The following is a 57,671-nucleotide window of genomic DNA, read 5'->3' on the forward strand; positions in this document are numbered from 1 at the left end:
TCCGTGTCATTGTTGAGTAATAAAATATGGCTAAATCCCAATTCTAGAGCTTTCCGAATTCCTACATTATTTCCACCGGAAAAACCTAGATTTTTCCCTGTCTCAAGAAGGTGAATGTGTGGAAACTCCTCTTTCAATTGAGCACCTTCTGGGTTTTCAGAACCATTATCAACCACAAATATTTCAAAAGCGGTATAGTCCAAAGATTGTAGAGACTTAAGGCAAGCTCGCGTAAAGATTAACCCGTTCCAATTGACTAATATGATGGCGACTGAAGGATTAGGCATAAAATCCCCGGACTAATTCACGCTTATGCCGGAATAACAGCACCAAGCAAATCAAAAACACTATTACTTCAGTAGAAATAATCCCAATACAAAGACCTATTCCACCCATCAAGCTGGTCAGTAAAGTTGAAACAACCAACATATAGACACACATCATCCAACTCGCTTTAAAAAGCAATTCTTTCAAATCTGCTACCAAGAGCAAGGTGATGTTACCTACATTCAAACAAGCCAAAAACGGTACCGCTGCTAATATTTTCAAGTAGAGAATGGACTCTTCCAAATTTGATTTGGAAAGCACTTGAATAATCCATGGAGCAGAAAAATGCGCCCCTGCTGCAATGACTGCTCCTGTCAATAGCACTCTGAGGTATACTTTCTTCAAAAAGCTAAAAAAGCGACCAGGATCCTCTTTGTGAAGTTTGGAAGCATTAGGAAAAATGGCTTGAATAATCAGGGCAGGGAAAAGACGCAAAACCATCACCACCCGTTCCGCCAAACTGTACATCCCAAGGGTCTCCGCAACCGAGAAAAAGCTCAAAATGATCAATCCGCCATTAATGGAAATGTGGCTAGCTAGATTGGAAAAGAAAAGAAGCAAATTATCCTTCCAGCTTTTCCAGATCGCTGAAAATTCCGGTCGATAGAATCGAATTCCCAGAAATGAATGGATATAAACCAAAAGAAGCAAATTGATAGAAAGCCCAAAAAAGCCCATCATAAAATTGACCCACTTACTTTGCTCAGGGGAATGGATAAAAAGAACGATCCCCATCAAGAAGAGCAATTTGGAGAAAATATTGGCAATGGAAACCAACTTCATTTTCTCCATTCCTTGAAAAAACCAAAGCGGTAAGGTCGCCTCGGAAAAAAGCAATAGGGATGAAAAAACCAGAATGAGCTGATATTCCTGAAATAAATTAAATCCAAAAGCTCCTACCAAAATCAATAGCGTAGCAATAAAAGCTAGGATAGCTTTGGCTGAGAAAACATTGGAGACCAAGTGGGAGAGAGCCATTTTATCATTTTGATTGACAGCCACTTCCCGGGGTGCACTGAGATTGTAGCCAAATCCCACCAGAATATTTAAAAGGATAATTACCGAAAGAGCCAGATTCACTAATCCAAATTGATCCACTCCGATACTTTGAATCAGGAGGGGCATGGAAATAATCGAAATCAGCACATTAGAAGACTGAATCACCGCTAGAAACAAAAAGTTCTGAATAGACTTATTGCGGATAAAATTACTAAGCGGAAGAAGTGCTAATTTTTCAAACATGGCAGCCTAGGTTTTAGCTTTCCTGCACATGTTTTTGGTACAAGCGACGGAAATAAAGATAAAATAAGGTCAGCAAGCCCAAAATAATCGCTCCCAAAACCATGCCCTTGACTAGCCGAATTTCACTTCGCTTCAATGGCAAACGTGGCGAATCAATAATCTGAATCAAAGGTGAATTGTTACGGTGATTGACCTTGGCGATTTCCAGATTTTTGACAATTTCCTGATATACCGCAGCCGTTGCCTGCACATCAATTTGTCGCTTGCGGCTTTCTACCTGAGCGGTATTTAGAAGTGGGTTGACATTAGGAACCGCATCGGTAGCTGAGGCATATTCAGCGATACTTTCATCCAAAATGGCCCGGACCGAATCCGCTTGGGTTTGAAGAATTTCCAGATTTTCGCCCGTTTTCTTGGTTTTGGTTTCGAGATAGAATGTATTGACTTTTTCTACCAACGTTTCATTGAAAACCTTCGCAAAGAGTTCGTCTTTGGAAGAAATACTTACTTGAATGATACTGAGCTTACGATCCGGCTTAGCTACAGAAAGCTGATTCTCCCTAATTCGCTTGGAAACCTGCTGTACCACCGAATCCTGAGCAACCGAAAATTGATCCCGGGGAAGCGAAAAATTCATAGAAGGAATATCCACTTTGGAAGCCCATTTTTTGTCCAATTCCTCAAACTCCACATAGCGATCAATCAACAATTGATCAGAAGAAAAAGGACTCAAAAGCGTCTCACCCAACATTCGATCTGAGCGATATAGCTCCATGATATTGTCTCCCTGAAACAATCCACTCGTACTTCCCAAAGAACCCAAATTAACTCCTACCAATGAAGCCAACCCAGACATTTGGCTAAGGCTAGCTCCATCACTTTCTTCCAAAACAAAAGAAGTCTCAGCATGAAAAACCGGCTTCTTGAAAATGGAAACTAAGGCTCCTAAAATCAGGCCTACTACACCAGCTAAAACCAATGTTTTCCACTTGGAAATGAAAAATAGCAACCATTCATGCAAATTTTGAATGACTTCCTTGAATGTAAACTGATCGTCTGAAAAATGCTTATTAGAATTCATCACAAGTTGATTTGTGAAACAACCAAAACCAAAGTCGCTAATCCAGTAGTAATTCCGACGACATCACCCAAGCGAAGAGGAGGTTTCGGACCTTTGGTCGGAACAATCACTTCAGCCCCAGGCTCGACAGATGGAAAGTTTCGAATGCCAAGAAATCCCTTGGTTCGTTTTACAGCTCCATTTGCATAGACCACATAGGTTTGTTTCCGATTCGCTCTTCGTTCAAACCCTCCAGCACCATTGATATAGTGCTTTAAATTTTTTCCACTTTCAAATCGAAGGGTAGTTGGATATACCACATCTCCCCGCATTCGAACGGTTTGTAATAATTTTGGAACAGATAAAATATCTCCTTCTTCCAAAATCAAATCATCCTCCGAACCAGGATTCTTCAAGATGCTTTCCAAGTCAATGGCAACAGCTTCGGTTTCTCGGATTTTCACAGCAAAACCCGGCGTTTCTGAAGCAATCTGATCCAAGGATTCTTTTTTAGTTTTTGCAATAAGGGTATCCACAGGATTTTCATCCACGGACAAATCCGAAAATAAACGTCGCAATAATTCTTCTTGAGCCTCCGAGTTGTTTGGATCCTCCAACAATTGTAAACGGAGGGATTCCAAATTTCTACGTCTTCGAATCTGCTCGGATTCAGTATTGAAAAACTCAGTTCTTCGAATTAACGTGGCGCCTTTTGCATAGGCAAATTGGTTGAGTCCACCAGCTCTTTTTATCAAATCGGAAATCCGCTCATCGGCACTTTGAATAGCAAATATTCCAGGAGATAAAACCTGCCCTTCGACTGCGACAAGCTTTTGCATGGTAAAGGCAGCTTTCTTCCGCACGATCACCTGATCAAATGGCTGCAAGGTTTGAGGGATATTTCCAGGGGATAAATTCGGATTTACCTTCACCGGAATAATGTCAGACAACGTTCCTAAATCTGAATCTTCCAGTCTACGGGCAATTTCAATATCATTGGGATTAGCAGACTCTTCCAACCCTCCTGCCAAAATCAGCAGCTCCTCAACTGTCATAGATTCAGAATAGGGATAAACTCCAGGCTTCATGACTTCGCCCAAAACCTGAACGTACTGCTCTGTTTGGATATCATAAATGCTGGAAATCCGAACCACATCTTCTCGCTGCAAAGCAATATCAGGTGCCGTTCCGTTTAAAATTTCTCTCAAATTGACCTGAATCATTTCAGTACTCAAATCATTTTTGGTTCGCAGAATACTAGCTTGCTCTAAATATGCGTCGCCACGTAAACCCTCTGCATTTTTAACCAATTGAGAAAGTGTCAATCCTTCTGAAAGAGCAAAAGTACCTGCCCGATAAACGGCTCCTTTTATTTGAACCCGATTACTGTATCGATCCAAAATTCTTCCAACCGTAATTCGATCGCCTCCTTGAAGAAGGAACATCCCAAATTGATTTTGGTATACATCTGAAACAGCTCGCTGATTATCCCCAATTCTGGAAATAGCCACTCGATTTCTAAAAGCCTCATCCGTAAACCCTCCAGCATAGCGGAGCAAATCTTCCAGAGTTTCCCCGTCATTCATCTCAAAAATCATCGGGCGCTTTACTTCCCCGGATATTTCAACTCTTGAAAGGTAAGGAGTGACCAAAATAACATCCTGATCCTGGAGCTGAAGATCCAAGCCAGCTGTCCCATCGATCAATAAATCGTAAACATCAACTTCGGAAATCTGTCGGTTATTTCTCACCACCTTAATTTTTCGCATGGTCCCATTTTCATTGGGTCCCCCAGCTGCATATAAGGCATTGAATACCGTAGAAAAGGCACTAAGCGTAAACGTCCCGGGCAATCGCACTTCTCCTAGAATATGTACTTTGATCGTACGTACATTACCCAAAGTCACCTGTAAAAAAGTAGTCGGATTGGAGCTTACTAAACTTGGGTAATACCGGCCTACGCGATTTTTGATAATTGCGGTCGCTTCCTCTATCGTTTTACCCGAAACGGCAACCGGACCAATATTATCCAGAAGAACGAAACCATCAGGGTTTACCGTAGCTTCGTAGTATTGCTCGGATTCTCCATAGATATCCACATACACCATGTCCCCTGAACCCAAGACATAATTTCTCGGGGTGGCCTGATTGAGACTTGGCTCAAAGCTTAATCTTCGGTTTTTTTGATAGAAAAGATCTGCTCCGAAAATATTGGATTCTGGATTTTCAGAATTAATCAATTCCTGAGGTTCATAGATTCCTCGGGTAATTTCATTGAAATCTACCTGTTGGCGAGGGGCTCTTTTTGAAGCGATACTTTGCCGTCCGCTTGTGCTACTCATGTCAAGCTCCTCCAATCTTCTTCGAAGCTTATCTACCTCAGCGGAAGGCATTCCCTGCATTTCTGCCATTTGAAGAAACTGCAAGGTGCTGAGCCCTGCTTCATTTGCTCTGCGAACCAACTCTTGAATCTGCTGATCCGAAAGTTCATCCACTTGAATGGTACGAATGTCAATGTTTTCCTGCGCAGTAACTGTGGATTTCGTCCCAAAAACCAAAAGGGCAAAAAGCAGGAAAAAATAAGAAAAGCGTAAAGTTATCCTCATGTGAAAATGCAGACCTGGGTGAATTTCAAGCAAATATGCGACTTAAAAATCCATGAAATTCCTCTTTAAACCAAAAATAGTTACAAAAAGCTAGTGATTTGAGGGCTTCTTACCTTACTCTGTACAGTTTTTACAAATTTCAATTTGTGTCCTATCCTTTAGCAATTGCCCTCGAAATGCTTGATAAGGAGCTGATTTCCAAATTTGATCCATAGTCTCCGAACTGAAGTTTCCCATCACATGCTGGGCATCCTTGTCAAAGCAACAGGGTACGACTTTTCCATCCCAAGTTACCACTGCTCCTTGCCACATGCGCCAACATTTATTTTCGATCTTTTTCTTCAGCTTCCATTTTCCCTTTCCATCCGGTACATATCGGGAATAGCCCAAATCCGAAGGAATCAACTCAGATCCATTTTCAAAGTCATAAATCTGGGTGGTTTTTAATTGCAATTCATCTACGCCTAATTCTTTTACCCATTTTTTCAAAGCAGGAATTTGATGCTCATTTTGTCCTGTCACCAAAAACTGAAGTACTACTCGGGGGAATTTTTGGCCAGATTCTTTTCGCTTTTGAAGTAAAAGTTGGAGGCCTTGTTCTACTTTTTCCAGCTTTCCACCGACCCGATATTGCTCATAAACTTCCTGAGTAATTCCATCCATAGAAACGATTAACTGACGGAGCCCGCTTTTTAGCAGATTTTCCACTCGCTTTTCATCTAAATAATGAGCATTGGTGGAAGTGGAGGTGAAAATTCCCTGCGAATGAGCAAAAGAAACTAATTCCAAGAATTGGGGATGTAAAAAGGGCTCACCCTGAAAGTACAAATGAAGCCAGGTAAGATGATCCTTTACCTGATGAATGACCGATTGGAAAAGTTCAGGTTGCAACATGCCCGTAGGACGGGTAAATGACCGTAAACCTGAAGGACATTCCGGACAACGTAGATTACAGCTTGTCGTAGGTTCTATGCTTAAAGCCGTCGGCTTACCCCACACAATAGGTTTTTTTATAAGTCGACTTAGCTGAAAAGAAGTGCCCAACAAAAAAATATTCCAGACCTTGGGCCAGGAAAGAAGTCGGAAAAAGGCAAAAGCTGTCAGAACCTGATTTTTCACATCCGAAAAATAAACCATTCTAAATCGAAGACCCAAGAGTATACTTAAAAGTAGCGCCTCACGTTCCTTTGAAAAAGCCTGAAATCCTTACTTTTGAATCAAATTTTCCAATTATGAACAAACTATCACTGCTTGGAATCGGATGCATGCTGCTGCTTCTCTTTTCATGTGGAAGCAAAAACGAAACCTGCGAATTGGATTCAGACATTCTTTCTCAGGATTTAGATGTGGAAGTTGTTCGCTTGGAGCAAGAGTTTTTTGAGGCTGAGACCCAGGAAGATTTTCAATACCTACTGGAAAAATACCCGGAGTTTACCAAAATTTATCTTCAGGCTTACCTTTACAATTCTATGGATTCTTTGACGATGGATTTGCTACAGATTCATCATGATTCCGCCATGCAGGTATTGAATGATTCAGTTCAGTTGGTTTTTCAGGATTTTACGGACGTGAAAGAGGAATTGGAAAATGCCTTCAAATACATCCGACATTATTTCCCGGATTTTCAGGTTCCGAAAGTCTATACCTTCGTCTCCGGTTTCAATTCAGATTTGGTAGTCACCGAAGAGATCATCGTGATTGGTTTGGACTATTTCTTGCCGGCCAGCCATTCATTCCAACCTGAATTGCCTCGATACATGGCAGAGCGCTACGAAAAGGCTTACATAGTTCCCATGATTGTGACTGCCATTTCCTCCCGATATAATCAAACCGATCCGCGGGATAATACTCTACTGGCTGAAATGATCTACTATGGAAAATCCTATCATTTCACTAAAGCCGTTCTTCCTTGTACTTCCGATCAGTTTATAATTGGTTATACTCCGGATCAAATTGCCGAGTCCTTTGCCAATGAGGAATACATTTGGGCGCATTTTGTAGAAAATGAATTGTTATACGAAACCAACCCTTTTGAGATTCGAAAGTACATGGGCGAGGCTCCCTTCACAGATGCAATCAGCACAGTCGCTCCAGGTCGTCTAGGGCGTTGGCTGGGATGGAATATCGTAGATGATTACGTTTTTAATCAGGATGTCTCCTTACCAAACTTGATGAGAAACAGCAATGCGGAGGAAATTTTTAGGCAGTCAGGATATAGACCTCGTCCCCCTGCATAGGAGGATACTTATCAGGTTGGATGACCGATAAAAGTCGCTGTACCGCAAGCTCTTTTCGGAAATATTTCTCCGCCAAACTTCGGGCATTTATCTGCATCTGAAGAATTTGGGATTTATCATTTTCCATTTTCTCCAGCTGCTGGAAACAGTGATCTAATTTTCCGGGAAGACAGCTTATTCCTAATTCATGTTGCTTGACTAATTGGTAAACCCATCCTTTATGGTTCACCAAAATGGCTTTTCCAGCTGCCAAAGCATCAAAAAACTTATTGGGGCTGTTCGTTTTTAAAACCGGCAAATGCGCAAAAGAAATCCAGGCGAAATCGGCTATGGAAAGCAATTGATTTACTGCTTCTTTGGAACCAAAAGGAAAAAAACGAACTTGATTCAAACCCCTTTGCTGAGCATCTCGAATCAATAATTCCCTATGACTTCCTTCACCCATAATCAGAAACTGCCAGTTTTTCTGTTTTCTCTTTGCTAGTTCAGCCAAACCCAATAGCTCTTCTACACCATTAACTTGTCCTAAAGCACCAGTATAGGCAATCGTGAGTTGATCCCCCAATCCCCACCTTTCCAGAAGATCTTTTGATTTTAACTGAGGATAAAAGCGATCCAAATCTGAAAAATTAGGAATAATACTCGTCTTCTTTTGAGGACTAACCTGTCGGATATGTTTGGCGATTCCCGGAGAAAGGGCTACGAGAGATAGCGACTGATCATATACCTTCTTTTCAAAATTGCGGAGTATTCGGATCAAAAGGGGATTTCGAATTGCTCCCACTTGGATAGGGGCTTCCGGCCAAATATCCCGAATCTCAAAAATATAGGGTGTGGCCAATCGCTTCTTTGCCCAAAGTCCAATCAAGCCAGTAGTCAAAGGAGTCGAGCTCACGTACAGAAGGTCTGCTCGACCAATTTTCTTCAATAATCGACGGGATTTCCTGACAAACTCGAGGAAGGCCAAAACCCTTCGAAAAAACCCAAATCGCTGATCATAGGAAACAGGCAAATAATGCACTTTAAAGCCCTCGATCCATTGTTGATCGTAATGATGTATATTCTTACCACTAATTACTTCGACCTGTATTCCGGCATCTGCTAAGCCTTTTGCGAGATGGTAAGAACGCACAGCGCCACCTTCATCAGGGGTGCGAAAATATTGGTGGATATAAAAGATCCTCATGGCTTTTGCAATTTCAGCCATTCGGCCAAAAGAAAGAAATTATAGATGGTCAAAAAGTGCGTTCTAACATAATCTTGGGGTTTTGACAAAATAGTTTTCGTCGCCTCAGGCAAATCCTTTCTATAGTTAATTTCAAATTCCTGAACGGTAGAAAAGATCCAAGATGAAAAATCATTTTTTTCACTCAGCCATTCCAAAAGAGGAAGTCCAAATCCCAATTTTTTGCGATCAGCTACCCAACCCAATTCTAAATCCTGCAAACTTTGACGAATCCACTTTTTCCCGATCAAGTCCTCCTCATTTTCAATTTGCTCCCAAAAGTTCATCATCTCCTGATCCAGATAAGGAGATCTGCCTTCGATCCCATGAGCCATCAAAGCATTGTCCTGAATTTTCAGGATATCCTGCACCAAGTAGATTTGTCGATCAAAATCAAGCATCTGCTTGTATAGGGGAAGCTTCTTTCGGAAAACCCGTTCATAGTCTTCAAACAAATCAGAAGAAAGCGTTTCTAAAGCTGAAAAATTCAAAAAAGTCTTCCTTGGATCAACATCGATCCCAGAGAAAAACTTATTCCAATTTCTTCCAAAAGGTAATTTTCCGACAAAGGAAGGAATCTTTAACAAGAGCCCTTGATTTTTCAGGTAAGTATGAAAAGCCTTGTGTCGCTGATAGCCACCCCAAAGTTCATCAGCTCCAGCTCCAGAAATCAGCACTTTTACAGATTCTTTGGCTTTTTTTCCTATCAACCAAACTAAGAAACTCGCTGAATCCCCAACCGGATAATCCAAATTTTGAAGGTAATCTTCCCAATTTTCTCGAAAGATAGTACGATTAACTTCCACCGAAACCTGGTCAAAAGGAAGCTTCTTGTGAAGCCTCTTGACCGCTAAGCCATCATCATATTTCTTTTGGACAGCCTTTTCAAATTGAGCTGTAAAAGCTGGAAGAGGAACCCCCGTTTCATAATACCAAAGAGCATACAACAAGGTACTATCAGAACCTCCACTTAGGAGCATTCCCAAAGGAACATCAGCGTGAAATTGCTTCAGAACTGCATCCTTGAGCAGTTCAGTAAATCGGTTTTGGTTTTTCTCTTTTTCTAATGTTTTGTTCTTTGGAATATCATCCCAACGAAAGGCAGATTGATCCCGAATGAGGCTAAAACGTGCTGGTTTCCATTCTTTAACTCCTTTGAAAAAAGTCTTGCCGGGCTGGGGGGTACGCAGGTAATGAAAATATTCAACCTGCACCATATCCACAGCAGAACCTATCAACTTGGCAATTCCTCTGCTCTCTGAAGAAAGGAATAGTGAATCATGCGTTTGATGATAGTAAAGAGGCTTTTCGCCGTTTTTATCCCGAGCCACCAGAATATTTTGAGCAGACAAATCCACAAAAACCAAGGCAAACATTCCCTGAAGTTTCTCCAACCCAGCTGTACCAAAAATCTTAAGCCAGTGAAGAAGTACTTCCGTGTCAGATCGAGTGAAAAACTCAACCCCCATCTTTAGAAGGAGGTTTCGTAAATCCTGATAATTATAGATTTCCCCATTCCAAATTAGGAGATGATTTCCATCCGGAGACCAAAAAGGCTGATCCGCTTCTGGACCAGGGTGAAGAATTTTCAGCCGATTTACTCCAATCCAAATCCCCGGCCAAGGACTTAGCTTGTCCTCTTGGTCAGGGCCGCGATGCTTGGCACTGTCCATCAGGACGTTCAAAGCCTCTTCATTGGCTCCCTTTCCCCAAACAACGTGGATTCCACACATTAGCTTTTGGTTTTTTTGGCCGGTTTCAAACCGTGCTGCTTTTCATAATAACGGCAGAAATAAGAAATTTTACATTCCTCACATTTAGGTTTACGGGCTAAGCAAGTATAGCGTCCATGTAAAATCAACCAATGATGAGCCTGATGAATAAATTCTTTAGGAATATGCTTGACCAATTGCTTCTCCACTTCCAGTGGGGTTTTAGCGGACATGGGAACAAGACCCAAGCGCTTGGAAACACGGAATACATGGGTATCCACCGCCATATTGGGCTGCTGCCAAACCACGGAGGTAATCACGTTGGCTGTCTTTCGACCTACGCCCGGAAGTTTGATTAAATCCGCTACCGTATCCGGAACTTCAGAATTGAAATCCTCGACCAACATCTTTCCCAACCCGAGTAAATGTTTGGTTTTGTTATTCGGATATGAGACTGTTTTGATATAGGGAAAAAGCTCATCAAAATTTGATGCAGCCAAATGTTCTGGGGTAGGAAAATCCCGAAACAAGGCAGGAGTCACCATATTAATCCGTTTATCCGTGCATTGAGCAGAGAGGACTACCGCTATGAGTAACTGGAACGGATTCTCGTACTCAAGCTCCGTTTCTGCCACCGGCATATTTTTAGAAAAGTAATCGATAAAGGCTTGATAGCGCTCTTTTTTAAGCATGAATTTTAAACTTGGATTGGGAGATGAAGATAATTAATATTAAAGGATTCAAGCGTCGAAAAATGGAAAAATCCTCTGATCAAAAGCTCTCTAACACTATGAAAAACCTTTCATTATTTTGCTTCCTGATTCTTTTTCTCTCCGGTTTTCAAACTGTTCAAGGACAAAGCAGACCCAGAGAACTTGGTGTTCCATTTGGGGTTTTAGCGCCTGGAAAATTAAATGCCATCACAGATGTGGCTGGAGTGAAAGTCGGGCATTTCACAAAGATCGAAGGAGACTCCATTCGAACGGGAGTAACGGCCATTTTAGCTCATGGAGGAAATATTTTTCAGGAAAAAGTACCTGCAGCGATCTATGTTGGCAATGGATTTGGAAAACTCGCAGGCATCACTCAAGTACAGGAATTAGGTTTATTAGAAAGCCCAATTATTCTAACCAATACCTTATCCGTTGCCGCGGGAATTGAAGGCGCTGTTCGCTATACACTAAATCAATCCGGAAATGAGTCGGTGCAATCCGTGAATGCTGTAGTAGGAGAAACTAATGATGGCTTTCTAAATGATATTCGGGGAATGCATATTTCTCCCGAAGAAGTCATAGCAACTATTCAAGCTGCCAAGGAGGATCTTGTACAAGAAGGAAACATAGGAGCAGGAACGGGTACTATTTGTTTTGGTTGGAAAGGAGGGATAGGAACAGCTTCCAGAAAACTACCTGAATCACTTGGAGGATACACAGTTGGTGTTTTGGTTCAAAGCAATTTTGGTGGAAACCTTCAAATTGGTGGAGTTCCAGTAGGTGAAAAACTTGAGAAATATCCCTTCCGGAATGCGATCGAAAAAGCAGATGGCAGTTGCATGATTGTGGTGGCTACCGATGCCCCTGTCCTATCTAGAAATTTGGAGCGGATGGCCAAAAGAGCCATGATGGGTTTGGCAAAAACAGGAGGAATTGCCTCGAATGGTTCGGGAGATTATGTAATTTCTTTCTCAACTGCCGAATCACTACGCTCTGCCTATTCTGCTAAATCGGGGGAATTGGAACAAGCTGAAATTCTACGAAATGACGACATGAGTGCCCTTTTCATGGCTGTCATAGAAGCGACGGAAGAAGCAATTATCAATTCACTTTTTGCAGCAGAAACAATGGAAGGAAAGCAAGGTCGAACCGTTGAAGCTTTGCCCAAAGAGCAGGTGTTGGAATGGATTAATAAGCAATAATTTTTTTCCTCATAAATCCATTTTGTAAACCTATCCCTAACTTTCTTTTTGAAAAACGAAGTTTTTTTCAGATCATTAATAATTATGACGAATTTCAAATTGCTCAGGATATCGTCATCAAATCTTTTTTCTTTTTCTAATCTCAATTCAAAGAATGGAAAATTTTAATACCCAATATCATAACCTTTTTCATAGGCTTTTTGGAGGAATGGATGACTCCATGCTGGATCAGATTTTTGAAATTGGGACTAAAAAAGTATTAAATACAAGTGAATATCTTTTTCATCAAGGAGAAGCCCAAAATGTACTTTACATTGTCCTATCCGGCAGACTTCGAGCTATTAAAGAAGACCCAAATGAAACTCGAATTTTGGGAGATATTGGTCAAGGTGAGCCCGTGGGAGAATTTGCTCTTTTTACAAATGAACCTCGAATGGCTTCGGTTTTAGCCATCAGAAAATCCACGGTTTTAGAGTTTACGCAAGAAGAATATCAAATCCTTGTTTCCAAAAATCCCGCCTTAGCTACTTCCCTGACCAATTTTGTCATTCAACGATTAAGGCGGAATACTTTTCAACAGAATAAAACTGCCCCTCCAAAAAATATCGCATTAATAAACCTGCAATCCGACTTGGATCTCAGTCCATGGACAAATGGCATGCAGGCTTATTTTGATGAAATGAAAGTTCCTGTTCGCGTTTATGATTTTGAATCTCAATCTGAACTTCACGATGATGAGTTTTTCGATTCCCTCGAAGAACACGAAGGTCTCAATATTCTAGTTTGTGATGATGAGCAACCGGATTGGTCGCATCAATGCCTGGTCTATGCGGATTTGGTCATTTTGGCAACTCCTTTTGATTCAAGCAAAAAAATTCGTCCGATTGAAAAGGAATTGAAGCTTTATGAGAGGAATATTCTGAACAAGAAGATTTACCTTCTTTTGCTTCACGATGAAAATCCCACCATGCCATCAGGTACGGAAAAATGGTTGAAAAACCGCTCTATCCAGCTTCATATCCACCTTCGAAAAGGACATGAAAAAGATACTGCTAGATTTTGCCGAATTATTACTAATCAAGCAATTGGACTTGTATTAGGTGGTGGCGGTGCAAAGGGCTATGCGCATATTGGGGTAGTCAAAGCAATGCAAGAACGGGGAATCGAAATTGATTTCTTGGGAGGAACCAGTGCCGGAGCTATTTACGGTGTAACCATGAGTTTCTTTGATTTTGATTTCAAAAAGATCGAAAAAAGTATTTCTGATTCTGTCAAAGCACAATTGACTTCCAATGATCTCACGCTCCCTTTGGTTTCTTTTCTATCAGGGAAGAAAGTCATTCGGTTTATCAAAGAATTGTTTGGCAGCAGCCATATGGATGACATCTGGGTTAATTCATATTGTGTATCTACCAATTTTTCCAAAGCAGCTATGAAAATCCATGATCATGGTCTTCTTTGGAAACAATTAGCTGCAAGTATGGCCATCCCTGGTGTTTTCCCTCCAGTTGTCATTGATCAATATCTCCATGTAGATGGGGCCGTAATGGATAATTTGCCCATCGAACCTATGTATCGATTTCCTGTCTCCAAAATCATAGCCGTATCCCTATCAGGTTTGCCTGAACGCAAGGTAAACTATGAAGAAGCTCCTTCCGGCTGGGGACTACTTTGGGATAAAATCCTCCGGAAAAAACGCTATAAAATCCCTTCTGTAGGATCTCTGATTATAAATTCATTAACACTAAACAGTCTTCAAAAACAAGAAGTCACCAAACAAAAGGTCTCTCATTATTTTGAATTGAACCTGAAAGGGGTGGGATTTATGGATGATAAAAAATGGAAACAAATCCTTAAGAAAGGTTACGACCAAATGGTGGATTATTTAGATACCTTACCTGAGGATGAACGTTTTTGGAATAAAAAATAAAGAAGGATTATAATCAAAAAAGGACTCCAAATTATTTCGGAGTCCTTTCTTACTTTATCAAACTTCAGTTTTTAAAAAGGATACTTTCCTTGTTCGATCATGAAATCTGCAATTTGTCTTCGAAGTTCTTTGGTATTGATCAGATCCATTTTTGTAAATCTCTTCAATCCCATCAACATCACTTTTTGTTCATCTCCCTTAGTGAAAGAAGCAATAGCTTCCTTCGCTGCAGCATTGATTTTGTCTACTGCTTCGGAAAGATAAACCTGAGACATAGCAATCTGATGCTTGCATGCTTCCTCTCCTTTGATGCTTACCAATTTTTCTGTACGAAGAATAGCTGATTCAGCCGCATAGATTTCAATCATCACATCAGCCAAATTCATCATGACTTCCTGCTCATCTTCTATTCGGTCTTGGAGTGCCATAGCTGCTTTTCCACCGACCATCAAGAACACCTTCTTCAACTTTTTCAATACTTCTTTTTCAGCGGCAAAAAGTTCGGAAGTATCTACAGTGTCAAATGATGGAACAGCTGTCAATTCATTAGCCACCGCCATAGCAGGTTCAAATAAATTGATCTCGCCTTTCATGGCTCTTTTCAGCAACATCCCAACCATCAGCATGCGGTTGATTTCATTGGTACCTTCATAGATTCTAGCAATTCGGGCATCACGATATGCTCTCTCCATCGGTGCTTCTGCGGAATAACCCATTCCTCCGTAAACCTGAACACCTTGGTCAACTACGTAGTCTAAAACCTCGGAACCGTGAACTTTGGCAATTGCTGCTTCGATCGCAAACTGCTCCAATGCTTTTAATTTAGCATCCGCATCAGACATGCCTTCTGCGGCCAAAGCATCCATGCGGTCTTCAATATCCTGTCCTGCTCGATAGCAAAGTGATTCGGAAACATAAGATCGGACTGCCATTTCAGCAAGCATTCGTTTTACTGCACCAAAAGAGTTGATGCTCGTTCCAAATTGCTTTCGCTCAGTAGAATACTTGATGGCATGGGAAGTTACCGTACGAACTCCTCCCAAAACACCTGCTCCTAGTTTGACACGGCCAATATTGAGGATATTCACTGCAATCTTGAACCCATTTTGTCTTTCTGAAAGCATATTTTCCACCGGAACAGGACAATCATTGAAGAAGACCTGACGGGTAGAAGATCCTTTGATACCCATTTTGCGCTCTTCCTCATTCATGGTGATTCCACCAAACGTCTTTTCGACGATGAATGCTGTTAGGTTTTTGTCATCCTCAATCTTAGCGAAAACAATGAATAGATCTGCAAATCCAGCATTGGAAATCCACATTTTCTGGCCATTGATCAGGTAGTGTTTTCCATCTGCAGAAAGGGTTGCTTTAGTTTTTCCACTGTTGGCATCAGAGCCTGCATCTGGCTCGGTCAAGCAATAACAAGCAGCCCACTCACCAGTAGCTAGTTTGGGTAAGTATTTTTGCTTTTGCTCTTCGGTGCCGTAATACAAAATCGGCAAGGTTCCAATTCCGGTATGTGCCCCATAAGTAGTCGAAAAAGATCCAGCAGCTCCGATAATATCAGCAATCAACATGGAAGTATTGAAGCTCATTCCCAATCCCCCATACTCTTCAGGAACGGATACACCCAAAAGACCTAATTCTCCAGCCTTCTTGAAAATGGAAGGAACCAAATCCGGATTTTTCATGCTGTCGATTTCCTCGATATTCGGTGTAATCTCTGTGTCGATGAAATCCTGACATGCCTGAGCCATCATTTTTTGCTCTTCTGTAAACTGCTCCGGAATGAAAACGTCCTGTGCGTCTGTCTCCCGAATGAGGAACTCTCCTCCTTGGATTGATTTAGATAGAGTTGTCATTTTGATAAATTGTCTTGTTCTTAATTATTCGATGTTTTGAAAAATGAAAGCTGATCTTCCAGGTTTATTTATTTCAATAATTCAAAGATTCCAGCTACCCCTTGGCCACCGCCTACACAAGCTGTCACCATTCCATACTTTTTATTTCTTCTCCTTAATTCATTGAATAGCTGAACAGAAAGCTTGGCACCTGTACAACCTAACGGGTGACCCAATGCCACCGCACCACCATTGACATTTAGGATATCTTCATTGAGATCCAACGCCTTGATCACTGCTAATGCTTGGGCGGCAAAAGCTTCATTTAATTCAATCAAATCAATATCATTCAAGGAAAGACCTGCTTGCTTCAATGCCTTTGGAACAGCTTCTTTCGGTCCAATTCCCATGATTCTCGGATCTACGCCCGCTACGCTATAGGACATCATTCGAGCCACCGGCTCCAAATTCAATGATTTCATCAAACGCTCAGACATGACAACTACAAAAGCTGCTCCATCTGAAGTTTGAGAAGAATTACCTGCGGTCACTTGCCCACCCATTTTGAAGGCTGGCTTCAAATTGGCCAAAACTTCTTTGGTCGTTCCTGCCCGTGGACCTTCGTCCGTGTCAACCACAAATTTTCGGGTTTTACGCTTTCCTTTTTCATCCAGATAAGTTTCTTCGACTTCGACCGGAACGATCTCATCTTTGAATTTTCCAGCTTGGATAGCTGCCAAAGCACGTTCATGGGATCTTACAGAAAAAGCATCTGCTTCTTCTCGAGTGATATTATAATCTTTGGCCAATTCTTCAGCTGTCAATCCCATGCTCAGGTAGTAGCTAGGTGTCTGAGAGGCAATCTTCCAGTTTAGGGCGGTCTTATATCCCATCATCGGTAGCAAAGACATGGATTCTGTACCTCCGGCGATAATGCAATCAGCCATTCCCGCTTTTATTTTTCCAACAGCAAGAGCAATCGCTTCCAAGCCAGAACCGCAGTATCGGTTCATCACAAAACCAGGATTATCGATACCCAATGCTAGCAAGGAAATCATTCTTCCCATTTGCATTCCTTGTTCTGCTTCAGGGATAGCGTTTCCAACAATCAGGTCATCGACCATACTCGCTTCCAAGCCGGGAGTATTTGCTACCAAGTACTTAATTACATCGGCTGCCAAATCATCTGGTCGATAAAATCGAAACCCTCCTTTTTTGGCTTTTCCTACAGCTGATCTATATCCGTTAATTATATATGCGTCCATTATTTTGTATTTAATTAATAATTGATTTGTATCTAGTATCAAGATTTGAGAATCAAGACTTTGCCTCAATAGAAGATTTTAAACCCATAATCATTTTCTGAATTTCAGAAAGGTCAGATTCAAGTTCTCTTGCAGTTGTATTGTCAAGAATTCCAATTCTTTCTGAAATAATCATTTGGGTTTCCAACTCAAAACTTTCACCGAGACTAACCTCAAGTGAGTTTACAAATGATTTATTCGAAGTTTTTGCACATCCTTCAGCAATATTTGAAGGAATAGAAACCCCAGCCCTGCGCATTTGAGAAATAAGTCCAAACTTCTCTTCATTGGGATAGGACTTTGTAACTGAATAAATCTTCACAGCCATATCTACTGATTTTTGCCAAACTTTGAGTTCTTTAAAATTGTGCATAGTCCAAATTTTTAAATACTCGATACTTGCTTCTAGATACCTGATACTAGTTTCTAAGTGGTTTTCCTTTGAAAAGAATGCTATGAATTCGTTCCAGCGTTTTCTTTTCACCTGTCAAACTCAAAAATGCTTCTCGCTCCAAATCGAGCAAGTATTGCTCTGAAACTTCAGTCGGAGCAGACAAATCACCACCTGACATAACCCAAGCAAGTTTTCTTGCAATTTTGGCGTCATGTTCAGAGATATAATTACCATAGATCATTCCTGTAATTCCAGCCTCAAATAGTGCCAAGGAAGTTTTTCCAAGTACTCGAATATTGGTCTGTTCCATAGGTTGGGTATATCCAGCATCAGAAAGAGCAATCACTTTGGCCTTGGCCTCTGCTAGTTGTCGCTTGCGATTGAGAGTGATTCCATCTTGAGGTCTTAGATATCCTAAAGCTCGAGCTTCCTCAGCAGAGGTAGAAACCTTAGCCATTGCGATATTCATGAAATACTCCTGCAAGTGATTTAATTCAACATCTCCTGGGATCACTCGATTGGAGAATCTTCGAGTCATTTCTTTTGTACCTCCACCGGCAGGAATCAACCCTACACCAACTTCAACCAATCCCATGTACAATTCAGCATGAGCTTGAATATGGTCTGCATGAAGAGAAAGTTCGCATCCACCTCCCAGTGCCATATTATGAGGAGCAACAACGACTGGTACGGAAGAATAACGTGCCCGCATCATGGTCTTCTGAAATTGGGCAATCATTAAATTGATTTCATCAAAATCCTGATCTCCCGCAAACATGAAGAGCATAGCTAAGTTGGCACCAGCAGAGAAGTTTCCTCCTTCATTACCAATTACCAATCCTTTGTAAGATTTCTCTGCCATGGAAATGGCTGTGTTAATCCCTTCGATCACTTCCGCCCCCATGGAATTCATTTTGGTATGGAATTCCAGACCGATGACTTCATCACCCATATCGTAAATAGAAGCACCGGCATTGCCCCAGATCTTTTTATCGGCTGCTTTGAGCGTATCCAAAATGATGAAATCACTTGTTCCAGGGATTTCTACATAAGATTTGCTGGGGATATCGTAATACTTCTTTTTACCGTTTTCTACTTTATAGAAAGAGTCATTTCCAGCATCTAGCATTTCATGAACCCAAGCAGCTGCTTTTTCCCCAGCAGCTTCCATTTTCTCAACGGTTTCTTTGACACCCAATACATCCCATGTCTCAAATGGACCTAATTCCCATCCAAAACCAGCGGATACCGCTTGATCTATTCTATACAACTCATCGGAAATTTCTGGAATTCGATGTGAAACGTATTTGAACAAGTCATAGAAAGAAGCTCGATAAAATTCACCAGCCTTATCCTCAAAATTGACTAGGAATTTGATTCGCTTTTTGAGATCATCAATTTCCTTGGATGCTTCTAAAGCTTTGAATTTTGGCTTTTCTACATCCTTATATTCAAAAGTGTTAAAGTCTAATTCTTTCAGTTCTTTTCGGCCATCCTTATGACGGATCATTTTGAAGTAACCCTGTCCCGTCTTATCTCCAAACCACTTATTTTCATAAAGTACTTCGACAATTTTAGGAAGCTTGAATTTGTCCCTTGACTCGTCATGAGGCAGTGCTTTATAAAGATTATTAGCCACATTGACAGTGGTATCTAGACCAACCACATCCATGGTTCGGAAAGTAGCAGACTTTGCACGGCCGATTACCGGACCAGTAAGCTTATCAACTTCAGAAACACCAAGTCCCATTTTTTCAATGGTATGCATTCCGGAAATGATGGCATAAACACCTATTCTATTCGCAATAAATGCTGGGGTATCCTTACAAAGAACTGTTTCTTTACCCAAAAAGCGATCTCCATAATCCATCAGGAAATCCACGATTTCAGGCTTGGTCTTTGGACCTGGAATGATTTCCAATAAGCGTAGGTATCGAGGAGGGTTGAAAAAGTGAGTTCCGGCAAAATTTATCTGAAAATCCTCAGATCTTCCTTCGCACATCATGTGCATAGGAATTCCAGAAGTATTTGAAGTAATGAGCGTACCGGGCTTTCTGTATTTTTCTACTTTTTCAAATAATTGCTGTTTGATATCCAAGCGCTCCACGACAACTTCCATTATCCAATCGACATCCTTGATTTTAGGAAGGTCATCGTCAAAATTCCCCGTGGTAATTCGGCTTGCAAAGCTTTGATCATAAATTGGAGAAGGCTTTGCTTTTAGGGTATTTTGAAGTGCGGTGTTTACAATCCGATTTCTAACAGCGGGATTTTCTTTAGTCAATCCCTTTTTCTGCTCATCCTCGGTGAGTTCAAATGGCACAATATCCAGTAACAACACTTCCACTCCGATATTTGCGAAGTGGCAGGCAATTCTGGACCCCATCACGCCTGAACCTAAAATGGCTACTTTTCGAATGGTTTTGTTCATTTTTTTGGGTTTTGGTAGTCTGAGGTTTATAATTCAAATATGGGTTTATCCACTGTTGCTCCACTGAATTGATCAATCACCAATTGCAGCTTTTCAAAAACTTGAAAGAATGTTTTCAATTCTTCTTCCGAAATGACTTCTCGAACCTGTTCGTTGAATTCTTTGATGGTCTGGACCGAAGCTTCCTTTTTTCGCTTTCCTTCTTCGGTTAAAAATATTCGAACGGAGCGCTTATCTGAAGGATCCTGCTTTTTATAGATCAAGCCCTTTTCTTCCATGGTCTTGAGCATCCTCGTCAAACTCCGAGTTTCTAATCCAATCATAGGAGCAATCTTGGTTGCGGGTGTTCCTTCCTTGGAATTGATATTAATCAATACAAAACCAATAGCTGTCGTGAATCCCTCCGCTGCAGCTCGTTGGTTGTACATTCTAGAAATCGCATGCCAAGCGCTCTTAATGTGATAATCTACCGTTTCTTCACGCTTCATGTATTAGGTACTTCTGTCATTTTAAGCGTACCTAATTTAGAGAAATTTTGTATGCATGCATACTATTTTAGCAAAAAAGTTATGCATGCATCACAAATATTAATTGGAAAAAAGTCTATAAATCGAAATATTATAAATTAATTTTCGTGTTAATTAATACTATTCAAAATAATGATAAAATTTTTCTTCTTTTCCCGAATTAAATTTTGAGCATTAGACCTGAAGTGAAAAAGATCGATTTCTAAGGAATTTGATTTGAATCAAACTTCATATATTTCTTCAATCTCTTTTTGATACTTCTGATGGATTACTTTTCGCTTCAACTTCATCGTTGGAGTAAGCTCACCGGTATCAATTCCCCAAGGTTCGGGAAGGAGTTTGAATTTTTTGATTTGCTCCCACTTTCCGTAATACTTGTTGTAAGAATCCACTTCCCGCTGATATTTTTCAAGTATGTCAGGTTTTGTGATCATCTCCTGATCGGTGGTATATGGAATATCTTTGTGCTTACAATATTCACGAAGTCCATCATAACTAGGAACAATCAAGGCAGCCGGGAATTTTTTGCCATCTCCCACCACGATAAGCTGTTCGATAAGCGAAGATTCCTTGAATTTATTCTCCATAGGTTGTGGAGCAATGTATTTCCCACCTGAGGTTTTGAACATTTCCTTTTTACGGTCAGTGATCCGCAGATAGTCTCCATCCAATTCGCCGATATCTCCAGTATGGAACCAGCCGTCTTTAATAGCATCTGCGGTCATCTCAGGCTCTCGGTAATAACCTTGCATTACATTTGGACCTTTAACCAGGATTTCACCATCCTCGGCGATCTTCACCTGTACATCTTGGACGATAGTACCTACCCAACCGATTCGAACTTTCTCTGGCTGGCTAATGGTAGCTGTCACCACAGGAGAAGTCTCTGTCAAACCATAGCCTTCACAAACACGAATTCCCGCAGCCCAAAATACCCGAGCCAAACGAGGTTGTAAGGCAGAAGCTCCGGAATTGATCTGCATGATATTTCCACCTAAAGCTTCCCTCCATTTAGAGAAAATCAATTTGTTAGCCAGCTTTAATTGAAAATTATACCAGGAACCCATATCCTGAGCAGGATCGTATTTAAGACCCAGATTCAAAGCCCAGAAAAACAACTGCTTCTTGACCCCTGTCAGCTCATATCCTTTCGCTACAATTTTATCATATACCTTTTCCAGCAAACGAGGAACAGTATTAAATAAATGAGGCTGTACTTCTTTCAGGTTATCTCCTATCTTATCAAGATTCTCTGCATAATAAATGGAGAAACCCATGTAGATAAAACAAAAGGAAGCAGTCCTTTCAAAAATATGACACAAAGGAAGAAAGCTTAGTACCTTGGCATTCCCCTTTTCCGGACTCATGATATTTGAAACAGAAAGAAGATTTGAAAGTACATTGTGATGAGTCAACATGACTCCTTTGGGTCTTCCTGTTGTCCCGGAGGTATAAATAATAGTGAAAAGGTCTTCTGGCTTTACTTTTTCTTTTTCGGCTTCAAGTTGTGCCAAATCACCATTTTCCCCAAAGCCCATGATCGCTTCCCAATGGCTAACTCCCTCTAATTGATCAAAGCTGAAAATCTCTTGTCCTTTAGCTGCCTGGTTCGCTTTTTCATAAATAGTTGCATCCCCAACAAAAATGATTTTTACAGAGGCATGTCCAAAAATATAGGCATAATCTTCACTCGAAATTGTCGGATACATTGGGACAGAAATTGCCCCAATCTGCTGTAAAGCTAAATCGATGAAATTCCATTCGGGACGGTTTTCTGAAATAATTGCAACCTTATCATCACGACCGATTCCCTTTGCTAAAAATCCTAAGCTTAAATTATCTATAATCTGCTTTACATCCCTGGAAGAATAAGTTTTCCATTCTCCATCCATTTTTCGGGATAGCGCTACCTCTTTATCATAAGTTGCTATTTGGTAAGGTATAAGATCAAATAATCGTTGTAGGTCCATTTGGGTTTAAAATTGATGTTTAAACCAATATAGGGAAAAATTGAATTGATTTGAAAATGGTTTTTCCACAGCCTTTTTATTCTATTAATTGTAAATCAATATTTATTTAAAAAATCTTATTGTGGTTATTAAGGCTGTTGATATGTGGATAAAAGTATCTTTTTGTTTTCTCCACTTTTTATAATTGATGTGATACCATTCATCTACATATTATCCTCATTTTTTCCACATATAAGTATTTGATTTATTGGTAATTAGTTTCTTATTATCCATTATGTGGAAATAACTTGTTAAAAATGCTGTGTTTAATTTGTCTGTTGATTTCTTTGGTTTGAAGCGTGGAAAGATGAGCACTTATCCATAAGAAATTTATGAAAGTTGACTTTTGGAATATTGACTATGGATAAGTCCGGTTTATTGGCTTCTTGTTCTGTATTTTTCCACATGGTTTTAGTGGATTTTCCACAGGCAGATTATTCCAATATTCCAGTCGATTTGCTTGCTTGGATTATAATTCCTTCGTTTGTCCAACCGCTTTTCAAGATGATTGCTCCTATAGCTCCTGTATCATCTAAAAAGTAAAATACTCGTTCAGCTAGTCTTTCCTGATAAAAATTGCTAGGATCCCATCTGCCATTTCCATTTTTATCTTCAATCACACGAATTTTGTATGTACCGGCTTCAATCCCTCTAAAAATAAAATCCTTTGAATTTTTCACTAGTTGCTCTTTGTAAACTTCATTTTTAGCATCTATGAGCTGTATTATAAATGGAGGTTCTGCACCTGCTACTGTTCCTGATAGCAAATCAGCCAATGTCTCTTTTTTGATCTTTCTGTAATTGGCCCTGATAGGGTCTTCATTGTATTCTCCCTGAATATCCCGGAAGGTTGAATCCATGGCTGTCAACGTGAAAATTTCGATTCCCAGCGTATCTGGTATTGGAATTCTGAACAAAAGTTCTGTACGCTTCAGTGAATCTTTGAAGGAGAACATCTGCTCCTTTATTTGAATTGTCGTTGTAGAATCAACAGGAATAAATAAAGAATCTGTACGAATATTTAGAACCGGTTTATTGAATTTAAGGCTTGCAAAAAGTGTATCCGTAAAGTTTTTTCCTGAATTGGCTGTAAGGCTTAATTTTTCAGGTCTTCGTTCTGTTTCTGGGAATTTGGCCCAAATGGTGGTATCAATTTGATTACTGACTGAATCAATCAATTTTAAATTGACTAATAGACTATCAGAAATTGATTGAGTTGAGAATAATCGAATTCTTTTGTCTTCAGTGCTATAATAGATTTCTTCTCCAAGCCCTTGAACTTGGATGTTTTCTTCTACCTGGTTTTTGTTTAAAATAAAATCGTAGCTCCCATTTGTGAAACTAGATCGAGTGAGCCGGAAATCAGTTAAGTCACTTTGCGATAAATTGAACTGTATGCCCTCTAAATTTTTGTTTATTTCAAGTGTATCCTTCAAAAAATCATAGGGCTCACTTTTAAATTCAGCTTTGGTGGAATTATTAGCATCCAACCAAGCATAAGCTTTATAGCTTCCTTCCTTGATGTTTTCAATTTGAAATTCCCCTAGGCTATCTGCTCTAGTTAAATAATAGGGCGCTGCAGTAAATAGATCAGTTGTATCATTTTCAAGGTATAATCCGATAATGACATTTCGAGCATCATACTGCTGGTTTGGCCAATAATTATTGATTTTGCCTTTTACCTTTAAGCTATCAATAAAATCACCAGTTGAAAACACCAACTTTAGATTCTCTGCAGGATTTCCTTCGGAAAGATCCTGTATTGAATTCTGGAAATTGAAAACATAGGTTGTATTATCTTCTAGCTCCTGATTTAACTCAATAATTACTCGATCCTTGAGAGCCGTTGTAATGATTTCATCCTTATTTAGTCTTGGAGTAATAATGATGTTTTTATTGGGATTATCGAGTTTGATATATTCATCAAATGTGATGATGATTTCTGATGGTTTTATATTTAAACTTTGATCGGCTGGATTTGCTTCTAATTGCACCGGTGGATCTTCGTCTCGTGGTCCACCCATAGGTGAACTTTGTTTTGCACATTGTGAAAAAAGTAAGATCACAAATAAGCCATATATCAACTGTAAGCTTTTCACTTTTTTGATAAAATATATAAGATGCTTGAGTAATTCCCTGATTTTTTTGCCTCCTGATTTGATTGCATTCCTTCGAAAAAAGATTGCATTAAATTTTTCAAATTTCCTGAATTGGGATCCTGATATTTTTCAGAAAGTAAAGAAGCATAATAGCTATCAAAAATCATGGGCTTTTGATTTACAATTTCTAAATCAAATTGCTTAGCTAATTGCCTAACACTCTCTGGATCAAAGTGATACAAATGCCTTGGAACATCCCATCCTGCCCAAAAATTCTTGTATTTCTTAGCGTCTTTAGATTGATGATTTGGTAATGCTAAAATAATGTAACCATCTGATTTTAAGAGCTTTATGATTTTTTTTAGGCTTTTTCTTAAGTCATGAACATGCTCTAAAACATGAAAAAGACTGATGATATCAAAAGAATGATTCTCAGGTACTTTTTTCAGGCTTTTATAGACATTTTCTCCAAGTTTCTCCTTTGCTAAACTCCTTGCTTTTTTGTTGGGTTCGACTCCGTTTACTTCCCAGTTTTTTTCTTGGAAGTATCGTAGTAATTCCCCTGTTCCGCAACCAATATCTAAGATGCTTTTGTCTGTTCCGAGACTTGAAATCAACTTGTATTTTTTTGTTATGTTGATTCTCCGGATTTGATTATAAATTCTTTGAATTAATCCCTTGGATTCATCTTGATGCGAATAATATTCGGGAAATTCATAATAAGTCCCGATCTGTTTTTCTGAGGGACGTGGATTGGTAAAAATAAGTTTGCAATCTTGACATTCACATAAAATGAATTCTTCCTTGCTAACAGCCCAATCCTTGATGGTAGAGTAATTAAGAAAATGCCCACTTTTACAAAGCGGGCATTTATTCAATCTTTCATGCATTTTATCTTCCTAGATAAACTGTGAGTACAGACAAATCTGCCGGAGAAACCCCGCTTATCCTTGAGGCTTGGCCAAGCGTCTGTGGTCTGATTTTATTTAGTTTTTGTTTTCCTTCTGCAGATAATGCTGGAATAGTCAGGTAATCAAATTTAACAGGGATTTTGAAATCTTCCATGTTGGCTAATTTCTCAACCATCTGCTTTTCCTTTTCTATATAGCTATCATATTTGATTTGTATCTCTGCTTGTTCCAGTACTTCCTTTTCATATCCTTCCAAATAATCCTTAAGGTCAGTACTGATTTCCTCCAATTGTTCTATTCCGATTTGTGGTCTTTTGAGAACTTTCTCTATAGAAATCTTCTCTCGAATTGGAGCTGTTCCTAATGCTTCTAATGCTTCATTCGACTCATTTGGTTCTAGCTTTTTCTGCTTGAGGTCATTGATTAATCGAGCAGTTTGTTCTTTTTTATGAAGGACTTTTTGGTACCTCCTTTCCTCTGCTAGACCAATTTGATATCCTTTTTCTGTTAATCGTATATCTGCATTGTCTTGACGTAATAATAACCTAAACTCAGCCCTTGAGGTAAACATACGATATGGCTCCTCGGTGCCTTTGTTGATTAAGTCGTCAATTAATACCCCTATATAGGCTTCGGACCTCTTTAGAATGAAAGGATCTTTTTCTTGAACCTTCAAACTTGCATTTATACCTGCAATTAGACCTTGGGAGCCTGCTTCTTCGTATCCTGTTGTCCCATTAATTTGTCCAGCGAAATAGAGATTTTCCACCAATTTTGTCTCTAAAGTCAGATTTAATTGGGTTGGTGGAAAGAAATCATACTCGATTGCATATCCTGGTCTGAACATTTTTGCATTTTCAAAACCTGGGATTTGTCTCAAAGCCTTGTATTGAACATCTTCAGGAAGTGAGGTAGAAAAGCCATTTACATAGATTTCTACCGTATTCCAGCCTTCTGGCTCTACAAATATTTGATGTCGTTCCCTTTCTGCAAAACGATTGATTTTATCTTCTATGGATGGGCAATAACGAGGTCCTAGGCCTTGAATTCGCCCATTAAACATAGGTGAGCGGTCAAATCCAGTCTCTAAAGTTTCATGTACTTCTTTATTGGTATAGGTTATCCAGCATGTTCGCTGTTCTGCTAGTGGTTTGGTTTCATCCGAATAGCTGAATTTTTCGGGGTTTTCATCACCATATTGTACCTCCATTCTATCGTAATCCAAACTTCTTCCATCCACTCTTGGAGGTGTTCCTGTTTTCATCCTTCCTGCTTCAAAGCCTAATTCTACCAATTGCTCAGTAATTCCTTTGGATGCTGACTCCCCTGTTCTTCCTCCTCCAAATTGTTTTTCGCCTATATGGATAATACCATTTAGGAAGGTTCCATTAGTTAATACCACTGATTTTCCTGGAATCTCTATTCCCATTCCTGTTCTTACTCCAACTACTCTGCCGCCTTTAACCAGAATTCCAGTGACCATTTCTTGCCAGAAATCCACATTTGGGTTTTGCTCTAAAGCTAATCTCCATTCTTCTGCAAATCGCATTCGATCATTTTGGGTTCTAGGGGACCACATAGCAGGCCCTTTGGAACGGTTTAGCATTCGAAATTGTATCATGGATTTGTCAGAAATTATACCTGACATGCCTCCTAATGCATCGATTTCCCGAACAATTTGACCCTTCGCAACGCCTCCCATTGCTGGATTACAGGACATTTGAGCAATGGTATTCATGTTCATAGTACATAAGAGTACCTTCGAGCCCATCTTAGCTGCCGCATGAGCAGCTTCACAACCTGCATGCCCTGCTCCTACAACAATTACATCGTATTGATTAAACATTGTATTTCTTTTTTACCTGTTCCACGTGAAACATCATTGTTTTTTGATTCCAGTTCCACGTGAAACACTGATCTTTTGAAACAATTCTATTGCCATTGCTTCCTTGCTTCGCATCAAGGCTGCTTCTTCTTTTTTCTTGTCTTTATAACCCAATAGATGGAAAAGCCCGTGACTAATCACCCTGCTAAGCTCATCTTCTTCTGAACATTGATGTGTTGTTGCGTTTTCCAAAACTCGATCAATGCTAATGAAAATATCTCCTTCAATCATTCCTTCCTCGTCAGAGTTATCAAAGGTGATTATGTCTGTAAGTGTATCGTGGTTTAGGTAGTCGACATTGATTTGGTGGAGATATTCATCTGAACAGAAGATGTAATTCAATTCTAATATTTCAGATTCTTCTTCTTTGGCTATTTCTTTCAACCATCTTTTTCTGATTAATTTCTGAGGAAGGTTGAAATTGGTGTCTTCTGTAAAGAAATGAATTGCCATGATTAATCCATATAAAAGGAAAGAACTGTTCTCTTACCACCTTCCTCAAATTTTAGCTCATCACTCAAGTGCTTGATTAAAAAAATTCCTCTACCACCTGGTTTTTCTAGATTTTCTGGTGAAGTAGGGTCTGGTAAATTTTCATATTCAAATCCTTCGCCCTCATCTTCAATTACAAATGATAGCTTATCTTCCTCTGCCATCAGTTCCAGATGAACCAATTTCTCTTTATTTCCTTGGTTTCCATGGACGATAGCGTTACTGATACATTCCGTAACCGAAATCATGATGTTGCCATAGATGTCATCATTTATTTCAAAACGATCCCGGGCATTGTCAATAAAGCTTTCAATGATTTTTATGTTTTCAATCAAAGAAGGGATAGAAATTTTAATAGAGTTCATTTTGAATTTTGACTTTTAGCAACAACTAGTATCATTTTTCAGTTAATTCTAACTTGATCGGACAGTGATCAGAATGTATCACGTCAGGTAAAATACCTGCACTTTTCAAACGATCTTCCATAGGTTGAGTTGCCATATGGTAATCAATTCGCCAACCTAAGTTTTTGTTTCGCGCATTGGCCCGATAACTCCACCAAGTATACTGATGAGGATCGGGATTAAAATGCCGGAATGTATCTATAAAACCGGATTCGGTGAATTTGTCCATCCAAGCTCGCTCCTCAGGAAGAAATCCACTGGAATTTTTATTGGAAACTGGATTATGGATATCTATTGGCTTGTGACAAATATTATAATCTCCGCTTAGAATCAAATTCGGAAATTCTTGTCTCAAGTCCTGCATGTATCCATAGATATCATCAAGAAACTCGTATTTAAAGTCCTGTCTAATATCTCCGGTAGTTCCGGAAGGGAAATAAGCCGATATAAATGAAAAATCTTCAAAGTCAGCTCGAATCATTCTTCCCTCACTATCATATTTATCCAAGCCCATTCCATAGGTTATATTTTTGGGCTTGATTTTACTGAAAATCGCTACGCCAGAATATCCTTTTTTCTCCGCTGGAAACCAAAATAATTCATAACCCATATCCTTGAAAACAGCAGTATCTACCTGCTCTTCATGAGCTTTAAGTTCCTGAATACCAATGATATCTGGGTTTTCTTTATGGAGCCATTCTGCAAAGCCTTTATTTATTGCAGCACGAATTCCATTGACATTGTAGGATATAAGTTTCATTCAATTAATCGATTTCCAGTTGATATTCTTTTTCGAAGTATTCCAATACCTGAATCTTCAAGAGTTTTTCCTGTTCCAATAAATCAAAATGCGGAAGTTCCCGAATTAGTTTCCAATGAGGCCATCCCTCTTGATCCACATATTCCAATTCATAATATCCTGCATAGCTCAATACTTTGCAGATGGCGATATGCATGAGGTCCTGTTTTTCTTCTTTGGAGAAATGCTTGGCTCCCATTCCGAGTTCCTGGACCCCAATGAGAAATAAAACCCCGTTGAGATCCTTCGGCTTTTTACCTATCGCTTCTTCTAGCCCAAGTAGAAGTTTCCCCCACTTTTTCTCCAGATCCAGATCTCTTTTGAACATGCTTATTTATTGATTTTCAAGTACTTCCCAAAATTCAACAGCTCTTCTTAAGTGTGGAATAACGATCGATCCACCAATCAAAGTAGCAATGGAAAACACCTCAAATATTTCTTTTCGAATTACTCCTGCTTTATAGCACTGTTCCAAATGATATTTGACACAGTCATCACATCGCAGGACCATGGAACAAGCCAAACCGATCATTTCTTTGCTCTTGACATCCAATGCACCTTCACTGTATGCATTGGTATCCAAGTTGAAGAATCGTTTGATCACCTTATTGTCCTCCGCCAAAATCTTCTCGTTCATTTTGGCTCGGTAATCGTTGAATTCCTCCAATAAACCCATTAAATTAACGTATTAGTGTTGATTAATCTGCAAATATACAGCATTCCTGTATGACCCGTGAACAACAGCGCTTTAAAGCAAAGCGGTTCTTATTTTTCAAAGATTTTTTAGATCTGATTTTTCCTCAAAACTGTATGTATTGTGGCAGGAGTCTCTTTGATTGGGAATTTTGTCTCTGTAATCCCTGTAAAAATAAATTGCCTGTTGCCAGCTATCACCTTCGGCCCACAGACAATGATTTGACCCAAAAACTTCAAGGGCTTTGTCCAGTTTCCAGGTGTATTTCTTATTTGAAATTTTCTAGAAAGGGAATGAGTCAAAGTCTTTTGCATCAATTAAAATACCGGAATAAGCCTCAAATTGGGCATTTTTTGGGTTCTTCCTTCGGCAAAATTCTTCTCAAACAGCCTTATCATAAAGAATGGGATATGATTGTGCCTGTTCCACTTCATGCCCAAAAGCAACAGCGAAGAGGCTATAATCAGACCGAAGAATTTGCCAAAGGCTTAAGTGAATCGTTACAGATTCCCGTAGAAAATATTTTGCTTCGGAATAAATGGACGGATACCCAAACCAATAAATCCAGAATGGAGCGAATAGAAAATGTCTCGGGCGTTTTCGATCTTCGACCCAATTCAAATATCTATCAAAGACGAATCCTTTTGGTAGATGATGTCATGACCACGGGCGCGACACTTTCCGCTTGTGCCAATATTCTATGGAAGAATGGTTCAAAAACAGTAGATTTGGCTACAATCGCCGCTGGTGGAGGAGTCTAACATCTTATGACTGATATTGAATTTCTAAAATACCCCATTGGGAGATTTTCCATGCCGGAAAATCCAAACCTTCAAGAAGCAATAGCTCAAATCAAAAAGCTTCCTGAATACATCCAATCCGCTGTTTCTAATCTTTCTGAAGATCAACTCGATACTCCCTATCGACCGGGGGGCTGGACTGTAAGACAATTAGTCCATCATTTAGCAGATAGCCATATGAATGCTTTTATCCGATTCAAATTGGCTTTAACTGAAGAAAACCCCACGATCAAACCCTATGATGAGGCTGCTTGGGCCAAACTTCCCGATAGTCAATTAGAGATCGCTTCCTCAATTTCAATACTATCTAGTGTACATTATAAATGGGTTGTATTATTGGATAAAATGGATGATCAGGATTTCTCTAGAACGTATTTTCATCCTGGAAGCGGTCAGACACAAAGCCTTTTCGAAGTCACACATATGTATGCTTGGCATGGTCAGCACCATTTAGCTCATATTCAGCACTTAGCACTTCGAGAAAATTGGTAAAAGCCTAAATAACTATGAATATTTCCCTAAAAGGTCAACGGATATTGGTTACAGGTGCTTCCCGTGGAATTGGAAGAGCAATAGCCAGACAACTTTCCGAATCAGGAGCAGAAGTCATCATTCACTTCAATTCCAACCAAAAAGAAGCCGAAAACCTACAAAAGCAACTGAAAAACCCAGCTCATTTGGAATCCTGCAATTTGGCAGATTCCGATCAGGTAGTTGGTTTTATTCCTAAGATTGTCAAAAAATACGGTCCTTTAACTGGATTGGTAAATAATGCCGGTATTTCCCCTTCGGCCCCAGATAATCTTTCAACCAAAAAATGGCTTGAAATCTGGGAAAAAACCATGGCAGTTAATGCTACTGCAGTTGGGATTTTGTGTAAGGAATTTGTTGATCAGGCTAAAAAGCAACAAGAAGGAAGAATCGTGACTATTTCTTCCCGAGCGGCTTTTCGAGGTGATACCACGGATTATTTGGCCTATGCCGCTTCTAAAGGGGCTTTGGTAAGCTTGACTCGTTCCATTGCCCGTCATTATGGAAAACAAGGAATCAAAGCATTTTTGATAGCTCCCGGATTCACGCGAACCGATATGGCCAATCAAATTTTATCGGAATATGGAGAAGAGTTTGCCTTGAATGATATTGCTTTGAATCAATTGACTCAGCCTGAGGATATTGCTCCTATGGTAACCTTGCTTTGCTCCGGACTTGCTGACCATGCAACAGGAACATCCATAGATATCAATGCAGGTTCATACGTTCGATAGTATTTGCTATGGATAAAGAGGAATTTCGAAAATATGCCCACCAATTGGTGGATTGGATGGCAGATTATCTGGAGGAAAAGGAGAATTATCGGGTAACTCCTACAACAAAGCCGAGAGAAATATTTAAGCAGTTGCCATCTGAGGCACCCGAAGATTCAGAATCATTCGAAGCTATTTTTCAGGATTTTAAGGAAATTATTCTTCCGGGAATGACTCATTGGCAGCATCCATCTTTTTTTGCCTATTTCCCTGCTAACAATTCCGAGCCTTCTATTTTGGCAGAAATGCTCATGTCTACACTTGGAGCACAATGTATGTCATGGTTAACCTCTCCGGCAGCTACCGAGCTCGAAGAACGGGTTTGCGATTGGCTTCGGGGTGCTAAGGGAATAGATCCGTCTTGGAAAGGGGTCATTCATGATACAGCAAGTACTGCTACCTTGAGCGCAATTTTGTCGGCAAGAGAGCGAAAATCTACGTGGTTGATCAATGAAGAGGGCTTTGGTGGGAAGGAAAATTTCCGAATTTATTCTTCGGAGCACGTTCATTCTTCTATTGACAAGGCCGTTCGAATCGCCGGAATAGGAGTAAAAAACTTGGTTCGAATTCCAGTGGATGAAAATTTTGCCATGATTCCAAGTTTATTGGAAGAGGCTATCCAAAAAGATCTCGAAAAAGGTTTTACTCCGCTTTGTGTTGTTTCTGCTTTGGGAACAACCTCCAGTACTGCGATAGATCCGATAGGTGAAATTACCAAAATCACCAAAAAATATGGCCTATGGCATCATATTGATGCGGCTTATGCAGGAACGGCTTTGCTCCTTCCTGAATTTCAATCTCTGATTGAAGGACATGAGGATGCAGACTCTTACGTATTCAATCCTCATAAATGGATGTTCACCAATTTTGATTGTACGGTCTTGTTCCTGAAAAACCCGCAGGATTTGATTAAAACATTCTCTCTTACTCCCGAATATTTAAGAACTCAACTCGATCGGGAGGTCAATAACTATAGGGATTGGGGAATTCAATTGGGAAGAAGATTTCGGGCCTTAAAACTGTGGTTTGTAATTCGAAGCTATGGCCTGAAAGGAATTCGTCAAAAACTAAGATATCATATCCAACTCGCCCAAAAAGCCAAATATTGGATTGAGTCCGAATTAGGATTGGAAATATTAGCACCCGTTCCTTTCAACACCATCTGTTTTCGTCACCATGATCCCAAGCATACTTTGGAGGAGGAGAATACATTCAATGAAAAATGGATGAATGCATTGAATGCTACCGGAAAAGTATTTTTCACTCATACCAAATTGGAAGGAAAATATGTCATTCGATGGGTGATCGGACAGACTGATGTGGAAGAAAAACATATCCAAGCCGCATGGGTTTTACTGATGGAAACTCGAAAAAAATTACTTCAAGAAGATTGACTTAAATGCCAACCAAAGATCCGGTTTTAACACCCGAGCTGATCAAGATCTTAAAGATTTTTGGGGCTGCTTCGGTCCTTTTGGTTATTTTCTTTTCTTTTTTTGATTCTTACAGAGCGAACAATTCAGGTGAAGACAAGACTTTTCGGATGACTTCTTCCTCTCGATTGTTTTTTCTGAATCTAAAAGCCATTGATTATCAACGGGAAATACGAAAGGATGCAGGAATGACTTTGTATCGGCATGCCGGATTTTCTTTTGATTCGGAAGACCCTACTGCATTTTTGGTTCTAATCCTTAATACCCCGAAAGATGAATGTTATCTCTATCTAGAGCCGCATAAGGTAGATTGGCCTTTGAATATTTTGGCAGTTTGGGCTGAGAATCAACGGGAGCTGAACTTTCAAAATGGGAATAAATTCGAGCATTTCAGACAAGTTCAGGAGCTTTATGATTTGATTCAAAAAGAGGCAGACTTTTACTTAATTGTCTCAGATCAAAAAATTCCATTGTGGCAATCTGAATCTGAAAAAGAAGCGCTCAAATTCACATTCGAAGATTATTTTAGGATTTTAGATAAGAAGTAAGAAAATATGTCGAACCCTCAGTTAGAATTTTTTAAATCTCAAATCGGGAAAGTCCTGGATCATGGGCCATCTGGAGCAGGAAATTGGCTAGCGGGCACCTTACTTGAAGTCGAAGTTGGTTACGCGAAAGTCTCTTTTCATATTCGTCCTGATATGTGTAATCCAGCCCAGATTCTCCATGGAGGAGTTGCTTCCTTGATGATGGATGATGTGATTGGAATGGCAAATTTCATCACGGAATCCGAATTTTTGATGACAAGTATCAATTTGAATGTGGACTTCTTGTCCTCGGCTAGTCTGGGAGAAAAAGTAGAAGTGACAGCCAAACTGGTACGGACAGGAGCAAACCTAAATCATTGGGAATCCGTAATACGAAAAGAATCGGGCAAAATCGTCGCAAAAGCCAGTTCGAATATGATTAAAACCCACAAAAGACTTAAGGAATTAGGGTTTTAATGTTTTTCGCCATTTAATTTTATAAAATGAAAAAAACCCTATTTTTAGTCCTTTTTGGGCTATTTTCTTTACCAGCACTATCACAAGTCACCGTCTCTTACCACCAAAGCAACCTTCCTTTTGTAGGAGTGAATAAGCAATTCGGGGAGCGATTTATTCCGGAATTTCGAATTGGTACGGATGATTTTCTGAGTAGCCTCGACTTAGAACTTGTGGCAAATGTCCTAATAACCAAAAAGGAAAGCTTCGAGTTTTACGGAGGATTTGGTGGACATGTAGGGGATATTGATGGATTAGTAATTCCTCTTGGAATAAATATCTATCCCTTTTCCAAAAAGGATTTTGGTTTTCATATGGAACTTGCACCCATATTCGGCGATTGGAATTTACTTCGTGGTTCTTTTGGTATTCGATACCGGTTTTTGAACGATTAGAGTTGCTCAAGTTTCACCATAAAATCCCAAAGTGTAATTCCCATCGAAACGGCGATATTCAAGGAGTGCTTGGTTCCCAATTGTGGGATTTCCAATACATAATCACAAGCCTTTAATACCTGCTCTTCTACTCCAAATACCTCGTTTCCAAAAACTAGGGCATATTTACCCGTTTTTTCTGGCTGGAACTCATGGAGAAAAATGGATTGATCAACCTGCTCCAAACCACAAATTTTATATCCTTCTATTTTTAGTTTTTCTAAGGCGTCAACGGTCGTTTCAGCGTATTCCCATTCCACTGATTCTGTGGCACCTAAGGCTGTCTTTTGAATATCCCGATGTGGAGGTGTTCCCGTAATACCGCAGAGGTAGATTTTCTCAATTCGAAAAGCATCTCCAGTTCGAAAAGCAGAACCCACATTGTTTAAACTTCTCACATTATCCAACACCAAGCATATGGGTGATTTTTCCTTTTCTTTAAACTCCTCGACAGAAAGTCGTTCGAGTTCTTCCATGCTTAATTTCTTCATCTTTTTTGAACTACCTTGCTTATGGATTAATTTCAGCTTTTATTCAATCCCCAAAATTAACAGAATTCACTAGCAGGCATGAGTAAGTCCAAAGATGGCAAGGAAACTCCTTTAATGAAGCAGTATAATGCAATCAAAGCCAAACACCCTGGCGCTTTATTGCTTTTTCGGGTGGGGGACTTTTATGAGACCTTTGGCGAAGATGCGGTTATTGCAAGCAAAGTTCTTGACATCGTGCTTACAAAAAGGGCAAATGGAGCTGCTTCTCATGTAGAATTGGCGGGATTTCCACATCATGCCTTAGATAATTACTTGCCAAAGTTGGTTCGAGCCGGTAATCGCGTGGCGATTTGTGATCAATTGGAAGACCCAAAATCTGTTAAGGGAATTGTAAAACGGGGAGTTACGGAATTGGTTACCCCAGGACTTTCTTACAATGACCAAGTTCTCGATACCCGAAAAAACAACTATTTGGCTTCCATCTATTTCGGAAAAGAAAGGCATGGAATCGCGTTTTTGGATGTGTCTACAGGGGAATTCATGTGTGCTGAAGGAAGTGCGTCTTATGTAGAAAAGCTTCTTCAAAGCTTTTCCCCTTCCGAAATCATCTATTCAAAAGCTGCTAAGCAAAAGGCTTCCGAAGTTATTAAAAACGATTTCATCACTTTTCATTGTGAGGATTGGGTATATCAGTACGACTTTGCCTATGAAAAGCTGAAAAATCATTTCGGAACGGCTAATCTGAAAGGTTTCGGCGTTGAAGATCTCGAACTGGGAACGGTGGCAGCAGGGGCCATTCTCTATTATTTGGAAGAAACCGAGCATAAGGAAGTACAGCATATTTCTTCCATTTCACGCATTGCGGAAGAGAAATACGTGTGGTTGGATAAGTTCACTATTCGAAATCTAGAGTTGGTTTTTCCTCAGCATGAAGGAGGAGTTCCTTTGATTCAAATTTTGGATCAGACGGTCACTCCTATGGGTTCCCGAATGATGAAAAAGTGGATAGTTCTTCCATTGAAAGAAAAAGGACCGATCGAGGAGCGACAAAATGTAGTTGACTTTTTCTTTGAGAACTCTTCTTTGATTGATGAGATGCTTTCTCATTTACGATTGATCGGGGATTTGGAGCGGTTGATCTCTAAGGTAGTGGTTGGAAGAGCCAATCCTCGTGAAATGAATCAGATAAAAAGGGCTTTGAAAGCTACCTTACCCATCAAGGATTTGCTGAAAAAACAAAATAATCCTACGCTTAAGCGATTGGCTGATCAGATTCATCCTTGTGAATTTCTTTTGGAAAAAATCGAAAAAGAACTTCAGGAAGATGCGCCAATGCTTGTCCATCAAGGAGGGGTCATCAAGGAAGGCGTAGATCAGGAATTGGATGAATATCGATCCTTGGCCAGCAAAGGCAAGGATTTTCTTGTTCAGATTCAGCAACGGGAAGTCCAGAAAACCGGAATTAGCTCCCTGAAAATTGCCTATAACAAGGTATTCGGATATTATCTCGAAGTTACCCATGCCCATAAGGACAAGGTGCCGCAGGAATGGATCCGAAAGCAGACATTGGTAAATGCCGAGCGATACATCACACCGGAACTGAAAGAATACGAGGAAAAAATTCTAAACGCTGAGGAGCGGATGATTGCTTTGGAGCAGAAGTTTTTCGCGGCCTTGGTGGAGGAAGCGGCTCAGTATGTGACGCAAATCCAACAGAATGCCCGGGTAATTGGTACCTTGGACGCACTTTTGTCCTTTGCTCAGGTGGCCCTTTCCAATCGTTATGTCAAACCCAAAATTGTGGAAACCGATAGCTTAGAAATCAAAGATGGGCGTCATCCAGTGATCGAAAAGCAATTGCCGCCAGGGGAAGATTATATCCCCAATGATATCTACTTAGACCATGACAGTCAGCAAATTCTAGTTATTACAGGTCCAAATATGGCTGGTAAATCCGCCCTTTTGCGACAGACAGCTTTGATTGTCTTGATGGCTCAGATGGGAAGTTTCGTGCCGGCGTCTTTTGCAAGGATAGGAATAATTGACAAGGTCTTTACTCGGGTAGGAGCTTCTGATAATTTGTCCAAAGGAGAGTCTACTTTTATGGTGGAAATGACCGAAACGGCCAGTATCTTGAATAATCTTTCAGATCGAAGCTTGGTTCTCATGGACGAAATCGGTAGAGGAACATCTACCTATGATGGGATTTCAATTGCTTGGTCTATTGTAGAATACCTACACAATCATCCAAGTTTCAAGGCAAAGACCTTGTTCGCCACTCATTATCATGAGTTGAACCAACTCACGGAGGACTTTCCAAGGATTAAAAACTTTAATGTTTCTGTAAAGGAAGTCGGGAACAAAGTAATTTTTATGCGAAAATTGAAACCTGGTGGCAGTGAACACAGTTTTGGAATTCACGTAGCGCAAATGGCAGGTATGCCCAACCCGATTGTTTTGCGGGCATCAGAAATTATGAGTCATTTGGAAAAGGACAAGGCTATGCAAAAAGGCAAAGAGCAACTAAAGTCTGTTCCAAAAAATAACTATCAACTCAGTCTTTTCGAAATGGATCCGAAATTCAAGGATGCAAAGGACCTTCTTGATCAAATTGATATCAATACCATTTCACCAATTGAGGCCCTTTTGAAGCTTCATGAAGTAAAAAAGAAACTCGATTAATTAATTTAGATAATTGCTATATTAATCCAATTAAACACCAGCAAGGTATATGGATAAGGTATTTCTAAAAGACCTTAAAAAACAGGATAAATACACAAAATTTTTTCAGGAATGGGCAGAACAGGAGTTTAAGACCCATCCTGACGAGAAAAAGCTGATTGAAAATTTAGAATCACTCAGCCAGAGCATTGGAATTCGGGAAGGTTTGGTGATTGCCTGTTTTGATTATCGAAACCTCAACTTGGCATTTTTTACTGGAGAAGTAGAAAAAATAACAGGATATCCAGAATCGATTTTTCGGAAAAAAGGAATGGAGGCTTCGTTTGCAATGCTTCATCCGGATGACCGGGAAGAGATGTTCAAATTTCAAAAGATTGTATTTGAAAACTTCCATCAACTTACTTTAGCTGAGCGACATACCTTTGAGTTTTCATACACTACACGTTGGGTGCATCGCACTACACAAGAAATAAAATGGGTAATGGCCAAGGTTCGTCCCTATTTAATCGATGCGGCGGGCAATTTTGCCATGGACCTGCATATTATTTTTGAACTACATACCCCTCCAAAAGTTAAAAGCTACGATTGGACCTATTCCTACATTCAGGATGACGGAACTCGGGTTTTGGTGACGAAAAACTCTCCAAATAACAAAGAGGTAAAGCTTACCAAGAAAGAAAAAGAAGTCATCCAATTGATTTTGAATGGGAATTCTTCCAAAATGATCGCAGAGGAATTGAACATATCTGCCAATACAGTAGCGACACATCGTAAGAATATTCTTCGAAAATTAGGTGCAAAAAACATGGGTGAGATGGTGAAAATCCTTGCCTCCTACGATTTTTAGATAGCTGATTTTCAATCAGACAGAAAAATTGAAAAAAATTTCCTGATTGAAATATTGTAAAAATCCGAAGTAGCCCTACCTTTGCATCCACAAACGGCTCGATTGGATGAATCGGGTAAGAAATAAGCGAGAGTAGCTCAGTTGGTAGAGCACAACCTTGCCAAGGTTGGGGTCGCGAGTTCGAATCTCGTCTCTCGCTCTGATCAAGCCCTTGAAAAAGGGCTTTGTTGTTTCAAGCCATAAGTAGCTAAGGACTCCTTAGTGAAGCCGGGATGGTGGAATTGGTAGACACGCAAGACTTAAAATCTTGTGTCCGTTTGGACGTGCGGGTTCAAGTCCCGCTCCTGGTACAGAAGCCTCGTGGAAACACGGGGCTTTTTGTATTTAAAAATGCTCCAATTAGGAGCTTTTGAAGTTTTTGGCGGGTGGAAATTATTTTTCAATAATTCTCCCCCTAGGACTAGGTGTAGTTTGCAACTACACCTTTATATTCTGACAAATTTGTAATTTGCTGCTATCGTTAATCTTGGTTTTATGGGAGAAGCCTATCAGATAAGAGATCAAGAGCTGCCTTATTTTTTGACTTTTCAGGTTGTAGGTTGGGCTGATGTATTTACCAGAAAAGTATACAGGGATTTTATTCTGGAAAACCTGACTTATTCTAGAAAAGAAAAAGGCTTGTATCTGTATGGTTATGTGATTATGAGCAATCACCTTCATTTAGTTGTTCAGCAAAAGGATGGAAAATTATCGGATTGGGTACGAGATTTTAAAAAGTTCACCAGCAAAAATTTATTGAAGATGATTTTGGATAATCCACAGGAAAGTAGGCGAGAATGGATGAAGATGATATTTGAGTACCATGCATCCTTTAATAAGCGATTAGGCAATTTGCAATTTTGGACCCATGACAATCATGCGATAGAATTGCATCGGCCTGACATGATTGAGAGTAGGATGAAGTACATTCATCAGAATCCTGTAAGGGCAGGCTGGGTTGAAAACCCGGAAGAATATTTATATTCAAGCGCACGGAATTATGCCGGTTTGAATGGCCTGATTGAAGTGGATTATTGGTGAGTCTGGCAAGTTATACCAATTGAAAATTGGTACGGATACGGGGGTGTAGTTTCAAACTACACACAGTCACCACGGTGTTTCGACTACACCTAGAGGGAGCTTTTTGTATTAAAAAAAGCTCCGAGAAGGAGCTTAAGATTTTTAGGTTCTCAGAAATTATTTTTCAAGAATTCCTTTCAGATCAGCCGGAGAATAGTTGACAGATTTTAAGGTTTTGTGATCACCTTCCCGAAAGACTAGATACAAATCGCCTTCTTTTTCATAGAAACAAGGAGTGCCTTTGGCTTCGTAATGTGCTACTGTGGCTTTGGCTTCTTCTTCAGTTTTGCAGGCTTTGCTCATATTAGAGCGTTGTACTTCATCGAAAAGGGCTTTGAATTTTTCTCCTAAGCCAAATTCTAGAATCGCACCGGACAAGACATACTGCAAATCACAAAGTGCATCAGCGATTTCTACCAAATCCTTATTCTCAATCGCTTCCTCCAATTCTCTCAGTTCTTCTGCCAAAAGAGAAACACGAAGATTACACCGTGTATCGGAGGGAATGGTTGGCTCCTTTAATACAGGATGTTTAAATGTCTCATGAAACAAAGCAACAGAAGTAAGGGATTTTGGATCTTGCATGGAATTAGTGTTCTTTTTCGAAAATCGAATTAAACAAAAAAGACCGGAAACTCCGGCCTTTTTTAAGTCGAAATATCTTTTGGTTTACATGGAGGCCGCAGCAAATCGCTCAGCTACCATTTTCCAGTTGACAATATTCCAAAATGCAGAAACATAGTCTGCCCGACGATTTTGATAATGTAGGTAGTATGCATGCTCCCATACATCAAGACCCAAAAGCGGAATCCCTTTAAAATCGGAAATATCCATCAGTGGATTATCTTGGTTGGGTGTAGAGCCCACCGCTAATTTTTTGTCATTTCCAACAACTAGCCAAGCCCAGCCGGATCCGAATCGGGTTTTGGCTGCAGTTTCAAATTGCTCGGCAAATGCTTCAAAACTTCCAAAAGAATCATTGATGGCATCAGCTAGTGCACCTTCAGGTCTTTCAGCTGCATCCGGAGTCATCACTTTCCAAAACAATTCATGGTTGTAATGACCGCCACCATTGTTTCGCATTTTGGTGGAGTAGTTCGAGATATTAGCCAATACATCCTCCAAAGGCTTATTCGTATCTACATTTTCCTCACCAATTGCTGCTTCCAGGTTTCTGGCATAGCCTGCAGCATGTTTGGTGTAGTGAATTTCCATCGTCATAGCATCGATGTGTGGTTCCAATGCAGCAAAGTCAAAGCTTAATGGAGATTGGGTAAAACTTGTCGCCAAAACGGCCTGAGAATCACCTTTTGCTTCACCGGAGCAAGCACTTAAAATGGCTGTTCCGCCTAGACTCAAAGCCAGACCCGCTTTACTGCTATTTGCCAAAAATGCTCTTCGTGATAAGTTGAAATTTAGATTTTCCATAAGGAATAGATTTCTTGGTTGATCATGCAATTGAGTTGCTGAAATTAAGGATTATCTGTCGAAATTAGAATCCGAATCGGACATATAGTCTGAAACTGTGACAAGTTGTTAAAGTTTATTAGTCTATGACTCTCTTGGAGAAGTTTTTGAACCACAGGGAAAAGAATCAAAAAAGAATGAAAATTCAGTTTTATAAATATCAGGGAACAGGAAATGATTTTGTCATGATCGATGATCGGGAAGAAAAACTCGATCTGACAGATATTTCTTGGGTCAAGCAGCTTTGTGACCGCAAATTCGGAATCGGTTCGGATGGGTTGATTGTGATAAGAAACCATCCCTATTTTGATTTTGAAATGGTCTATTACAATGCTGACGGAAGCCAAAGTATGTGTGGAAATGGTGCCCGTTGTGCAGTTGCTTTTGCGGGATTCCTCGGCATAGTTAAAAATGAGACACATTTTTTAGCAATAGACGGTGCCCACGATGCAGTTCTCAAGGAAGATGTGGTGGAGTTAAAAATGGGAAATGTAGATGGAATCGAAGCGAAAGGCACAGATTGTTTTGTCAATACGGGCTCTCCGCATCATATTCGATTTGTATCCGAAATAGAAAATTATCCCGTTTTTAAAGAAGGGGAAAAGGTCCGATATGACGCAGATTATGCTCCTTCAGGCACCAATGTAAACTTTGTAAAAGCGATTTCTAACGAGGAAATTTTTGTTCGTACCTACGAGCGGGGAGTTGAAAATGAAACGCTTTCCTGTGGAACGGGTGTAACTGCAGCTGCTTTGGCATTTGCTCAGGAAAGGCAATCCGGAGAGGTTAAAATCCAAACCCTTGGCGGAAACTTATCCGTTCGATTTCAAAAAAGCCCAAAAGGAGGCTTTGATAATATTTGGTTGATTGGTCCCGCCGAACAGGTTTTTCAGGGAGAAATCAAAATTTAATGCTTGATTTAATGCTCTTGTGGCCAAGAAGAGACAATTATCAATTCTAATAAAAAGGGCTTAATTTTAGGCCCGCAATTAGCATAAGAAAAGAGAGATGTTAGATATTATTGCAAAAGGAATAGCAAAAGTTTTCGGCACTAAGTCCGATCGAGATATAAAGGAATTACTTCCGAGAGTTAAGGAGATAAATCAGATTTTTGACGGTCTTGCCAAGCTGAGTGATGAAGAACTTCGGGCTCAGACTTCGGAGATTAAATCCAAGGTTAATGAATATCTAAAGGAATTCGATGCAAAAATTGATTCTCTTCGTGCCGAGGTAGAATCATTGCCTGCGGATGCGATTCACCAAAAGGATCAAATTTTCTCCCAAATCGAGGAAATTGAAAAGAATCGGGATAAGGCGCTTGAAGAAATTCTTGACCAAGTAATGCCTCAGGCTTTTGCAGTGGTAAAAGAAACTGCCCGAAGATTCAAAGAAAACGGAAAATTGGTGGTGAATGCCAATTTGCGTGATAGGGAACTTGCTGCTGTCAAGCCCAATGTTGAAATCGACGGAGAGCTGGCCATTTGGCACAATCGATGGGAGGCAGCCGGCACAGAGGTAGTTTGGGATATGGTCCACTACGATGTGCAGTTGATCGGTGGTATGGTTTTGCATCAGGGAAAAATTGCTGAGATGGCGACTGGTGAGGGTAAGACCTTGGTTTCCACACTTCCAGCTTATCTGAATGCACTAGCCGGACGGGGTGTTCATGTCGTAACGGTCAATGATTACTTGGCAAAGCGTGACTCCGAATGGAACGCGCCACTTTTTGAATTCCATGGCCTTTCCGTGGATTGTATCGATAAGTACCAGCCTAATTCGCAAGGAAGGAAAAAAGCCTATCAGTGTGATATCGTATATGGCACCAACAATGAGTTTGGCTTTGATTATCTACGAGATAATATGGCGAGAGATGCTTCTGACTTAGTTCAGGGTAAGCATCACTTTGCCATGGTTGATGAGGTTGACTCCGTATTGATTGATGATGCTAGAACGCCATTGATCATTTCAGGACCTGTACCTCGGGGAGACGTGCATGAGTTCGACCAAATGAAACCTCGTGTTGCTACCCTTGTAGATGAGCAGCGAAAATTGATTCAAGGATTTTTGACCACTGCTAAGCGGCAAATTTCTGAAGGAAATGAAAAAGATGGTGGTTTGGCGCTTTTCAGAGCCTATCGGGGAATGCCTAAATACAAGCCATTGATTAAATATTTATCTGAACCAGGCATTCGAGTAATCTTGCAAAAAACAGAGAATTTTTATCTGCAGGATAATAAGCGAAATATGCCGGAAGCAGATGAGCCACTACTTTTCACCATTGATGAAAAGAGTAATGTCGTCGACCTTACCGACCGAGGTATTGAAACATTGACAGCTAAAAATGAAGATCCGAATTTCTTTATCCTTCCAGATATCGGTATGGTAATCGCCGAATTGGAAAAAGATGAGTCTGTTGAGGATAAGGAGAAACTGATCCGAAAAGAGGAGGTCATCAAAGATTATAGCGTCAAAGCCCAGCGAATCCACACAGTCAATCAGCTTTTGAAGGCATACTGTATGTTTGAGCGGGATACCGAATACATCATTGTAGATGGAAAGGTTAAGATCGTGGACGAACAGACCGGTCGTGTCATGGAAGGCCGCCGTTATTCAGATGGATTGCATCAAGCGATTGAGGCGAAGGAAAATGTCAAGGTGGAGGATGCTACCCAGACTTATGCGACCATTACGCTACAGAATTATTTCCGAATGTACCACAAGCTTGCAGGTATGACCGGTACTGCGGAAACGGAAGCAGGTGAATTTTGGGAAATCTACAAGTTGGATGTGGTAGTTATTCCTACCAACAGACCAATCCAACGTCAGGATAAAGAGGACAAAGTTTATAAAACCGTCCGCGAGAAGTTCAATGCGGTAGTGGATGAAATTAACGAGTTGGTAGCACAAGGCAGACCTGTCTTGGTAGGTACTACTTCAGTTGAAATCTCCGAGGTATTGAGCCGAATGCTGACCTTGAAGAAAATTCCTCACCAGGTATTGAACGCCAAGCAACATGCCCGTGAAGCGGAAGTTGTAGCGGAAGCTGGAAAACCTGGTACCGTTACGATTGCTACTAACATGGCAGGTCGAGGTACGGATATCAAGTTGACTCCAGAGTCAAGAGCAGCCGGTGGTTTGGCAATTATTGGTACAGAGCGCCATGAATCCCGTCGTGTGGATCGTCAGCTTCGAGGACGTTCCGGTCGTCAAGGAGATGTGGGTTCATCCCAGTTCTTTGTTTCCTTGGAAGATTCCTTGATGCGATTGTTTGGTTCGGACCGCATCGCCAAATTGATGGACCGAATGGGCTTGGAAGAAGGAGAGGTGATTCAGCACAGCATGATCACTAAGTCTATTGAACGTGCTCAAAAGAAAGTAGAAGAAAATAACTTCGGAACTCGAAAGCGCCTTCTCGAATACGATGATGTCATGAACTCCCAGCGGGAGGTGGTTTATCGCCGTCGAAGAAATGCCCTGAAAGGTGAGCGATTGGAGTTGGATATTCTGAACATCATGTATGATGTGGCCGAAAGTATCATTGATATGGCCAAGTCTACCGATGATGCAGAAAACCTCCGGATGAATATTTTCACCTCTCTAGGATTGGATTATCAGATTTCTGAGAATGATTTAAAATCCAAAGATGCAGGGAAGTTAACCCAAGAGTTGTACGAGGCAGCATTCAAAAATTATCAAGAGAAAAATCAGCGAATCATTCAGACAGCCTTGCCTGTACTTCAGCGAGTTCAGGATGAGCGAGGCGCTACAGTGAAGGATATTATGGTGCCAATTTCTGATGGCATCAAACAAATCGGCGTTGTTGTTAATTTGGAGAAAATGCTTTCCTCTGAAGGACATGAACTGATTCGGTCTTTGGAGAAAAGTGTCACCTTGGCTATTATCGACCAAAACTGGAAGGAGCACCTTCGGGATATGGACGATTTGAAGCAGTCTGTTCAGAATGCAGTCTATGAGCAAAAGGATCCACTTTTGATCTACAAATTCGAAGCCTTCGAAATGTTCAAGCGCTTTATCGGCAAATTGAATGAAGATATGATTTCCTTCTTGACCAGAGCGGAATTGCCAAAACAAGATCCTGCTCAGGTTCAGCAAGCACAGACTCAACGAGCTCCCGAACCTAAAGTTCAGGCATCAAAGGCTGAAGCAGGAAGTACCTTAAATCCAGGTGCCAATCGGGCGGCCGCCGCAGCTGCGACAGCAGGAAGACCTGCACCGCAAGTTGTTGCTCCTCGAAAATCTGATAAATCCTACGGGAGAAATGATCGAATTTCTGTTCAGTATAATGACGGAACCACCAAAAAGGACGTCAAATTCAAAAGTGTTGAGCAAGATATTCAGGAAGGTAAGTGTGTAATCATTGATTAATTAGCCATGCGGAATAGCTGGGTTTTCGGTATTGTTATTCTTTTTTTCTCCTGCAAAACAGGTCAGAGTGTTGTTAGTGGCCCTGAAAGTTTTGCAGGTTACCAAGAAGATTTGACTTCAAGTTTGCCGGATTACCCAGATTATCAGCAGCAATTGGAGAGCCTTCCCCCAATACAGCCTGAGGAATCTGCCCGAGCAATTGATTCTCAATTGGAGGCATTAGCCCGAGTTCAGTATGAAAAAAACACCTCTGAGCCTTACTTTAATGGTTTTCGAGTTTTAGTGTATTCAGGGCTAAATCGGGATGAAGCTTTCAAAACTCAGGAAGAACTTGCGGAGGCCTTTCCGGAAATAAGTGCTGAAATGCAATATGAGCAACCTCGTTATTTGCTTAAAGTAGGGAGATATGGTTACAAGGTAGAGGCCTTGAAAGTACTCTATGAAATCAAAACCATTTTCCCATCCGCAAGAATAATCAGAGACCGAATTCAGCGCAAAGATTTTACCCTACCAAGCCAAATAGACAATGCTGAAGGAGAAAATTAAATCCCTTGCTAGCGCATATAAAGAAGAGGTTATCGCCAATCGGCGGCATCTTCACGCCAACCCTGAGCTTTCCTATAAAGAGTTTCAAACCGCAAAATTCGTCAAAGAAAAGCTAGAAGAAATTGGTATTCAGCAACTTGAATCCAAAGCACAGACGGGTTGGACAGCCCTAATTGAAGGAAAAAATCCATCCAAAAAAATCATCGCCCTTCGGGCAGATATGGATGCCCTTCCCATTGTGGAGGCAAACGAAGTTCCCTACAAATCCCAAAATCCAGGAGTGATGCATGCTTGTGGACACGATGCCCATACGGCATCCTTATTGGGAGCTGCCAAGATTTTGCACGAGGTGAGAGATCAATTTGAGGGAACCATCAAGCTTTTATTTCAGCCCGGAGAGGAGGTTGCCCCAGGAGGAGCTTCCTTTATGATTCGTGATGGTGCTTTGGAAAATCCAAGACCATCTGGAATTATCGGGCAACATGTGATGCCCTTTATTCCTGCTGGTAAGGTAGGATTCCGTCAGGGAATTTATATGGCAAGTGCCGATGAACTATACCTGACTGTAAAGGGAAAAGGCGGACATGGTGCGATGCCGGAGACTCTTATCGATCCAGTTTTGATTGCTTCGCACTTGATCGTTGCTCTTCAGCAGGTAGTCAGCCGAGCGGCAAGTCCAAAAATCCCTTCGGTGCTTTCCTTTGGTCGGGTAGAAGCTTTAGGAGCGACCAATGTGATTCCCAATGAGGTGAAAATCCAGGGAACCTTCCGCACGCTAAATGAAGAATGGAGAGCAGCGGCTCATCAAAAAATGCTTCAAATTGCGCATGCCTTGGTAGAAGGAATGGGAGGAAAATTGGATTTCGAGATTCGAAAAGGCTATCCTTTCCTACAAAATGATCCTGAATTGACCGCCAGAGCGACAAATGCTGCCAAAGAGTATCTTGGTGAGGAAAATGTGATCGACTTGGATATTTGGATGGCTGCAGAGGATTTTGCTTACTACTCACAGGAAATTAGCGGATGTTTTTACCGATTAGGAACTCGAAACGAAGCAAAAGGAATTATTTCTGGCGTGCATACACCAACCTTTGACATAGAAGAAGATGCACTGGAAATCGGTGCAGGATTGATGGCTTGGTTGGCCGTTGCAGAATTACAAAAACCTTAATATCCTATTAATTTTCCAATAGTATTTCTCCCCTATTTTCGTATTCCAATAATGAATTTATGAAAGTATTTAAACTGTTTACGCTTGCACTATTTCTAATGCTTTTTACCTCTCAAGCCTTTGCTTGGGGGCAATTGGGGCATTACTTGATCGGCTATATGGCCGAGCGGCAGATGAAGAGCTCCGTGGCAAAAAAAGTGGAGAAAGTGCTTTATCCCATGTCCTTAGGAAGGAGTGGAACTTGGATGGATGAAATTCGCTCCGATCGAGCGTATGATTACGCGACTACTTGGCATTATTTGACCAGTAAAAACGGTGAATACGACCCTAACATTCAGGAAAAGACCGGAGATGCTTATGAAGCTATCATCCGTTTGAAAAATGAATTGAAAGCGGGGGGACTATCTGCCGAAGAGGAAGCTGAAAAACTGAAAATGCTCATCCACATGGTGGAAGATATCCATCAGCCATTGCATGTGGGTACGGGTGAAGATCGTGGAGGAAATGATGTGAAGATTGAGTTTTTTGGACAGCCAACTAATTTGCATGCGCTTTGGGACAGCGGAATGATTGATCGACAGGGAATGAGCTATACAGAAATGGGGAATGAACTTTTTCGAAGAATTACTCCTGAGCTTCAGCAAAAATATAGGTCTGCAACCATGCAAGATTGGTTGAAGGAAGCGGTAGATCTTCGTGGAGCTGTTTATGATTTACCAGAAAACCGTCGGATTAGCTATGCCTATATGTATCACAATTTCAAAATTGCCGAAGAGCGGATGATTGCAGCAAGCGTGCGGTTAGCACAGATTTTGGAAGAGATTTACGGGTAGAAAATTTTGAAAATCAAGGAAATGGCCTTGGGAGATTTTGCTCTCAAGGCCATTTTTTTATATTTATCGTACTGATTTATATTTCGTGATTTCGGTATGCACAAACTACTCTTTGTTGCCTTCTTTTTTATTTTCAGTGTTTTTTCATCCTTCTCCCAAGAATTGGAGGAAGAGTTTCTATCAGCATTAGATAATAGGGATTCTACCGCTATCCTTTTTGAAGAACTTGAGACTAGACTCGAGACAAAGGTTGATTCGGGAATGTACTTCTATTATCTGGCAAGGTTTCAAAACATAGAAAACAATCCTCGCCAAGCGGTAGAAACTCTACTCAAAAGCCTTCCTTTTTTTTCGTCGAAAGAAAGTTCAAGTTACCTGATTTCCGCATACAACAACTTAACTTATTTAGAGTCTATTTTGGGAAATTGGGAAAAGGCAATGCTCTATGGTCAGACAGCTTACGAAAAGGCATTGGCGGTCAATGATTCTAATCGGATGGGCTATTCCTTGGCGGATTTGGGAATAGTGTACCATGATATGGAACAATATGAGAAAGGAGTAGAGTATGCCAAGAGAGGATACCAAATCCTTTCAGGAAGTCCAAATTCTGACACTCGAACCAAATCCTTTGCGCTTAATGCAATTGCGATCAACTTTGATGATTGGGACAAACCAGACTCCGCTCTTTTTTACCACTATAAAAACTTAGAATTACTTTCGGAATTAGATAGCTCGGCGTTTACTAATACCTACAACAACATTGGGAACACACTTCTCAAGCAAGGCCGATATGCAGAGGCCAAAAAATGGGTCGAAATTTCTCTCAAATACAACTATCGAAGTATGGATAGTTACAAATTGGCTACCAATTATACCAATCTGGCAACCATTGCATACAATTTAGATCGATACAATGAAGCTGAGGAAATGATGGATTCAGCTTATCATTATGTTCAATTGAGTGATTCAAGGGAAAAGCTTCGGGATTACCTTTATGATCAATTTCGATTTCAAAAAAAGAAAGGAGACTTGATGCTTTCTCTAGATTACCTGGAGCAATATGCAGCATTAAAAGACACTATTTTTAAAGAAGACCGTGTAAGAATGATGGGTGAATTGGAAACCCGATATGAGGTTTCTGAAAAGGAAAGACAACTTGCTGAATCCAGAGCTCAATTAGCCGAAAATGAACTTTTGGTAAAGAATAGAAATAATCAATTACTGCTTTTACTCATCGTTTTATTGATCAGTTTGGGTCTTGGGTTTTTTATTTATTACAGACAAAAAAATAAAAACTGGCACCTTGAACAAGAGGCGAAGCTTCAAAAGATTTTTGCGGAACAGCAGACCCAAAAGCGCCTTCAGGAACAAAGGCAGCGGATTTCCTCAGACCTTCACGATAATATCGGCGCTCAACTCACCTTTATCATTTCAAGCCTGAATAACTTAAAGTTTTTGGATTTGCCCAAAGATATTTTGGGGAAAAAGCTAGATCAGATTTCAGAATTTACCACCGAAACGATCAATGAACTAAGGGATACCATTTGGGCGATGAATAAAGACAGCATTACCTTGGATGACCTTCAAGGAAGGTTGGCAGGTTTGCTGGAAAAGGCCAAAAATGCCTGTCCCGCCATTGATTTCACTTTGGAATTGGGAGAAAATTTGGATGAAAATTTTCAATTGAATTCATTAGAAGGAATCAATTATTATCGAATTGCTCAAGAAGCAATTCAAAACGCCATCAAGCATGCTGAAGCAAGTAAAATTAAAGTTTCTCTCTTCCCCGAAAATAGTCACCTTTCCCTCTTAGTGGAGGACAATGGAAAAGGTATCACCGGTAGTAGAAAAAACGGAAATGGATTGGGAAATATGGAAGTGCGTGCCGATCGAATAGGGCGAAAAATACAGATTGAATCCAAAATGGGACAAGGAACCCGCGTTCATGTTTTTTAAAGAAAATACCTATGGCTATCAAAATTGCAATTGCTGAGGATAACTCATTTTTACTTAAAGCAGTAATGGAGAAGATATCCTTCTATCCTGATTTGGAAGTAAAATTTCATGCCTTTAACGGGGAAGAGTTGTTGAAAAAGCTGGAAGAGGATTCCAATATCCAATTGGTTTTAATGGATATTGAGATGCCCAAAATGGATGGGATAGCGGCAGTTTCCCAAGTCACGCAACGTTATCCACAAATCAAGACCATTATGCTGACCGTCTTTGACAACGACGAGCATATTTTCAAAGCCATTCAAGCGGGTGCAAGTGGATATTTCCTTAAGGAAGTTTCTCCACCGGAATTATATCAAGGAATATTGGATACTTTGGATGGTGGTGCTGCTATGACCCCAAGTATTGCATTGAAAACTCTCAAGCTTCTGCGAAATCCCCCACAGTTTGAAGAGCCAAAAGAGGATATTTCTTTAACGAAGCGTGAAATTGAAATTTTGGAGCAAACGGCCAAGGGCCTGAGTTACAATCAAATTGGAGAAAACCTTTTCATTTCTCCTAAAACCGTTCGGAAGCACATTGAAAACATCTACAGTAAGCTCCAGGTTCACAACAAAATGGAGGCAGTACAAAAGGCGGTGAAAAACCGAATTATTGAAGGTTGATTACAAATTTCGAATTCTCCATTCTTTGGGATAATAATTATTGATTCGATTACCCAAATTTTTCACCCATCCGATCGGTAAGTTTTGGAAAGTCAATAAGACCCATCCAGATTCTTTCAGATTCAGTTCTTGATCATTTTTCCTCAAAAATTCTAAGGCCTCCTCTAAAGAAATTTCTTGTGTGGAAAACCCTTTTTTTGGCAAAATCGAAACTGCCCAATCATGGGAAGGGATCCATTCGGTTTTTTGCTTTTTACCTATTTCTGTTCCAAAATAGCGGATATTTAAGCTGTGGATAACTTGCTCTAAATGAGTTTTCCACATTTCCGGAAATCGAAAATAAGAGTCATTCAATAAGTAATATTGGCTGTTTTCAAACCCCAACTCTTCATCTAAAGACAAGCAGGTCTTTTCATCCACCAGTTTTAAAAATTGATGCTTAAAGTCTTTTTTCTTTTTCGGCTCCATGCTAAAGGCATCTTCGGGCCGCTTCAACACCGAAATGAAAAAGCCTTCTCCTTCTACCCGATGCGGATAAAATCGGTATCCAAAAAATGTCCCCTCTTCTGTTTGTACTGTTGATTCTTCTATTTGCCAATCTGGGTTCAACTCAATTCGTACCGACTCATAAGCAAACTCTGAAGTCAAAAACCGAATCATCTCCTCATTTTCCTGCTCATTAAAGGTACAAGTGCTGTAAATCAGATAACCGCCTCCTTTTACCAATCCTCCAGCTTGATCTAAAATCCGCTGTTGCCTACCTGCACAAAGCCGGACATGATCCGGACTCCATTCTTTTCGTGCTTCCAGGTCCTTTCGAAACATCCCCTCACCCGAACAAGGAGCATCAATCAATACCAAATCAAAAAAGCCTTCCAAATCCTGAAAATGAGCAGGGTCATTCTGAGTGACAATGGAATTCCCCAATCCCCATTTGATCAAATTTTCTTTTAGTATCTGATTTCGGCTTTGGATGACTTCATTAGCAACTAATAATCCATCCTGACTAAGGTAAGTCGAAAGCAGCGTGGATTTCCCTCCAGGTGCAGCCGCCAAATCCAGAAAAATTCCTTTAGGTACTTGAAGCTGACGAAGCACCTCTGAAATAAACACGGAGGATGCCTCCTGTACATAGTAAGCTCCAGCATGAAAAAGTGGATCAAGGGTAAAAGCCGGTCTTTTTTCCAAAGAAAACCCATGCTGAGACCAAGCAATTTCCTTCCCCTCGAAAGGACAATTTTCAATCTTGAAGGGGTTTAGACGAATCGTTGTAGGAGAATCTTCGCTAAGAGCTAGCTCAAACTGTTGATAATCCACCTTTCCTAGTTGATGGATCATTCGTTTTTGAAATTCCGGATGAATGTTGACCTCGCTCATAGCCTCAAAGATTCGAAAGTTTAAAATTGGGGCTTTTTTCTGAAATGGCTGTTTTCTATCCTTTTGTAAATTCCTAACTTCCTCCGAATCAATTGCTTGTTATGGAAATTATTTTCAAAATTCTGATTGGAGTCATTGCAATTCTTCATCTCTTCTTTTTTTGGATGGAAAGTATAGTATGGACCACTTTTGGAAGAAAAATTTTTGGTGGGAAAAAGGAGTTTTTTGAAAGCACGAAGTCTTTGGCTGCCAATCAAGGCCTTTACAATGGGTTTTTGGCAGCTGGTCTGATTTGGTCGCTTTTGACAAAAAACCCAACGGTTTCAAATTCGGTTTCAATCTTTTTTCTTGCCTGTGTGGCTATTGCAGGAATTTTTGGTGCAGTTACCGTCAGTAAAAAGATTTTTTGGATCCAAGCTTTTCCTGCTATTTTGGCTTTAATCCTATTTCTTGTGAAGTAAAGCAAAAGCTAATCGAATTATGAAACTATATAAAACATCTCAGGGAACACTTTTATGTGATTCAGATCAAAATTATTTAGGCCCGGAATACGACTGGGATCAGTTACTGGGAAGAGAAAACTTGAGTGATTATTTAAAATCTGAAATCAAGTCTTGGGAAAAAATTACTCCCGGCCGAGCTCGTGAAATTCAAGAATCTGGATTATTAGCTCCTATGGGCAATCAGGAAATCTGGGCCGCTGGCGTAACGTATTACCGGAGCCGAACAGCTCGAATGGAAGAATCCAAGGATGCCGGTGGAGCAGATTTTTATGATAAAGTTTATGCAGCAGATCGCCCTGAGTTATTTTTTAAGGCTACAGCATACCGAGTTTCTAATCCTGGAGGGATAGTAAATATTCGCAAAGATTCCACCTGGGATGTTCCTGAGCCCGAACTGACTCTTCTTATTTCTCCTTCTGGCAAAATTCAGGGATTTACCGTAGGCAATGATATGAGTAGCCGAAGTATTGAGGGAGAAAATCCTCTCTATTTGCCTCAAGCGAAGGTTTATCAAGGCTGTGCTTCCATCGGCCCTTGCATTTTAATTCAGGATGATCTAGATAATTCAACTTCCATTGAATTGGCTATTGAACGAGAGGGTAAAATAAGCGCAAGCGGAAAAACAGATTTGACACAATTAAAACGTAAACCACAGGAATTAGCCGATTGGTTGTTCCGGGCAAACAGTTTTCCTATCGGGTGTTTTTTGATGACAGGAACGGGAATCGTCCCTGATGATTTTACACTTCAAGCAGGAGATCAGGTAAAGATTACTATTGCCGGTATTGGAACTTTATCAAATTCTGTAGGTGAAATTTAAAATTGGAGTAGCGAATTCTATTGATCTTTCGTTCAAAGACTATGAATCAATTTTCTCCCATGAAAAAAACAATAAGCTTCCTCATTATTCTTTTTGCCTTCATTTCGTGCCAAGACGAAACCGAACCGCTAGACCCGATTTTTAATCGGGATTGGGTTTTTTCTGGATATCAGAGTAGTTCAGTTCCCAATCCAACATTTTATCCCATTACGGACTCCCTTTATACTTATCGATTCAAATCCAATGGAGACTTTACCAAGTTTATAGGAAATTATGAATTGAAGGGTAGCTTTCAGATAATTGAAGATCAAATTAATCAAAGGGAGTATTTGACTTTGGAATATGATGAGCAATCCTATCAATTGCATCGGGATGCAAATGGTTTTGGTTTGATTCATTCCTGTGAAGCTGGTTCAGAAACCTTATTTTTCGAAGATCCCGAGACCCTAATCGGCTCTTGGAGCGCCTGTGATGGACCGGTTTTATTTTTCATTAGAAAATAAACTGAATACTAAAAGCTGTTTCATGGAATGAAGCAGCTTTTTTAATTTGCCGCATGACTGAGTTTTTCCAGAAAAAAATAAAGCTGCCGGCCTTTCCAGGAGGTTACCACTTAATTACCGATTTGATTGAAGAGGCAATTCCCGAAATGAGGCAAATTCAAACGGGGTTTTTGCAGGTATTTATTCAACATACTTCTGCCGCTTTGACCATCAATGAAAACGCGGATCCTACTGTCAGAAAAGACTTCCAAACCTTTGTAAATGAGTTGATTCCGGAGAATTATCCACGCTTTATCCACACGTATGAAGGGCCGGATGATATGCCTGCGCACATTAAAGCCAGTTTTTTTGATTCCAATCTTCAAATTCCTATTTCCGGTGGAAAACTTGCCTTAGGTATTTGGCAGGGTGTTTATTTGTGTGAATTTAGACGACATGCTTCCGCTAGAAGCTTGATTTTGACCGCTTTCGGGACTGTTAAAAAATGAAATAATACCATTCATAAAATTGTCCACTCTATCGGCTAGTACAAATGTACTTTTGTGAGATCAACTAGTCTATGAGAGTTCTATTAAGCCTATTATTCCTGGGAAATGTCTTTATGTTTGGTGTTAAACAAGAGGCTTTTTCTCAACAAGTCAATGCCTTTGCTTTCAAGGTAAAGGAGCCGATTACATTAGATGGAATTTTGGATGAGGAAATTTGGACCTCAGAAGAAGGTTGGAATGTAAATTTCACTCAATATTTTCCCTACGATACCTCTGCAGCGGCAGCTCAAAGCCGGGTAAAAGTTGCTTTCGATGAAAACAACTTATATCTCGCCGCTGTGATGGAGAACAATGGACCGCGAGAATACGTGTCGACCTCACTCCGCCGGGATTATCGTGGAGAGCAAAATGATGGGATCAGTTTTGTTTTTGATACGTTTAATGACAAGACCAATGCCTTTCAATTTGGAATAAATCCTTATGGTGTTCAGCGGGAAGCACTTTTAGCAAATGGAGGTTCAAGATCTGAGGACCTAAACTTAGCATGGGACAATAAATGGTTTGCAAGAGCTACGATCCATGAAAACCATTGGCAAATCGAAGCAATCATTCCACTTTCCACCTTACGCTTCAAGGATGGAGCGCAAAACTGGAATGTCAATTTTTACCGAATAGATAGCCATTATGGAGAACGAAGTACCTGGGCGCCTATTCCCAGAAACTTTCCCATTATCTCAACAGCATTTAGTCGAAAGCTGATTTTCGAAGAACCGCTGAAAAAGAACTCGGCCAATATTTCCATTATTCCCTATACTGCTGCCAGGACTTCCAAAAACTTTTTAGAAGGAACTTCTGAAAACTTGACTCCAGCTGTTGGTGGGGATGCAAAAATTGGGATTGGCCCTGCCTTGAATTTGGATTTGACTTTTAATCCGGACTTTTCACAAGTTGAGGTCGATCAACAAGTTACCAACTTGGACCGTTTTGAGATTTTCTTTCCCGAGAGGAGGCAGTTTTTCCTTGAAAACGGAGACCTTTTCGCAAGCTTTGGTCATCCTTTGGCGAGACCGTTTTTTTCTAGAAGAATTGGAGTAGATCGAGATGAATCCACAGGACAAAACGTCCAAAATAAGATTATCTATGGAGCCCGGCTTTCCGGAAAAGTGACCGATGATTGGCGTGTGGGCTTGATGAATATGCAAACAGCTTCTGACGAAGAGAGAGGGATTGTAGGAAAGAATTTTAGTGTGATGGCTGTTCAGAAAAAAGTCTTTTCTCGCTCCAACATCGGGTTAATTTTCGTAGATAGGGAATCTTTGGCTGTAGATGAGTTTCAAAGTCTTTTTGATCCAACTGCCTATAATCGGATGCTTGGTGTGGAATACAATTTGGCTTCTGAAGACAATCGATGGACAGGAAAGGCCTTGTATCACCGAACTTTTGAAAATACTGAAAAGGAAGCTCCAAGGACTTTGAACGCCTATGTCTTGTATAGTGATTTGCACTGGAGATGGAGTATTAGCTACTTGGATATAGGGGCAGGTTACAATCCTGAGGTGGGCTTTGTTCCACGGGTAGATTACAAGCGATTCAATCCAGATTTGGGCTATAGCTTTTTTCCAAAATCCAATTTTATCAACAATCATGGTCCTCGTTTGGAGTATGAATTGAGATGGAATGAAGCTTTAGGAACAACCGATAGGGATATTGGATTTCAATATCAAGTTCGATTTCAGTCCTTAGCTCAATTTTCTGTCAGCTATAAGAATAGCTACATTTATTTATTTGATGATTTTGATCCTACCAGAACAGGTGGGGAACCACTTTTGGCAGGTACAGACTATACGACAGATCGAATTGGATTTGAATTCAGAAGTAATCCTCGGATGCCATTTAATGTTAGAATAGAAGGAGAAGCGGGAGAATATTTCACCGGGGATATTGCTTCTTTGCGCAGTGAGGTGGCTTGGCGAATCGGTTACATTGCAAATATCGGTATGAATTTCAGTTACAATCGAATTCGTCTACCTGAGCCTCAAAACGATGCTGATTTGCTTTTGGTTGGGCCTCGAATCGATTTGACGTTCAGCAAATCAGTCTTCTGGACAACCTTTATCCAATACAATAATCAGATTGAAAATATCAATATCAATACCCGATTGCAATGGAGATTTGCTCCAGTTTCTGATTTCTTCTTGGTTTACACAGACAACTATTTCCCAGATACTTTCTTACCTAAGCAACGTTCCTTGGTGTTGAAGTTGAACTATTGGTTGAATATTTAATTATGGTATGGGCTTTCCAAACAGCCCTTCCATTTTTCGAAAGATTCGGCCTTTTATATATCCTTTCCAAATTTGATCGATGTTTCCTGCAGGATCAATGAGAATGTAAGTAGGAAAAATCTCAATTTGATAGAGTTTGGTCACATAGCCTGTTTCATCCCAAAGGTCAGTCCAGGTAATCTGCTCTTTGTGTTTCTTAGAAGCGTTTAGCCAGATTTCTTTTCGAGGGTCATTCCAGATACTGATTATTTCTAGTTCTTCACCGAACTGCTCATGGATATCTTTGATTTCGGGAAGGGCGTCTAAGCAAGGTTTGCAGCCTGAAAATGAAAATTCCAATAGTCGATATTTTCCATTAAAATCATCAAGGGAAACCTGATTTCCAGTTCGACTTTCAAGGGTAAAATTCTGACTTGTTTCACGTTCTTTGGCGCTGAAAACAGCTTCATTTAATGATAAATCAGCAATAAATCG

The 57,671-nt window shown here is 40.3% G+C and carries 52 protein-coding genes and 2 tRNA genes (2 of these 54 only partly in view); 27 read left to right on the top strand and 27 right to left on the bottom strand.

Going from position 1 to position 57,671, the window contains the following annotated elements:
* From E4S40_RS05550 to E4S40_RS05570, 5 genes are all read right to left on the bottom strand, one after another.
* A protein-coding gene (locus E4S40_RS05550) for a glycosyltransferase family 2 protein (RefSeq protein ID WP_135072023.1) crosses the window boundary here: on the bottom strand, positions 1-287 show its 5' end (the start). The gene continues 637 nt to the left of window position 1, outside the view; 287 of the gene's 924 nt are visible here — the first part of the coding sequence; the start codon lies at positions 285-287; its stop codon lies off the left edge, out of view.
* Positions 280-1,569 (bottom strand): oligosaccharide flippase family protein, encoded by a 1,290-nt coding sequence (locus E4S40_RS05555; RefSeq protein ID WP_135072025.1) that lies wholly within the window; start codon positions 1,567-1,569, stop codon positions 280-282. The genes E4S40_RS05550 and E4S40_RS05555 overlap by 8 nt, the downstream gene beginning before the upstream one ends.
* A gap of 13 nt (positions 1,570-1,582) precedes the next feature.
* Positions 1,583-2,650, bottom strand: a complete 1,068-nt coding sequence (locus E4S40_RS05560) for a GumC domain-containing protein (protein ID WP_135072027.1) — start codon at positions 2,648-2,650, stop codon at positions 1,583-1,585.
* Positions 2,650-5,235, bottom strand: coding sequence for an SLBB domain-containing protein (locus tag E4S40_RS05565; protein WP_135072029.1), 2,586 nt, complete (start codon positions 5,233-5,235; stop codon positions 2,650-2,652). Before E4S40_RS05565 ends, E4S40_RS05560 begins: the two co-directional genes overlap by 1 nt.
* Positions 5,236-5,349: 114 nt before the next feature.
* Positions 5,350-6,354, bottom strand: coding sequence for a radical SAM/SPASM domain-containing protein (locus tag E4S40_RS05570; protein ID WP_237563136.1), 1,005 nt, complete (start codon positions 6,352-6,354; stop codon positions 5,350-5,352).
* Between the two features lie 113 nt (positions 6,355-6,467).
* Between E4S40_RS05570 and gldB the strand changes: the two genes are divergently transcribed.
* Positions 6,468-7,472 (top strand): gliding motility lipoprotein GldB, encoded by a 1,005-nt coding sequence (gene gldB, locus E4S40_RS05575; protein ID WP_135072034.1) that lies wholly within the window; start codon positions 6,468-6,470, stop codon positions 7,470-7,472.
* Here the strand turns inward: gldB and E4S40_RS05580 are convergent.
* Genes E4S40_RS05580 through nth form a run of 3 tightly spaced genes read right to left on the bottom strand, consistent with a single transcriptional unit; the run spans position 7,435 to position 11,101 of the window.
* A complete protein-coding gene (locus E4S40_RS05580) occupies positions 7,435-8,658 on the bottom strand; it encodes a glycosyltransferase family 4 protein (RefSeq protein WP_135072036.1) in 1,224 nt (407 codons plus the stop codon). The genes gldB and E4S40_RS05580 overlap by 38 nt on opposite strands.
* Positions 8,655-10,430 carry an asparagine synthase (glutamine-hydrolyzing) gene (gene asnB / locus E4S40_RS05585; protein ID WP_135072038.1) on the bottom strand — a complete coding sequence of 592 codons (1,776 nt, stop codon included), beginning with the start codon at positions 10,428-10,430 and terminating at the stop codon, positions 8,655-8,657. Before asnB ends, E4S40_RS05580 begins: the two co-directional genes overlap by 4 nt.
* Complete coding sequence (gene nth, locus E4S40_RS05590; protein ID WP_135072040.1) at positions 10,430-11,101, bottom strand: endonuclease III; 672 nt, start codon at positions 11,099-11,101, stop codon at positions 10,430-10,432. Before nth ends, asnB begins: the two co-directional genes overlap by 1 nt.
* Before the next feature lie 98 nt (positions 11,102-11,199).
* Here nth and E4S40_RS05595 point away from each other — a divergent pair, with 98 nt between their 5' ends.
* Both E4S40_RS05595 and E4S40_RS05600 read left to right on the top strand, forming a co-directional pair.
* Positions 11,200-12,324, top strand: coding sequence for a DmpA family aminopeptidase (locus tag E4S40_RS05595; protein WP_135072042.1), 1,125 nt, complete (start codon positions 11,200-11,202; stop codon positions 12,322-12,324).
* A 154-nt stretch (positions 12,325-12,478) separates the two neighbouring features.
* A complete protein-coding gene (locus tag E4S40_RS05600) occupies positions 12,479-14,254 on the top strand; it encodes a patatin-like phospholipase family protein (protein ID WP_135072045.1) in 1,776 nt (591 codons plus the stop codon).
* A 71-nt stretch (positions 14,255-14,325) separates the two neighbouring features.
* Here the strand turns inward: E4S40_RS05600 and E4S40_RS05605 are convergent, their stop codons facing one another.
* The 14 genes from E4S40_RS05605 to E4S40_RS05670 all read right to left on the bottom strand — a co-directional run bounded on the left by E4S40_RS05605 (position 14,326) and on the right by E4S40_RS05670 (position 30,029).
* Complete coding sequence (locus E4S40_RS05605; RefSeq protein ID WP_135072047.1) at positions 14,326-16,119, bottom strand: acyl-CoA dehydrogenase family protein; 1,794 nt, start codon at positions 16,117-16,119, stop codon at positions 14,326-14,328.
* A gap of 68 nt (positions 16,120-16,187) precedes the next feature.
* Positions 16,188-17,363, bottom strand: a complete 1,176-nt coding sequence (locus tag E4S40_RS05610; protein WP_135072049.1) for a thiolase family protein — start codon at positions 17,361-17,363, stop codon at positions 16,188-16,190.
* A gap of 52 nt (positions 17,364-17,415) precedes the next feature.
* The gene (locus tag E4S40_RS05615; protein WP_237563137.1) at positions 17,416-17,886 is read right to left on the bottom strand and encodes a four helix bundle protein; all 471 of its coding nucleotides are present in this window, start codon (positions 17,884-17,886) and stop codon (positions 17,416-17,418) included.
* Complete coding sequence (locus tag E4S40_RS05620) at positions 17,822-20,227, bottom strand: 3-hydroxyacyl-CoA dehydrogenase/enoyl-CoA hydratase family protein (protein WP_135072051.1); 2,406 nt, start codon at positions 20,225-20,227, stop codon at positions 17,822-17,824. Before E4S40_RS05620 ends, E4S40_RS05615 begins: the two co-directional genes overlap by 65 nt.
* 26 nt (positions 20,228-20,253) lie before the next feature.
* Positions 20,254-20,715: a MarR family winged helix-turn-helix transcriptional regulator gene (locus E4S40_RS05625; protein WP_135072053.1), complete on the bottom strand. Its 462-nt coding sequence runs from the start codon at positions 20,713-20,715 to the stop codon at positions 20,254-20,256.
* Between the two features lie 260 nt (positions 20,716-20,975).
* The gene (locus E4S40_RS05630) at positions 20,976-22,724 is read right to left on the bottom strand and encodes an AMP-dependent synthetase/ligase (protein WP_135072055.1); all 1,749 of its coding nucleotides are present in this window, start codon (positions 22,722-22,724) and stop codon (positions 20,976-20,978) included.
* Positions 22,725-23,197: 473 nt separating this feature from the next.
* The gene (locus E4S40_RS05635; RefSeq protein WP_237563138.1) at positions 23,198-24,787 is read right to left on the bottom strand and encodes an Ig-like domain-containing domain; all 1,590 of its coding nucleotides are present in this window, start codon (positions 24,785-24,787) and stop codon (positions 23,198-23,200) included.
* A 71-nt stretch (positions 24,788-24,858) separates the two neighbouring features.
* Positions 24,859-25,752, bottom strand: coding sequence for a class I SAM-dependent methyltransferase (locus E4S40_RS05640; RefSeq protein ID WP_135072059.1), 894 nt, complete (start codon positions 25,750-25,752; stop codon positions 24,859-24,861).
* A 1-nt stretch (position 25,753) separates the two neighbouring features.
* Entirely contained in the window at positions 25,754-27,619 is a 1,866-nt protein-coding gene (gene mnmG / locus E4S40_RS05645; protein ID WP_135072061.1) for a tRNA uridine-5-carboxymethylaminomethyl(34) synthesis enzyme MnmG, read from the bottom strand.
* Between the two features lie 33 nt (positions 27,620-27,652).
* Positions 27,653-28,111, bottom strand: a complete 459-nt coding sequence (gene ybeY / locus E4S40_RS05650; RefSeq protein WP_135072063.1) for an rRNA maturation RNase YbeY — start codon at positions 28,109-28,111, stop codon at positions 27,653-27,655.
* Positions 28,112-28,113: 2 nt separating this feature from the next.
* Positions 28,114-28,515, bottom strand: coding sequence for an ATP-binding protein (locus E4S40_RS05655; RefSeq protein ID WP_135072065.1), 402 nt, complete (start codon positions 28,513-28,515; stop codon positions 28,114-28,116).
* Positions 28,516-28,546: 31 nt separating this feature from the next.
* Entirely contained in the window at positions 28,547-29,314 is a 768-nt protein-coding gene (locus tag E4S40_RS05660) for an exodeoxyribonuclease III (RefSeq protein ID WP_135072067.1), read from the bottom strand.
* Positions 29,315-29,318: 4 nt separating this feature from the next.
* Positions 29,319-29,681, bottom strand: a complete 363-nt coding sequence (locus E4S40_RS05665; protein ID WP_135072069.1) for a hypothetical protein — start codon at positions 29,679-29,681, stop codon at positions 29,319-29,321.
* A gap of 6 nt (positions 29,682-29,687) precedes the next feature.
* A complete protein-coding gene (locus E4S40_RS05670; protein WP_135072071.1) occupies positions 29,688-30,029 on the bottom strand; it encodes a carboxymuconolactone decarboxylase family protein in 342 nt (113 codons plus the stop codon).
* Positions 30,030-30,340: 311 nt separating this feature from the next.
* Between E4S40_RS05670 and E4S40_RS17295 the strand changes: the two genes are divergently transcribed.
* Genes E4S40_RS17295 through E4S40_RS05705 form a run of 7 tightly spaced genes read left to right on the top strand, consistent with a single transcriptional unit; the run spans position 30,341 to position 35,022 of the window.
* A complete protein-coding gene (locus E4S40_RS17295) occupies positions 30,341-30,808 on the top strand; it encodes a ComF family protein (RefSeq protein WP_317129214.1) in 468 nt (155 codons plus the stop codon).
* 6 nt (positions 30,809-30,814) lie between these two features.
* Positions 30,815-31,339, top strand: coding sequence for a YfiT family bacillithiol transferase (locus E4S40_RS05680; RefSeq protein WP_135072075.1), 525 nt, complete (start codon positions 30,815-30,817; stop codon positions 31,337-31,339).
* A gap of 14 nt (positions 31,340-31,353) precedes the next feature.
* Positions 31,354-32,112, top strand: a complete 759-nt coding sequence (locus E4S40_RS05685; RefSeq protein WP_135072077.1) for an SDR family NAD(P)-dependent oxidoreductase — start codon at positions 31,354-31,356, stop codon at positions 32,110-32,112.
* An 8-nt stretch (positions 32,113-32,120) separates the two neighbouring features.
* Positions 32,121-33,545 (top strand): pyridoxal phosphate-dependent decarboxylase family protein, encoded by a 1,425-nt coding sequence (locus E4S40_RS05690; RefSeq protein ID WP_135072079.1) that lies wholly within the window; start codon positions 32,121-32,123, stop codon positions 33,543-33,545.
* Positions 33,546-33,550: 5 nt separating this feature from the next.
* A complete protein-coding gene (locus E4S40_RS05695) occupies positions 33,551-34,132 on the top strand; it encodes a hypothetical protein (RefSeq protein ID WP_135072081.1) in 582 nt (193 codons plus the stop codon).
* Between the two features lie 6 nt (positions 34,133-34,138).
* The gene (locus E4S40_RS05700; RefSeq protein ID WP_135072083.1) at positions 34,139-34,588 is read left to right on the top strand and encodes a PaaI family thioesterase; all 450 of its coding nucleotides are present in this window, start codon (positions 34,139-34,141) and stop codon (positions 34,586-34,588) included.
* 26 nt (positions 34,589-34,614) lie between these two features.
* Complete coding sequence (locus E4S40_RS05705) at positions 34,615-35,022, top strand: hypothetical protein (protein ID WP_135072085.1); 408 nt, start codon at positions 34,615-34,617, stop codon at positions 35,020-35,022.
* On the opposite strand, the gene E4S40_RS05710 is transcribed toward E4S40_RS05705, so the two are convergent.
* Complete coding sequence (locus tag E4S40_RS05710; RefSeq protein WP_135072087.1) at positions 35,019-35,552, bottom strand: RNA methyltransferase; 534 nt, start codon at positions 35,550-35,552, stop codon at positions 35,019-35,021. The genes E4S40_RS05705 and E4S40_RS05710 overlap by 4 nt on opposite strands.
* Before the next feature lie 78 nt (positions 35,553-35,630).
* Here E4S40_RS05710 and mutS point away from each other — a divergent pair, with 78 nt between their 5' ends.
* The 5 genes from mutS to E4S40_RS05735 all read left to right on the top strand — a co-directional run bounded on the left by mutS (position 35,631) and on the right by E4S40_RS05735 (position 40,161).
* Positions 35,631-38,234: a DNA mismatch repair protein MutS gene (gene mutS / locus E4S40_RS05715; RefSeq protein ID WP_135072089.1), complete on the top strand. Its 2,604-nt coding sequence runs from the start codon at positions 35,631-35,633 to the stop codon at positions 38,232-38,234.
* Between the two features lie 49 nt (positions 38,235-38,283).
* Positions 38,284-39,081: a LuxR C-terminal-related transcriptional regulator gene (locus tag E4S40_RS05720; RefSeq protein ID WP_135072091.1), complete on the top strand. Its 798-nt coding sequence runs from the start codon at positions 38,284-38,286 to the stop codon at positions 39,079-39,081.
* A 126-nt stretch (positions 39,082-39,207) separates the two neighbouring features.
* Positions 39,208-39,280, top strand: a tRNA-Gly gene (locus E4S40_RS05725).
* Between the two features lie 67 nt (positions 39,281-39,347).
* Positions 39,348-39,431, top strand: a tRNA-Leu gene (locus E4S40_RS05730).
* Between the two features lie 184 nt (positions 39,432-39,615).
* Complete coding sequence (locus tag E4S40_RS05735) at positions 39,616-40,161, top strand: REP-associated tyrosine transposase (RefSeq protein ID WP_135072093.1); 546 nt, start codon at positions 39,616-39,618, stop codon at positions 40,159-40,161.
* A gap of 156 nt (positions 40,162-40,317) precedes the next feature.
* Here the strand turns inward: E4S40_RS05735 and E4S40_RS05740 are convergent, their stop codons facing one another.
* Both E4S40_RS05740 and E4S40_RS05745 read right to left on the bottom strand, forming a co-directional pair.
* A complete protein-coding gene (locus E4S40_RS05740) occupies positions 40,318-40,785 on the bottom strand; it encodes a pyrophosphohydrolase domain-containing protein (RefSeq protein ID WP_135072094.1) in 468 nt (155 codons plus the stop codon).
* An 84-nt stretch (positions 40,786-40,869) separates the two neighbouring features.
* A complete protein-coding gene (locus E4S40_RS05745) occupies positions 40,870-41,628 on the bottom strand; it encodes a superoxide dismutase (RefSeq protein WP_135072096.1) in 759 nt (252 codons plus the stop codon).
* A gap of 176 nt (positions 41,629-41,804) precedes the next feature.
* Here E4S40_RS05745 and dapF point away from each other — a divergent pair, with 176 nt between their 5' ends.
* The 7 genes from dapF to E4S40_RS05780 all read left to right on the top strand — a co-directional run bounded on the left by dapF (position 41,805) and on the right by E4S40_RS05780 (position 51,221).
* Complete coding sequence (dapF, locus tag E4S40_RS05750; protein WP_135072098.1) at positions 41,805-42,578, top strand: diaminopimelate epimerase; 774 nt, start codon at positions 41,805-41,807, stop codon at positions 42,576-42,578.
* 97 nt (positions 42,579-42,675) lie between these two features.
* The gene (secA, locus tag E4S40_RS05755) at positions 42,676-46,053 is read left to right on the top strand and encodes a preprotein translocase subunit SecA (RefSeq protein ID WP_135072100.1); all 3,378 of its coding nucleotides are present in this window, start codon (positions 42,676-42,678) and stop codon (positions 46,051-46,053) included.
* A gap of 6 nt (positions 46,054-46,059) precedes the next feature.
* Positions 46,060-46,599: a hypothetical protein gene (locus tag E4S40_RS05760; protein ID WP_135072102.1), complete on the top strand. Its 540-nt coding sequence runs from the start codon at positions 46,060-46,062 to the stop codon at positions 46,597-46,599.
* Positions 46,580-47,770, top strand: coding sequence for a M20 metallopeptidase family protein (locus tag E4S40_RS05765; protein WP_135072104.1), 1,191 nt, complete (start codon positions 46,580-46,582; stop codon positions 47,768-47,770). Before E4S40_RS05760 ends, E4S40_RS05765 begins: the two co-directional genes overlap by 20 nt.
* A 59-nt stretch (positions 47,771-47,829) precedes the next feature.
* Entirely contained in the window at positions 47,830-48,603 is a 774-nt protein-coding gene (locus E4S40_RS05770) for a S1/P1 nuclease (RefSeq protein WP_135072106.1), read from the top strand.
* Between the two features lie 96 nt (positions 48,604-48,699).
* The gene (locus tag E4S40_RS05775) at positions 48,700-50,559 is read left to right on the top strand and encodes a tetratricopeptide repeat-containing sensor histidine kinase (protein WP_135072108.1); all 1,860 of its coding nucleotides are present in this window, start codon (positions 48,700-48,702) and stop codon (positions 50,557-50,559) included.
* 11 nt (positions 50,560-50,570) lie between these two features.
* Positions 50,571-51,221 (top strand): response regulator transcription factor, encoded by a 651-nt coding sequence (locus tag E4S40_RS05780; protein ID WP_135072110.1) that lies wholly within the window; start codon positions 50,571-50,573, stop codon positions 51,219-51,221.
* Here E4S40_RS05780 and E4S40_RS05785 read toward each other — a convergent pair whose 3' ends face one another.
* Entirely contained in the window at positions 51,222-52,598 is a 1,377-nt protein-coding gene (locus E4S40_RS05785) for a methyltransferase RsmF C-terminal domain-like protein (RefSeq protein WP_135072112.1), read from the bottom strand.
* A gap of 101 nt (positions 52,599-52,699) precedes the next feature.
* Here E4S40_RS05785 and E4S40_RS05790 point away from each other — a divergent pair, with 101 nt between their 5' ends.
* The 5 genes from E4S40_RS05790 to E4S40_RS05810 all read left to right on the top strand — a co-directional run bounded on the left by E4S40_RS05790 (position 52,700) and on the right by E4S40_RS05810 (position 57,197).
* Complete coding sequence (locus tag E4S40_RS05790) at positions 52,700-53,059, top strand: DUF1304 domain-containing protein (RefSeq protein WP_135072115.1); 360 nt, start codon at positions 52,700-52,702, stop codon at positions 53,057-53,059.
* A gap of 19 nt (positions 53,060-53,078) precedes the next feature.
* Positions 53,079-53,921, top strand: coding sequence for a fumarylacetoacetate hydrolase family protein (locus E4S40_RS05795; RefSeq protein WP_135072117.1), 843 nt, complete (start codon positions 53,079-53,081; stop codon positions 53,919-53,921).
* A gap of 59 nt (positions 53,922-53,980) precedes the next feature.
* A complete protein-coding gene (locus E4S40_RS05800) occupies positions 53,981-54,424 on the top strand; it encodes a hypothetical protein (protein WP_135072119.1) in 444 nt (147 codons plus the stop codon).
* A 53-nt stretch (positions 54,425-54,477) separates the two neighbouring features.
* Positions 54,478-54,912, top strand: coding sequence for a secondary thiamine-phosphate synthase enzyme YjbQ (locus E4S40_RS05805; protein WP_135072121.1), 435 nt, complete (start codon positions 54,478-54,480; stop codon positions 54,910-54,912).
* A gap of 71 nt (positions 54,913-54,983) precedes the next feature.
* On the top strand, positions 54,984-57,197 hold the full coding sequence (locus E4S40_RS05810) for a DUF5916 domain-containing protein (RefSeq protein ID WP_135072123.1): 2,214 nt from the start codon (positions 54,984-54,986) through the stop codon (positions 57,195-57,197).
* On the opposite strand, the gene E4S40_RS05815 is transcribed toward E4S40_RS05810, so the two are convergent.
* Positions 57,198-57,671, bottom strand: the 3' end of a protein-coding gene (locus E4S40_RS05815) for a peroxiredoxin family protein (protein WP_135072125.1). Its footprint extends 522 nt past the window's final position; 474 of the gene's 996 nt are visible here — the last part of the coding sequence; the start codon falls outside the window, past its right edge; it ends in the stop codon at positions 57,198-57,200.

This window comes from Algoriphagus kandeliae, from assembly GCF_004571135.1.
Taxonomy (GTDB): domain Bacteria; phylum Bacteroidota; class Bacteroidia; order Cytophagales; family Cyclobacteriaceae; genus Algoriphagus; species Algoriphagus kandeliae.

Bases quoted from the DNA above. Each gene is read 5' to 3' on its own strand.
- E4S40_RS05555 (WP_135072025.1), bottom strand. From the start codon at position 1,569: ATGTTTGAAAAATTAGCACTTCTTCCGCTTAGTAATTTTATCCGCAAT.
- E4S40_RS05560 (WP_135072027.1), bottom strand. From the start codon at position 2,650: ATGAATTCTAATAAGCATTTTTCAGACGATCAGTTTACATTCAAGGAA.
- E4S40_RS05565 (WP_135072029.1), bottom strand. From the start codon at position 5,235: ATGAGGATAACTTTACGCTTTTCTTATTTTTTCCTGCTTTTTGCCCTT.
- gldB (WP_135072034.1), top strand. From the start codon at position 6,468: ATGAACAAACTATCACTGCTTGGAATCGGATGCATGCTGCTGCTTCTC.
- E4S40_RS05580 (WP_135072036.1), bottom strand. From the start codon at position 8,658: ATGAGGATCTTTTATATCCACCAATATTTTCGCACCCCTGATGAAGGT.
- asnB (WP_135072038.1), bottom strand. From the start codon at position 10,430: ATGTGTGGAATCCACGTTGTTTGGGGAAAGGGAGCCAATGAAGAGGCT.
- nth (WP_135072040.1), bottom strand. From the start codon at position 11,101: ATGCTTAAAAAAGAGCGCTATCAAGCCTTTATCGATTACTTTTCTAAA.
- E4S40_RS05595 (WP_135072042.1), top strand. From the start codon at position 11,200: ATGAAAAACCTTTCATTATTTTGCTTCCTGATTCTTTTTCTCTCCGGT.
- E4S40_RS05600 (WP_135072045.1), top strand. From the start codon at position 12,479: ATGGAAAATTTTAATACCCAATATCATAACCTTTTTCATAGGCTTTTT.
- E4S40_RS05605 (WP_135072047.1), bottom strand. From the start codon at position 16,119: ATGACAACTCTATCTAAATCAATCCAAGGAGGAGAGTTCCTCATTCGG.
- E4S40_RS05610 (WP_135072049.1), bottom strand. From the start codon at position 17,363: ATGGACGCATATATAATTAACGGATATAGATCAGCTGTAGGAAAAGCC.
- E4S40_RS05620 (WP_135072051.1), bottom strand. From the start codon at position 20,227: ATGAACAAAACCATTCGAAAAGTAGCCATTTTAGGTTCAGGCGTGATG.
- E4S40_RS05625 (WP_135072053.1), bottom strand. From the start codon at position 20,715: ATGAAGCGTGAAGAAACGGTAGATTATCACATTAAGAGCGCTTGGCAT.
- E4S40_RS05630 (WP_135072055.1), bottom strand. From the start codon at position 22,724: ATGGACCTACAACGATTATTTGATCTTATACCTTACCAAATAGCAACT.
- E4S40_RS05635 (WP_237563138.1), bottom strand. From the start codon at position 24,787: ATGGGTGGACCACGAGACGAAGATCCACCGGTGCAATTAGAAGCAAAT.
- E4S40_RS05640 (WP_135072059.1), bottom strand. From the start codon at position 25,752: ATGCATGAAAGATTGAATAAATGCCCGCTTTGTAAAAGTGGGCATTTT.
- mnmG (WP_135072061.1), bottom strand. From the start codon at position 27,619: ATGTTTAATCAATACGATGTAATTGTTGTAGGAGCAGGGCATGCAGGT.
- ybeY (WP_135072063.1), bottom strand. From the start codon at position 28,111: ATGGCAATTCATTTCTTTACAGAAGACACCAATTTCAACCTTCCTCAG.
- E4S40_RS05655 (WP_135072065.1), bottom strand. From the start codon at position 28,515: ATGAACTCTATTAAAATTTCTATCCCTTCTTTGATTGAAAACATAAAA.
- E4S40_RS05660 (WP_135072067.1), bottom strand. From the start codon at position 29,314: ATGAAACTTATATCCTACAATGTCAATGGAATTCGTGCTGCAATAAAT.
- E4S40_RS05665 (WP_135072069.1), bottom strand. From the start codon at position 29,681: ATGTTCAAAAGAGATCTGGATCTGGAGAAAAAGTGGGGGAAACTTCTA.
- E4S40_RS05670 (WP_135072071.1), bottom strand. From the start codon at position 30,029: ATGGGTTTATTGGAGGAATTCAACGATTACCGAGCCAAAATGAACGAG.
- E4S40_RS17295 (WP_317129214.1), top strand. From the start codon at position 30,341: ATGAGTCAAAGTCTTTTGCATCAATTAAAATACCGGAATAAGCCTCAA.
- E4S40_RS05680 (WP_135072075.1), top strand. From the start codon at position 30,815: ATGACTGATATTGAATTTCTAAAATACCCCATTGGGAGATTTTCCATG.
- E4S40_RS05685 (WP_135072077.1), top strand. From the start codon at position 31,354: ATGAATATTTCCCTAAAAGGTCAACGGATATTGGTTACAGGTGCTTCC.
- E4S40_RS05690 (WP_135072079.1), top strand. From the start codon at position 32,121: ATGGATAAAGAGGAATTTCGAAAATATGCCCACCAATTGGTGGATTGG.
- E4S40_RS05695 (WP_135072081.1), top strand. From the start codon at position 33,551: ATGCCAACCAAAGATCCGGTTTTAACACCCGAGCTGATCAAGATCTTA.
- E4S40_RS05700 (WP_135072083.1), top strand. From the start codon at position 34,139: ATGTCGAACCCTCAGTTAGAATTTTTTAAATCTCAAATCGGGAAAGTC.
- E4S40_RS05705 (WP_135072085.1), top strand. From the start codon at position 34,615: ATGAAAAAAACCCTATTTTTAGTCCTTTTTGGGCTATTTTCTTTACCA.
- E4S40_RS05710 (WP_135072087.1), bottom strand. From the start codon at position 35,552: ATGAAGAAATTAAGCATGGAAGAACTCGAACGACTTTCTGTCGAGGAG.
- mutS (WP_135072089.1), top strand. From the start codon at position 35,631: ATGAGTAAGTCCAAAGATGGCAAGGAAACTCCTTTAATGAAGCAGTAT.
- E4S40_RS05720 (WP_135072091.1), top strand. From the start codon at position 38,284: ATGGATAAGGTATTTCTAAAAGACCTTAAAAAACAGGATAAATACACA.
- E4S40_RS05735 (WP_135072093.1), top strand. From the start codon at position 39,616: ATGGGAGAAGCCTATCAGATAAGAGATCAAGAGCTGCCTTATTTTTTG.
- E4S40_RS05740 (WP_135072094.1), bottom strand. From the start codon at position 40,785: ATGCAAGATCCAAAATCCCTTACTTCTGTTGCTTTGTTTCATGAGACA.
- E4S40_RS05745 (WP_135072096.1), bottom strand. From the start codon at position 41,628: ATGGAAAATCTAAATTTCAACTTATCACGAAGAGCATTTTTGGCAAAT.
- dapF (WP_135072098.1), top strand. From the start codon at position 41,805: ATGAAAATTCAGTTTTATAAATATCAGGGAACAGGAAATGATTTTGTC.
- secA (WP_135072100.1), top strand. From the start codon at position 42,676: ATGTTAGATATTATTGCAAAAGGAATAGCAAAAGTTTTCGGCACTAAG.
- E4S40_RS05760 (WP_135072102.1), top strand. From the start codon at position 46,060: ATGCGGAATAGCTGGGTTTTCGGTATTGTTATTCTTTTTTTCTCCTGC.
- E4S40_RS05765 (WP_135072104.1), top strand. From the start codon at position 46,580: ATGCTGAAGGAGAAAATTAAATCCCTTGCTAGCGCATATAAAGAAGAG.
- E4S40_RS05770 (WP_135072106.1), top strand. From the start codon at position 47,830: ATGAAAGTATTTAAACTGTTTACGCTTGCACTATTTCTAATGCTTTTT.
- E4S40_RS05775 (WP_135072108.1), top strand. From the start codon at position 48,700: ATGCACAAACTACTCTTTGTTGCCTTCTTTTTTATTTTCAGTGTTTTT.
- E4S40_RS05780 (WP_135072110.1), top strand. From the start codon at position 50,571: ATGGCTATCAAAATTGCAATTGCTGAGGATAACTCATTTTTACTTAAA.
- E4S40_RS05785 (WP_135072112.1), bottom strand. From the start codon at position 52,598: ATGAGCGAGGTCAACATTCATCCGGAATTTCAAAAACGAATGATCCAT.
- E4S40_RS05790 (WP_135072115.1), top strand. From the start codon at position 52,700: ATGGAAATTATTTTCAAAATTCTGATTGGAGTCATTGCAATTCTTCAT.
- E4S40_RS05795 (WP_135072117.1), top strand. From the start codon at position 53,079: ATGAAACTATATAAAACATCTCAGGGAACACTTTTATGTGATTCAGAT.
- E4S40_RS05800 (WP_135072119.1), top strand. From the start codon at position 53,981: ATGAAAAAAACAATAAGCTTCCTCATTATTCTTTTTGCCTTCATTTCG.
- E4S40_RS05805 (WP_135072121.1), top strand. From the start codon at position 54,478: ATGACTGAGTTTTTCCAGAAAAAAATAAAGCTGCCGGCCTTTCCAGGA.
- E4S40_RS05810 (WP_135072123.1), top strand. From the start codon at position 54,984: ATGAGAGTTCTATTAAGCCTATTATTCCTGGGAAATGTCTTTATGTTT.